Origin of the sequence: Arthrobacter sp. AOP36-A1-22 (assembly GCF_052377615.1) — a bacterium.
GTDB lineage: Bacteria > Actinomycetota > Actinomycetes > Actinomycetales > Micrococcaceae > Arthrobacter_H.
The window spans coordinates 1-50233 of sequence record NZ_JBQSWX010000025.1; the positions used below are offsets into that span (position 1 = coordinate 1).

General features: G+C 64.0%; 51 protein-coding genes, 1 tRNA gene, 2 pseudogenes and 1 riboswitch. Of the genes and pseudogenes, 16 read left to right on the top strand and 38 right to left on the bottom strand.

Annotation, left to right across the window (positions count from 1 at the left end; all coding sequences use genetic code 11):
* On the top strand, window positions 1-899 hold an 899-nt coding region (locus ACT3S2_RS13195), incomplete at its 5' end, for a DMT family transporter (RefSeq protein WP_444561799.1).
* A gap of 70 nt (window positions 900-969) precedes the next feature.
* Here ACT3S2_RS13195 and ACT3S2_RS13200 read toward each other — a convergent pair.
* Window positions 970-1893 (bottom strand): hypothetical protein, encoded by a 924-nt coding sequence (locus ACT3S2_RS13200; protein ID WP_444554473.1) that lies wholly within the window; start codon window positions 1891-1893, stop codon window positions 970-972.
* A 170-nt stretch (window positions 1894-2063) separates the two neighbouring features.
* Between ACT3S2_RS13200 and ACT3S2_RS13205 the strand changes: the two genes are divergently transcribed.
* The 4 genes and pseudogenes from ACT3S2_RS13205 to ACT3S2_RS13220 all read left to right on the top strand — a co-directional run bounded on the left by ACT3S2_RS13205 (window position 2064) and on the right by ACT3S2_RS13220 (window position 5252).
* Window positions 2064-2609 (top strand): peptidylprolyl isomerase, encoded by a 546-nt coding sequence (locus tag ACT3S2_RS13205; protein WP_444554474.1) that lies wholly within the window; start codon window positions 2064-2066, stop codon window positions 2607-2609.
* 121 nt (window positions 2610-2730) lie between these two features.
* A pseudogene (locus ACT3S2_RS13210) lies at window positions 2731-2844 on the top strand (rhomboid family intramembrane serine protease); the annotation flags it as partial.
* Window positions 2845-3081: 237 nt separating this feature from the next.
* Window positions 3082-3603, top strand: coding sequence for a rhomboid family intramembrane serine protease (locus ACT3S2_RS13215; RefSeq protein WP_444554494.1), 522 nt, complete (start codon window positions 3082-3084; stop codon window positions 3601-3603).
* A 677-nt stretch (window positions 3604-4280) separates the two neighbouring features.
* Entirely contained in the window at window positions 4281-5252 is a 972-nt protein-coding gene (locus tag ACT3S2_RS13220) for a GNAT family N-acetyltransferase (RefSeq protein WP_444554475.1), read from the top strand.
* 28 nt (window positions 5253-5280) lie between these two features.
* Here the strand turns inward: ACT3S2_RS13220 and ACT3S2_RS13225 are convergent, their stop codons facing one another.
* Window positions 5281-5895, bottom strand: a complete 615-nt coding sequence (locus ACT3S2_RS13225; protein WP_444554476.1) for a LysE/ArgO family amino acid transporter — start codon at window positions 5893-5895, stop codon at window positions 5281-5283.
* 71 nt (window positions 5896-5966) lie between these two features.
* Between ACT3S2_RS13225 and ACT3S2_RS13230 the strand changes: the two genes are divergently transcribed.
* Window positions 5967-6878 (top strand): ArgP/LysG family DNA-binding transcriptional regulator, encoded by a 912-nt coding sequence (locus ACT3S2_RS13230; RefSeq protein WP_444554477.1) that lies wholly within the window; start codon window positions 5967-5969, stop codon window positions 6876-6878.
* Window positions 6879-6922: 44 nt separating this feature from the next.
* Here ACT3S2_RS13230 and ACT3S2_RS13235 read toward each other — a convergent pair whose 3' ends face one another.
* Entirely contained in the window at window positions 6923-7414 is a 492-nt protein-coding gene (locus ACT3S2_RS13235; protein WP_444554478.1) for a DUF3817 domain-containing protein, read from the bottom strand.
* Window positions 7415-7484: 70 nt separating this feature from the next.
* A riboswitch (guanidine-III (ykkC-III) riboswitch) is annotated at window positions 7485-7549 on the top strand.
* Between the two features lie 21 nt (window positions 7550-7570).
* Between ACT3S2_RS13235 and ACT3S2_RS13240 the strand changes: the two genes are divergently transcribed.
* Window positions 7571-7885, top strand: a complete 315-nt coding sequence (locus ACT3S2_RS13240; protein ID WP_444554479.1) for a DMT family transporter — start codon at window positions 7571-7573, stop codon at window positions 7883-7885.
* Window positions 7886-7900: 15 nt separating this feature from the next.
* On the opposite strand, the gene ACT3S2_RS13245 is transcribed toward ACT3S2_RS13240, so the two are convergent.
* Entirely contained in the window at window positions 7901-8152 is a 252-nt protein-coding gene (locus tag ACT3S2_RS13245) for a cell division protein CrgA (protein WP_444554480.1), read from the bottom strand.
* A 141-nt stretch (window positions 8153-8293) separates the two neighbouring features.
* Here ACT3S2_RS13245 and ACT3S2_RS13250 point away from each other — a divergent pair, with 141 nt between their 5' ends.
* The 3 genes from ACT3S2_RS13250 (at window position 8294) to ACT3S2_RS13260 (ending at window position 9972) form a co-directional block, all read left to right on the top strand.
* Window positions 8294-9094 carry a class E sortase gene (locus tag ACT3S2_RS13250; protein ID WP_444554481.1) on the top strand — a complete coding sequence of 267 codons (801 nt, stop codon included), beginning with the start codon at window positions 8294-8296 and terminating at the stop codon, window positions 9092-9094.
* 66 nt (window positions 9095-9160) lie between these two features.
* Entirely contained in the window at window positions 9161-9325 is a 165-nt protein-coding gene (locus tag ACT3S2_RS13255; protein ID WP_443383319.1) for a hypothetical protein, read from the top strand.
* A 2-nt stretch (window positions 9326-9327) separates the two neighbouring features.
* A complete protein-coding gene (locus ACT3S2_RS13260) occupies window positions 9328-9972 on the top strand; it encodes an anthranilate synthase component II (protein WP_444554482.1) in 645 nt (214 codons plus the stop codon).
* A gap of 76 nt (window positions 9973-10048) precedes the next feature.
* Here the strand turns inward: ACT3S2_RS13260 and pknB are convergent, their stop codons facing one another.
* The 7 genes from pknB to ACT3S2_RS13295 are packed head-to-tail and all read right to left on the bottom strand — an operon-like array spanning window position 10049 to window position 19555.
* On the bottom strand, window positions 10049-12094 hold the full coding sequence (gene pknB / locus ACT3S2_RS13265; protein ID WP_444554483.1) for a Stk1 family PASTA domain-containing Ser/Thr kinase: 2046 nt from the start codon (window positions 12092-12094) through the stop codon (window positions 10049-10051).
* 24 nt (window positions 12095-12118) lie between these two features.
* Complete coding sequence (locus ACT3S2_RS13270) at window positions 12119-14005, bottom strand: protein kinase domain-containing protein (RefSeq protein WP_444554484.1); 1887 nt, start codon at window positions 14003-14005, stop codon at window positions 12119-12121.
* On the bottom strand, window positions 14002-15450 hold the full coding sequence (locus ACT3S2_RS13275; protein WP_444554485.1) for a penicillin-binding transpeptidase domain-containing protein: 1449 nt from the start codon (window positions 15448-15450) through the stop codon (window positions 14002-14004). Before ACT3S2_RS13275 ends, ACT3S2_RS13270 begins: the two co-directional genes overlap by 4 nt.
* Window positions 15447-16925, bottom strand: a complete 1479-nt coding sequence (locus tag ACT3S2_RS13280) for an FtsW/RodA/SpoVE family cell cycle protein (RefSeq protein WP_444554486.1) — start codon at window positions 16923-16925, stop codon at window positions 15447-15449. The genes ACT3S2_RS13275 and ACT3S2_RS13280 overlap by 4 nt, the downstream gene beginning before the upstream one ends.
* Window positions 16922-18334, bottom strand: a complete 1413-nt coding sequence (locus ACT3S2_RS13285) for a PP2C family protein-serine/threonine phosphatase (protein WP_444554487.1) — start codon at window positions 18332-18334, stop codon at window positions 16922-16924. The genes ACT3S2_RS13280 and ACT3S2_RS13285 overlap by 4 nt, the downstream gene beginning before the upstream one ends.
* 1 nt (window position 18335) lies before the next feature.
* Window positions 18336-18818: an FHA domain-containing protein FhaB/FipA gene (locus ACT3S2_RS13290; protein ID WP_444554488.1), complete on the bottom strand. Its 483-nt coding sequence runs from the start codon at window positions 18816-18818 to the stop codon at window positions 18336-18338.
* Complete coding sequence (locus ACT3S2_RS13295) at window positions 18815-19555, bottom strand: FhaA domain-containing protein (protein ID WP_444554489.1); 741 nt, start codon at window positions 19553-19555, stop codon at window positions 18815-18817. Before ACT3S2_RS13295 ends, ACT3S2_RS13290 begins: the two co-directional genes overlap by 4 nt.
* A gap of 278 nt (window positions 19556-19833) precedes the next feature.
* Here ACT3S2_RS13295 and ACT3S2_RS13300 point away from each other — a divergent pair.
* Window positions 19834-19917, top strand: a tRNA-Leu gene (locus tag ACT3S2_RS13300).
* 627 nt (window positions 19918-20544) lie between these two features.
* On the opposite strand, the pseudogene ACT3S2_RS13305 reads toward ACT3S2_RS13300, so the two are convergent.
* The 12 genes and pseudogenes from ACT3S2_RS13305 to ACT3S2_RS13360 form a co-directional block, all read right to left on the bottom strand.
* Window positions 20545-21591 (bottom strand): annotated as a pseudogene (locus tag ACT3S2_RS13305) (recombinase family protein); the annotation flags it as partial.
* 278 nt (window positions 21592-21869) lie between these two features.
* Window positions 21870-22529 carry a hypothetical protein gene (locus ACT3S2_RS13310; RefSeq protein WP_096157903.1) on the bottom strand — a complete coding sequence of 220 codons (660 nt, stop codon included), beginning with the start codon at window positions 22527-22529 and terminating at the stop codon, window positions 21870-21872.
* 111 nt (window positions 22530-22640) lie between these two features.
* Window positions 22641-23132, bottom strand: a complete 492-nt coding sequence (locus ACT3S2_RS13315; RefSeq protein ID WP_096157904.1) for a single-stranded DNA-binding protein — start codon at window positions 23130-23132, stop codon at window positions 22641-22643.
* Between the two features lie 73 nt (window positions 23133-23205).
* The gene (locus tag ACT3S2_RS13320; RefSeq protein ID WP_096157905.1) at window positions 23206-24972 is read right to left on the bottom strand and encodes a type IV secretory system conjugative DNA transfer family protein; all 1767 of its coding nucleotides are present in this window, start codon (window positions 24970-24972) and stop codon (window positions 23206-23208) included.
* A gap of 68 nt (window positions 24973-25040) precedes the next feature.
* Window positions 25041-25577, bottom strand: coding sequence for a hypothetical protein (locus ACT3S2_RS13325; RefSeq protein ID WP_096157906.1), 537 nt, complete (start codon window positions 25575-25577; stop codon window positions 25041-25043).
* A gap of 64 nt (window positions 25578-25641) precedes the next feature.
* Window positions 25642-26106, bottom strand: coding sequence for a hypothetical protein (locus ACT3S2_RS13330; protein ID WP_096157907.1), 465 nt, complete (start codon window positions 26104-26106; stop codon window positions 25642-25644).
* Window positions 26107-26167: 61 nt separating this feature from the next.
* Window positions 26168-27694 carry an ATP-binding protein gene (locus ACT3S2_RS13335; protein WP_096157908.1) on the bottom strand — a complete coding sequence of 509 codons (1527 nt, stop codon included), beginning with the start codon at window positions 27692-27694 and terminating at the stop codon, window positions 26168-26170.
* Between the two features lie 229 nt (window positions 27695-27923).
* Window positions 27924-28664, bottom strand: a complete 741-nt coding sequence (locus tag ACT3S2_RS13340; RefSeq protein WP_180993135.1) for a DNA alkylation repair protein — start codon at window positions 28662-28664, stop codon at window positions 27924-27926.
* Window positions 28665-28680: 16 nt separating this feature from the next.
* A complete protein-coding gene (locus tag ACT3S2_RS13345) occupies window positions 28681-29160 on the bottom strand; it encodes a MarR family winged helix-turn-helix transcriptional regulator (RefSeq protein ID WP_180993134.1) in 480 nt (159 codons plus the stop codon).
* 110 nt (window positions 29161-29270) lie between these two features.
* A complete protein-coding gene (locus tag ACT3S2_RS13350; RefSeq protein WP_102598839.1) occupies window positions 29271-30728 on the bottom strand; it encodes an SCO6880 family protein in 1458 nt (485 codons plus the stop codon).
* A gap of 169 nt (window positions 30729-30897) precedes the next feature.
* The gene (locus ACT3S2_RS13355; protein ID WP_193057844.1) at window positions 30898-32418 is read right to left on the bottom strand and encodes a conjugal transfer protein TrbL; all 1521 of its coding nucleotides are present in this window, start codon (window positions 32416-32418) and stop codon (window positions 30898-30900) included.
* A gap of 33 nt (window positions 32419-32451) precedes the next feature.
* Window positions 32452-32775, bottom strand: coding sequence for a DUF6112 family protein (locus ACT3S2_RS13360; protein ID WP_096157913.1), 324 nt, complete (start codon window positions 32773-32775; stop codon window positions 32452-32454).
* A gap of 194 nt (window positions 32776-32969) precedes the next feature.
* On the opposite strand from ACT3S2_RS13360, the gene ACT3S2_RS13365 reads away from it, so the two are divergent.
* Window positions 32970-33302 (top strand): DUF6907 domain-containing protein, encoded by a 333-nt coding sequence (locus tag ACT3S2_RS13365; protein WP_096157914.1) that lies wholly within the window; start codon window positions 32970-32972, stop codon window positions 33300-33302.
* 63 nt (window positions 33303-33365) lie between these two features.
* On the opposite strand, the gene ACT3S2_RS13370 is transcribed toward ACT3S2_RS13365, so the two are convergent.
* The 12 genes from ACT3S2_RS13370 to ACT3S2_RS13425 all read right to left on the bottom strand — a co-directional run bounded on the left by ACT3S2_RS13370 (window position 33366) and on the right by ACT3S2_RS13425 (window position 44109).
* A complete protein-coding gene (locus ACT3S2_RS13370; RefSeq protein WP_096157915.1) occupies window positions 33366-33662 on the bottom strand; it encodes a DUF6112 family protein in 297 nt (98 codons plus the stop codon).
* Between the two features lie 81 nt (window positions 33663-33743).
* Window positions 33744-34913 (bottom strand): M23 family metallopeptidase, encoded by a 1170-nt coding sequence (locus ACT3S2_RS13375; RefSeq protein ID WP_096157916.1) that lies wholly within the window; start codon window positions 34911-34913, stop codon window positions 33744-33746.
* Between the two features lie 11 nt (window positions 34914-34924).
* Complete coding sequence (locus tag ACT3S2_RS13380; RefSeq protein WP_096157917.1) at window positions 34925-35605, bottom strand: hypothetical protein; 681 nt, start codon at window positions 35603-35605, stop codon at window positions 34925-34927.
* Window positions 35606-35714: 109 nt separating this feature from the next.
* Entirely contained in the window at window positions 35715-36194 is a 480-nt protein-coding gene (locus tag ACT3S2_RS13385; RefSeq protein ID WP_102598836.1) for a hypothetical protein, read from the bottom strand.
* The gene (locus tag ACT3S2_RS13390) at window positions 36181-37269 is read right to left on the bottom strand and encodes a ParB/RepB/Spo0J family partition protein (RefSeq protein ID WP_102598835.1); all 1089 of its coding nucleotides are present in this window, start codon (window positions 37267-37269) and stop codon (window positions 36181-36183) included. The genes ACT3S2_RS13385 and ACT3S2_RS13390 overlap by 14 nt, the downstream gene beginning before the upstream one ends.
* Complete coding sequence (locus tag ACT3S2_RS13395) at window positions 37266-38108, bottom strand: hypothetical protein (RefSeq protein WP_096157920.1); 843 nt, start codon at window positions 38106-38108, stop codon at window positions 37266-37268. Before ACT3S2_RS13395 ends, ACT3S2_RS13390 begins: the two co-directional genes overlap by 4 nt.
* 282 nt (window positions 38109-38390) lie before the next feature.
* Window positions 38391-38810: a hypothetical protein gene (locus tag ACT3S2_RS13400; RefSeq protein WP_096157921.1), complete on the bottom strand. Its 420-nt coding sequence runs from the start codon at window positions 38808-38810 to the stop codon at window positions 38391-38393.
* A complete protein-coding gene (locus ACT3S2_RS13405) occupies window positions 38803-39621 on the bottom strand; it encodes a DUF2637 domain-containing protein (protein ID WP_257997996.1) in 819 nt (272 codons plus the stop codon). The genes ACT3S2_RS13400 and ACT3S2_RS13405 overlap by 8 nt, the downstream gene beginning before the upstream one ends.
* Window positions 39618-40502 carry a bifunctional DNA primase/polymerase gene (locus tag ACT3S2_RS13410; protein ID WP_102598834.1) on the bottom strand — a complete coding sequence of 295 codons (885 nt, stop codon included), beginning with the start codon at window positions 40500-40502 and terminating at the stop codon, window positions 39618-39620. The genes ACT3S2_RS13405 and ACT3S2_RS13410 overlap by 4 nt, the downstream gene beginning before the upstream one ends.
* A 261-nt stretch (window positions 40503-40763) precedes the next feature.
* Window positions 40764-42164: a hypothetical protein gene (locus ACT3S2_RS13415; RefSeq protein WP_102598833.1), complete on the bottom strand. Its 1401-nt coding sequence runs from the start codon at window positions 42162-42164 to the stop codon at window positions 40764-40766.
* A 216-nt stretch (window positions 42165-42380) separates the two neighbouring features.
* Complete coding sequence (locus ACT3S2_RS13420; protein WP_102598832.1) at window positions 42381-42875, bottom strand: hypothetical protein; 495 nt, start codon at window positions 42873-42875, stop codon at window positions 42381-42383.
* A 151-nt stretch (window positions 42876-43026) separates the two neighbouring features.
* Window positions 43027-44109: a DNA-methyltransferase gene (locus ACT3S2_RS13425; protein WP_096157924.1), complete on the bottom strand. Its 1083-nt coding sequence runs from the start codon at window positions 44107-44109 to the stop codon at window positions 43027-43029.
* Between the two features lie 382 nt (window positions 44110-44491).
* Here ACT3S2_RS13425 and ACT3S2_RS13430 point away from each other — a divergent pair, with 382 nt between their 5' ends.
* From ACT3S2_RS13430 to ACT3S2_RS13440, 3 genes are all read left to right on the top strand, one after another.
* A complete protein-coding gene (locus ACT3S2_RS13430; RefSeq protein ID WP_087053551.1) occupies window positions 44492-45610 on the top strand; it encodes a tyrosine-type recombinase/integrase in 1119 nt (372 codons plus the stop codon).
* Window positions 45607-45945, top strand: coding sequence for a helix-turn-helix domain-containing protein (locus ACT3S2_RS13435; RefSeq protein WP_170934010.1), 339 nt, complete (start codon window positions 45607-45609; stop codon window positions 45943-45945). Before ACT3S2_RS13430 ends, ACT3S2_RS13435 begins: the two co-directional genes overlap by 4 nt.
* 455 nt (window positions 45946-46400) lie before the next feature.
* Window positions 46401-47420, top strand: coding sequence for a hypothetical protein (locus ACT3S2_RS13440; protein WP_146041014.1), 1020 nt, complete (start codon window positions 46401-46403; stop codon window positions 47418-47420).
* Between the two features lie 156 nt (window positions 47421-47576).
* On the opposite strand, the gene ACT3S2_RS13445 is transcribed toward ACT3S2_RS13440, so the two are convergent.
* Both ACT3S2_RS13445 and ACT3S2_RS13450 read right to left on the bottom strand, forming a co-directional pair.
* Complete coding sequence (locus tag ACT3S2_RS13445; RefSeq protein ID WP_096157926.1) at window positions 47577-48134, bottom strand: hypothetical protein; 558 nt, start codon at window positions 48132-48134, stop codon at window positions 47577-47579.
* 138 nt (window positions 48135-48272) lie between these two features.
* On the bottom strand, window positions 48273-48668 hold the full coding sequence (locus tag ACT3S2_RS13450; protein WP_096157927.1) for a helix-turn-helix domain-containing protein: 396 nt from the start codon (window positions 48666-48668) through the stop codon (window positions 48273-48275).
* Between ACT3S2_RS13450 and istB the strand changes: the two genes are divergently transcribed.
* Entirely contained in the window at window positions 48568-49347 is a 780-nt protein-coding gene (istB, locus tag ACT3S2_RS13455; RefSeq protein ID WP_096157928.1) for an IS21-like element helper ATPase IstB, read from the top strand. The two genes, ACT3S2_RS13450 and istB, sit on opposite strands and share 101 nt — an antisense overlap.
* 216 nt (window positions 49348-49563) lie before the next feature.
* Here istB and ACT3S2_RS13460 read toward each other — a convergent pair.
* Window positions 49564-50233 (bottom strand): IS3 family transposase (locus tag ACT3S2_RS13460; protein ID WP_444561800.1); only part of this gene is annotated, 670 nt, incomplete at its 5' end.

A 50233-nucleotide genomic window follows, 5' to 3' on the forward strand; every position in this document is an offset into this window, starting at 1 on the left:
GTGGTCATGTGATCTTCCTGCTGGCTCTCGTAGGCGTCCTTGGAGTCTCCGCATCCGGGCCCCTCGTTGCGGCTACGCCCAGTGTCCCGCCTTTGGCCATGGCCTTCTGGCGCAACGGACTCGGTGCCGGCGCCATGGGCGTGATGGCCACGGTCCAAAGCCGCGGACGACTGCGGTTCCCCACGCACCGCGAATGGAAGTACTGCCTGATTGCGGCCGTCGCGTTGGCCCTGCACTTCGCCACGTTCATGACCTCGGTACGTTTGACCACCGTCGCTGCGGCTACTGCGCTGGTGTGCCTGCAGTCCGCCTGGATCGCCGGCTTCCAACGACTCCGTGGAGCTGCTCTGGGCAAGCAGGTCGGGTGGGGCATGGCCCTGTCCTTGGCCGGAGTCGTTGTCATCACCGGTTTCGATGTCGGCGACGGGTCGGCAGAAGCCCTCCTCGGAGACCTACTGGCATTGGTCGGAGGAGCCTTTGCGGGGGCCTACACGCTTGCCGGTAGCAAGGCCCGGGCCACGATGGACACCGGAAGCTATACGACGGTGTGCTACGCCTTGACGGCCGCCATGCTCTTGATCATGTCCGTGCTCATGGGGGAACAGCTCGTCGGGTTCCCGCTCGCCGGATGGGTCGGGATCATCGCGCTGACGGTTGCCTCCCAACTGCTGGGCCATACTGTCTTCAACCACCTGGTCGTGGCCTTGGGGCCACTGGTGGTCTCGATGATCATCCTGCTGGAGATCCCGGGAGCGGCGATCCTGGCCGGGATCTTCCTGGGTCAGAGCCCGCCGGTGGGAACGTACCTGGGGCTGATCCTGATCCTACTCGGGCTCCTGGCAGTGGTCTGGGGGCAAGGGCGGAGCCTACGGCACCTGCCAGCCGTCCAGGATGACTGAGCACCAGACAAGACAAAAGCGGCGGTGATCCTTCAGGATCACCGCCGCTTCACGCGTTTCGGATGAATGCTTACTTATCGTCCGAATCGTCGGCACGCCGGCGTGCGGAGCTCCGCGGGCCCGGCTTCGGGGCGTCCGTGCCCTCCTCGGCGGCAGGGGCCTTTGCGGCCTCGGGTGCCTTCGGTGTCGGCTCGGCTGCGACCGGTGCCTTCGGCTCTTCGGTTTCCGCCTTGGCCTGTGCCGTGGCCTCGGTGACGTGGGTGTGCACGTCCTCGGTCTTCAGCTGGGTCTCGGGAGCCGGAACCGGCGCGGGGACGGGGGCCGGCTCGACCGGGGTCTTCCAAGGATCCTCGACGGGCTTGGAAGCACGCCAGGCGGCCACTCCTGCGGTGACCACCGCGGCGATGATGCCAAAGACCAGGAAACCGCGCTTACGGCTCTGACGGGCCTTTTCGCGCTTGAGCTGCTTGGAGGCTTCCTTGGCTGCGGTCACTGCGGCCTTCTGGGCCCGCTTGAGTGCCTTCTTGTCACCGGTGGCCCGGGCAACTGCCTGCTCGACCTGAGCGGGAACCTGGACATCATCCAACCGACGCGCCGCGTATCCGGCGGCATCGCCCAGACGTGCACTTGCGGAAGGGATGTAGTCATTGACCACGACATCGCGGGCATGCTGCAAGGCCGGGGTGGCTTTGTCGAGGGTTTCCTGCAGCCGCGGAGAAACGTCATCGACGGCCTGGGAGATGCGCGGAGCGACCTTGTCGAGACCGTCTTGGATCTTCGGGGTCACCTTGGCGACACCACCGGCAATTTCATTGGTGGCACGCTGGAATCCCTCCTGGATGCGCGGGGAGGCATTCTCGACGCCCTTCTCAAGCCGGGGCACCGCCCAGTTGACGGCTGCATCTACCTTCGGGGCTGCCCAATCACGGGCATTCCCGGTACCGGCATTGACCGAACAACGCAGATCTCGGGCCATTCGCTTCTTCTTCTTCACACGTTCCTCCCAAGTAGTTGGAGTATCCACGCCTAGCCTACGCGTTGGAGGGTTGACGGGCTATTCACGACGTGGGTGAGGCTACCGTCCAGGACCGATGTTCACTGTCCGCGTAGTCGACCTGCCGCGGGGGCTCACGGATGAGTGCGGGGAAGTGGAAGAATGAAGTCATGACTGCAATCCCCACGCATAAGGCCACCATCCACACGAACCACGGTGACATCGTGGTCAACCTGTTCGGCAACCACGCCCCGAAGACGGTCAAGAACTTCATCGGACTCGCCACCGGCGAGCAGGACTGGACCCACCCGGAATCGGGCGAGGAGAAGACCGGCACCCCGTTGTACGACGGCACGATCTTCCACCGCATCATTTCCGACTTCATGATCCAGGGCGGGGACCCGTTGGGCCAGGGCGTCGGCGGCCCCGGCTACCGATTCGACGATGAGATCAACCCCGATCTGGACTTCAACGAGCCCTATAAGCTCGCCATGGCCAACGCCGGCCTGCAGATGGGCCGGGGCACCAACGGTTCGCAGTTCTTCATTACGACGGTCCCGACCACCTGGTTGCAGGGAAAGCACACCATTTTCGGTGAGGTGACGGACGAGAAATCCCGGGAAATTGCTGCCGCGCTGAACAAGGTTCCGACCGATGGCCGCGATAAGCCGCTTGAGGACGTTGTCGTCTCAAGCATCGACGTCGAGGCCCTCTAGACTCAGGAACAGCCACGGCGGACATCCCCCGCACAGCAAGGGCGGTTCCCCATCGACTCCCCGGAGCCGACGGGGACCGCCCTTTCGTCTTCCATCCCTGACCACGAACCAGGAGCATGACATGGCCTTCGGCCAACCAGAGCAGGAACCCCAGACGCCGGTTCCGACGTGCCCGCGGCATCCCGATCGTCCCTCGTACGTTCGCTGCCAACGCTGTGGGCGCCCCGCCTGTCCCGAATGCCAGCGCACGGCCGCCGTGGGGGTCCAGTGCGTTGAATGCGTCGCGCAGGCAAACAGCGAACGGCGCCGACCGCAGACGGTCACCGGCGGGCGGCTGACCTCTGGACGTCCGACCGTCACGTATGCGGTGATTGCCCTGTGCGTGGTGCTCTTCGGAGGCCAGTACCTGATACCGGGGCTGACGGATCGTCTGCTCTATGCCGGCCTGTACACAGGGAGCGAACCGTGGCGCATGATCACTTCCTTGTTCCTGCACTCCACGGGTCTGATCATGCACATCGCCTTCAACATGTATGCCCTCTACATCCTGGGCCGGGTCCTGGAGCCGGCCCTGGGGCACGTGAGGTTCGCGGTCCTGTACCTGGTGGCCGGTTTCGGCGGCTCGGTGGGTGTGTTGCTTCTTGCGGCGCCGAACGTCGCGGTGGTCGGCGCCTCCGGCGCCGTATTCGGGCTATTCGGCGCGTTCATGGTCGTGACCAAGGCCCACGGTGGCAACCTCGTCCCCGTGTTGGTGATCATCGGCATCAACCTAGTCATCGGTTTCCTGCCGGGCGCCAACATCGCCTGGCAGGCCCACGTGGGCGGTCTGGTCACCGGTGGTGCGGTAGCGGCCGTGTTGGTCTTTTCCCCGCGCGGTAGGAACCGGGCACTCCTTCAATGGAGCGGCATCGGGATCATCGTGGTGGCGCTTGGCGTACTCACCTGGTTGGGCTGGGCACCGATCCGCGCACTGTACCAACCAATAATGGGTTGATCGACCAGCGGTCCGGTTGTATTCGGGTCACATCCACGGGGTGGGCGGTGGAATCATTCCACCGCCCACCCCCTTTTTCGTCGCTCCCGGGGAAGACTATCCACAGGGTTTATCCACATTGTTAATAACTCACAGCCGTGTAATTCACTGAACATTCCGTCCGCGCATCCCCGGGTGCTGGCCCGAAGGCATCAAATCGTGGGCCGATCCGCTTGAATATTCACATAACAATCCACACCTGTGGATAACTGTCGTGCACAGCCTGTGCGTACAGCTTCATGACGAGCTTTCGAGCAGTGCCCGTCGGCCCGGGGACACCAAAACCGCGAAATCACGCGGAAATTCGAACATCGAGTCGTCATCCACAGGGGTTGTCCACATTGTTAATAACTCACACCCATGTAATTCGAATGCCTTCCGGGACCTGCATCCCTGCCAGCGCGGGCTAATCGAACATAGTTACGCACAGCTCTATCCCCAGCTGTGGATAACTATATTCACAGCATGTGCATGACTGGGGTGAACCCGGACCGGAACGCTGATCGACCCCACCAGCAGGCCCCTGACACCACGGTGGAACACGGGGTGGGGAGGTGACGTGGGACAACACTCGCCTGTATCTTGAGTCCACCCTGGAAATTCCGGCGGCATCGGGGCAGGGGATGACTGGAGGATCCATGACCATACGCTTTTCCGCCCTGTCAGCCGTCGATCTCGTTGCCTGGTCCGGTCTGACGAACCTCTTGGCGCAGGCCGATGAGACCGACGAGTTCTACGATGCCGAGGATCTCGCGGAAGAACTGGAAGAACCCGGATTCGATCCGGGACGGGACAGCATCGCGGTGTGGGACGGCGAGGAACTGGTGGGTTTTGGGCAGCTGCGTGTGGCTGACGTGCTCTTCGAGGGCCAGGCCAAGGCAACCATCGATGGTGGAGTGCATCCGGACCACCGGGGCCGAGGAATCGGCCGCCGGATCATGGATGGCCTGGAGGCCCGTGCGCGCGAATTGGCGGCGCAGAGGCACCCCGGGGCTCCGGTGAGCGTGGGTTTGGCAACAGGAGCCGAAGGATCCAGCTCGGGACGCATGGCCGTGTCGCGGGGCTACGCCCCGGTTCGATATTTCACCGACATGATGATCGAGTTGCCGCGTCGGCGCGGTGACACCGTGGAGGCGCCCCCCTCAACGGAAGGGCCGCTGATAGAGGTCTACACCGCAGAGATGGAAGAAGCGGTCCGACGGGCCCATAATGATGCCTTCGCCGATCACTGGGGGGCGGTCCCGAAGACCCGGGAACGATGGGCCGATCAGCAGTCCGCCCGAAGCTTCCGTGCGTCCCTGAGCCCGGTCGTCCGCACCAGGGATATCGGGCTGGATCCGGTGGAAAGCGTCGATGGATATGCCTTGTGTGGTCAATGGGCCGAGGGGGAGATCCATGTCAGCTTGCTGGGCACCAGGAGTCGCGCCCGCCACCAAGGGCTGGCCTCCGCCCTGTTGGATTGGATCGTGACGGAAGCAGAGCGCGATGGGTACCGGATGGTGGACCTGGCGGTTGATTCAGCCAGCCCCACCGGTGCGGGCCGCGTTTACGAACGGGCCGGGTTCACGGCGGTCCGGACCTGGACGGTCCATAGGCGTCAACTGGACTGACCGTGTCGTCGCTCGTCCCAGCCGAGGTTCATGGCCCGGTGAGCAAGCTGATGGCGACCAACAACATGACCGCGGCTACCAGGCCATCCAGGACCCGCCAGGAGCCGGGGCGGGCGAAGAAGCCGGCCAGGAGGCGGGCGCCGAATCCGACCGCCGGAAACCAGAGGAAGCTTCCCAGCACGGCCCCGGCGGCGAAGATCCACCTCCCCGGGTCGCCGTGGGCGCTGGCAATCGTGCCGAGCAGGATCATGGTGTCCAGATAGACGTGGGGATTCAACCAGGTCAGCGCGGCAGCAGTGGCTAGTACCGACCTGCGGGTGGTCCCCGGGGTCCCGCGGTCGACGGTGAGCGCCGCAGGACGGACAACCCGACGCAGCGCCACGAAGGCATAACCGACAAGGAAGGCGGCCCCCGCCCAACGGGCCAGCACCAGCAGCCAGGGGGCCGTGGCGACCAGGGCCCCCACCCCGGCAACGCCGGCGAAGATCAAGACCGCATCGGAGAGGGCGCAGATGAGGACAACGCCGAGCACGTGTTCGCGCCGGATGCCTTGGCGCAGTATGAAGGCATTCTGTGCCCCGATCGCGATGATCAACGCCAAACCGGAACCCAGTCCGGCGAGCAGGGAAGGAAAATAGGTCACTGGTCAACGGTAAGCGGAGCAACATGCAGTAGACCAGCTAAAGATATGCATGGGACATTAGAATATCTAATATGGATTTTCCGGCGGACCAGCTCCGCGCTTTTGCAGCGGTCATCGATACCGGCACCTTCGACGCAGCCGCCACACGGCTCCGGGTGACTCCTTCGGCGGTGAGCCAACGGATCAAGGCGTTGGAAACGCAGGTCGGAACCGTGGTCGTCCGTCGGGGAAAGCCCGCGCTGCCCACGGCCGCCGGCACGGTCTTGTTGCGCCTGGCGCGCCAGACCGATCTCCTGGCTGCAGAAGCCGCGGCGGAACTCTCCGGCGGGGGCGCCACGGACCCTGCCCGGACCCCGGTGCGTGCGGCGGTGAGGGTGGTCGTCAATGCTGATTCCCTGGCGACCTGGTTCCCCGGCGCCTTCAGGTTGTTGGCCCAGGATGGAAGCCTTGAACTCGAACTCCTGCGTGAGGATGAGTCCGTTTCGGCGGAGTTGTTGCGGGCGGGCACGGCGATGGCGGCCGTGACGACCGACGGGAGGGCCGTGCAGGGGTGTTCCACCGAACTCCTGGGGACACTGCGGTACACGGCGATGGCTTCAGCGGCGTTCAGGAGGCACTGGTTCGCTGAAGATCCCCCGCGGGGGCTTGCGGTGGCCCCCATGGTTGATTTTGATCGTTCGGACCAGCTGCAGCACGCGCTGGTCCGATCCGTCTGTGGTGTGCAGGCGGAGCCCCCGAGACACCATGTACCGGACTCGTCCCAGTTCGTCCGGGCGGTCATCGACGGCCTCGGATGGGGGATGGTGCCGGACGCGCAGGACCCGGGAGAGGGTCTGCTGGAGGTCCTGGATCCGCACTGGACCCGCGGGGTCGAGCTGTATTGGCAGCGGTGGAAGCTTGATTCCCCGGCCCTGGCGCGGGTCGGTGAAGCCGTCCGGACAGCTGCCCGGAATTCGGGGGTGTTGGAACTACCCCGTCCCTGAGCACCTGATCCGCGGCCCGAGGCCTGCCAACGAAATGTGTCGGCCTAGCCCCGGGGAACCGGTGGACCGAGCATCAACAGCACCGTAAAGACCACGGCGATGAAAACGATGCCCAGAATGACCGCGGGAAGGGGATGGCGTAGGCACCATGCCTGGACGATTTCGATGAAGCCATGGGGCTCATCCCCGCCGACACCCAGCCTCCAGCCGCCGTCGAGCAGGCCCGCCCGTTTGACGGAGCGTTCGAAAGGCACCGTGCAGAACGGAATGAAGGCGGAGGCCAGCCCCAGCAGGCCCCGGCCGAACGACCACCGTTGATTGACCCAGACGAAGCAGGTCACCACGCAATAGCTGATGAACGTCAGTCCGTGGATGCCCCCGAAGACCGGAACGAATTTGTCGCTGATGTTCCCGTACTTCAAGGCCATTCCCAGCAGCAGAAGCCCCCAGGTGAACATCTCGGCAGTGGCCAGGAAACCATAGAGCCGCTGGGGTGTCAGACGGGATCCGGTCAGAGGGGTGGCAGTGGGAGGCATGGTGTCCTTTCGTCGGGTATACAGCATCTCACGACTAGGTCCCTGCTCCATGGCGGTGTGCTAGCGTGCCGGGCAGGAGCCGATTGCTCCGACCGGACGAGGGAGCCGTACCCGGACAGCGACAAGACGGCCGCCGGAAGGTAACGGTGGTTGATCATGGCGTGGTTCGTGCTGATTGTCTCAGGAATGTTCGAAGCGGTATGGGCGATCGCCCTCGGCAAATCAGAGGGTTTTTCAAAACTGGTGCCCAGCCTCGTGTTCGGAGGCGGGCTCATCGTCAGCATGAGCGGACTGGCATATGCCATGAAGGACATACCAACAGGAACCGCCTATGCCGTCTGGGTGGGCATCGGAGCTTCCCTGACGGTGATCTACGGGATGGCAATCGACGGTGAATCCATCAGTTGGGTCAAGGTCCTGCTCTTGATGCTCCTCGTAGGATGCGTCGTCGGACTCAAATACGTTGACTGAGGCCCTTCGGCCCGGCTAACGCCAGCGCGTCGTCATGAAGAACCCGACCATGGCGATACCGAAGCCGATCACGATGTTCCACCCGCCGGCGATCCCCAACGGAAGAGTGGCCTGGGAGATGTAGTAGGTGATGATCCAGAGCAGCCCCAGGATCATCAGACCGAACATGACCGGCTTGTACCACACCGGAAGGGCCTTGACATCCCCGTTCTTATTGGCGGCTTCAGACTGCCTGCGGGCCTTGCGGCGGGTCCTCGACTCGGGCACTGGTACTCCTGACCTTGGGCGGGTCAAACACTCGTTGTTTGCGACCCGGGCGATACTGTCATGGGTGGGGGCCGGCACAGCAGTATCCATGCGGCCACCCACGTCACCGACATTCTACCGGTACCGCGTCAGGAGGTTTTCGTGCCCGCTGTCCCCGAGTCAACAGCGCCGCTGAAACCCGGGCGTCGACGGAGCCGATCCGCGGCGATCATCGGTGGCCTCGGCGAGGTCCTGGTGACGCTCGGGGTCATCGTTCTCCTTTTCGTGGCATGGGAGCTGTGGTGGACCAACATTGAAGCCGATGGCGCCCAGGAAGAGCTGACGTCCAGAACGCTGCAGGAATTCGCCGGTGGTGATGCGAACGCCTCCACCGGCCCTTCCCAATCGGCAGAGGCCGCCGATGCCGACCGGAAGAAGTACGGCACCCCGGAAAAAACCAACCTGGACGGGGAGGAGACCTTCGGGGTCCTGTATGTGCCGCGCTTCGGGAAGGACTATGCGCGGCCCATCTCCGAAGGGGTAGGCAGCGACGTCCTCGACCATTTGGGCATCGGACACTACCCGCAGACACAATTGCCCGGCGAACAGGGGAACTTCGCCGTCGCGGCGCACCGGCAGACCCACGGACAGGTCTTCTGGGATATCGACAAGCTGGTCGACGGGGACCAGCTGTACGTCCAGACCCGGCAGGGCTACTACACCTACCGGTACCGCAGCACGGAGATCGTCGATCCCTCGGATTCCAAGGTCCTGCTGCCGGTGCCGCACGAACCCGGGGAACAGGCCGGCGAATCCTTGCTGACGATGACCAGTTGCCATCCGCCGTTCACGACACGGATGCGGATCATCGCCTATTCGGAGCTTGAATCATGGCGCCCCTTGGATGCGGGACCCCCAGCGGTGATCGCCGAAGCCGTGGGTCGCGCGACCGGCGGCGGCTGAATCCGGAAATCTACGTCCCCGGTCCGCCACCATCGAAGAACACCACCCCAGTGAAGGAGTCAGAGCGTGTACGCATGGTTATTCGGAAAGCTACCCGGCCCGTGGTGGGTGCGTCTGTTGATTTCAGCATTGCTGGCGGTGCTCGTCATACTGGTGTTGATGGAATACGTGTTTCCCTGGGCCAGTCAGTACAGCCCATGGACCGAATCAACGATTGGTCTGGTGCAGTGACAATGCCCGCCCCCACGCGGATCCTAGTGATCGACAACTATGACAGCTTTGTCTATACGCTGGTCGGCTACCTGCGCGAACTCGGTGCCGAAACGACCGTCGTGCGCAATGACGACGTGACGGTGGCCCAGGCCATTGAACTGGCCGAGGCCCGGGACGGTGTCCTGGTCTCCCCCGGCCCCGGGACGCCCGGCGAATCCGGGGTCTGCATCGATCTCATCCGTTGGTGTGGTGAACACGCCAAACCGATGTTGGGGGTCTGCCTCGGACACCAGGCCCTCGCCGAGGCCTACGGCGGGGTCGTCACGCACGCCGAGGAACTCATGCACGGCAAGACCTCGTCGGTCCATCATGGAACCCACCCGTTGTTCCACGACATCAGCAATCCGTTCACGGCCACCCGCTACCATTCCCTGGCGGCGGTCCGCGCGTCGATCCCGGATGAGTTGGAGATCATCGCCGAAACCGATGGTGGCGTCGTCATGGGTCTGGCCCACCGCGAGGCCCCCCTATGGGGCGTCCAGTTCCACCCCGAGTCGGTGCTCACCGAAGGTGGGTACCACATGCTGGGGAACTGGCTGGAAGCACTCGGCCTCTCCGGTGCGGCGGCCCGCGCCGAGAAATTGAGCCCGTTGATCACCGACTGATCCGGCCACACCTGGCCACTGTTCCGCCCAGCCCCCACCTCGGCAAGGAAGCGGCGTTTCCTGGACGGGACAGCGGCTAGGGGGAGGGTTCGGCTGCCTTCGAGGACTTTGACGCCTTCTTGGAGGCCTTGGCCGACTCGGACGCAGCCTTCTCCGATGACTTCTCGGCCGCCTTCGAACTCTTTGAACTTTCCTTCGCCGACTCCTTGGACTCCTTGGAATCCGATCCGGGTTCGGATTCGGACGGTGGAGCAGAGGGGGATTCCTCCGGTTCCGGCTTCTTCGCGATCTTGACCCTCACGGTGCCGTCCTGATCCAGATCCTTGCCACCCACGGGAGTCTGTTCGATGACGCTATCGACGGGCTTGGAGCTCTCCTTTTCTTCGGATTCGAGTTGCAACCCGACGGCGTTGTCGGAGAGGACCTTGCGCGCCTCGTCCACATCCAGGCCGATGAGCGAAGGAACAGTGACCTTGCCCGTGGAGAGCGTCAGTTCGATCAGACTGCCGGTCTTGACCTTCTCCCCCAGCTTCGGATTCGTCCCGATGAGGCTGCCCAGTTCCACGGTCGCCGTGTTCTCGCGCTTCACATCGTCGGAGACGTCCAAACCCAGCCGTTCCAGCGTGCTGCGCACGGTGGCCTCCGACTGGCCGGCCAGGTCCTTGGGCAGGGTCACCTGTTCGGGGCCCTGAGATACCAGCAGTTGGACCTCGGAGTCCTTGCGTGTCGAGGAGCCGGCCTTCGGGTCGGTTCCCACCACGGAGCCGGAATCGACGTCGTCGTCGTAGACCTCCTTGGTGACGGGCTTCAGATTGGCGGCGTAGATCTTGTTCTGTGCATCGATCACCGACAAGTTCGATACGTCGGGAACGGGGATCATGGCATTGCGTTCCTGCTGGTCCTGGCTCCAGTTCCAGAAGAACCAGGCACCGAGGGCGATGACAATCACCGCCAGAATGGAAAAGACGGTGATCCATGCCCGTCGGCGCGACGTGCGTTGACGGTCGGCCTCGTCGGTCCGGGAGGGGCCCGAAGACCCGGCGAGCAAGGACTCTTGTGAATCGGTGGCGTGCACGGCAGGCTGTTTCCCGGTGTCCCCGGCCCCGCCGGAGCCCTCGGCGGCCAGAGCGGCAGTACGTTCCCTGCCCTCGTTCCCGGGGGGCCCGGAAGCGAGGGCCTGCGTGGGTGGTTCGGTGGTCAGCATCGCCTGGGTCGACATAGGCATGACGGCCAGGGCCTGGGTGGCATCGCCCAGATCCTTCGGAACGGGGCGGTCGTCCTGGGCCGCGCGCAACGCGGCAGCGAAAGCCGCGGCATCCTGATAGCGGTCGTCCCGGTCCTTCGTCAGTGCCGTGGAGATGACCTCGTCGATCCGAGGGCTGATTTCGGGGTTGTGGACGCTGGCGGCGACCGGCTTTTCACTCACATGCTGGAAGGCCACGGAGACGGGACTGTCGCCCGTGAAGGGTGGCCTGCCGGTGAGCAGCTCATAGAGGAGGCAGCCTGCCGAATACAGGTCGCTGCGGGCATCGACGGTTTCCCCGCGGGCCTGTTCGGGGGAGAAATACTGGGCCGTCCCCACCACGACTTGCGTCTGGGTCATGGTGGCCGAGGAATCGGACATGGCGCGGGCGATACCAAAATCCATGACCTTTACGGCGTCGTCGCCGGTGACCATCACATTGGAGGGCTTGATGTCCCGGTGGACGATGCCCATGCGGTGGCTGTATTCCAGGGCCGACAGGACGCCGAGCGTGTACCTGACCGAGGACTGGGGATTCAATTCCCCGGCCTTGGACAGATCACGCAGGGTCTTCCCCCGGACATACTCCATGACGATGTACGGCAGCTTGGTGACGTGGTCCCCCGAAGCATCAACATCCTCTTCGCCGGTGTCGTACACGGAGACGATGGCTGGATGGTTCAACCCGGCGACGGCCTGGGCCTCCCGGCGGAAGCGGGTCTGGAACACCGGATCGCGGGCCAGGTCGCGACGCAGCAGCTTGATCGCGACCTCGCGCCCGAGCCGGAGGTCGCGGGCATGGTAAACATCCGCCATGCCGCCGCGACCAATGAGGTCGCCGACTTCATAGCGGGCGTTCAGGATTCGGGGTTCAGTCACACATTTCCTCTGCACGCCTCAGCGTTAGTTGCCCGCGCCGGTCGGGGCGGCCTGCTTGAAATTTCCATTTGACCCCTTGTCGTCCTTGGCAGCGTCAGGGTTTTTCGAATCCGTCGGCTTGGTTGCTGGAGGCTCCGTGACCGGGGCCTTGGACGGTGCCGTTTCCTTGGGAGGTTCGGTCTGTTCCGAGGTGGTGGGGGCCTGCGTCGGCGGGGCAGGTGCGGAGCTACTGGCCTTGCTGCTGGAGGGCTTCGAGGATTTGCTGCTCGGAGCCGGCGTGGACTTCCTGGTCGGCGCGGGGGCCTTGGTCTTGGTCTCTTGCACCGGCGGAGGCGGAGGCGTGTTTTCCACCGGCAGCGGCACGGCGTAGCTCAGCTCGATCACGGTGCCGACCTTGACGGTACCGGTGGGGGAAACGGCAACGACCGAATTCTCCGGATCGCTGGCTTCCTTCTCCTTCGTCGACACCTCCAGGCCCAGGTCCTTCAATTCGGCCGAGGCCTTGTCGACGTCCATGCCGAGGTAGTCGTCAGCATCGACCTTGACGGTCTTCTGCGAGGACTGCGCGCTTGATGCCGGAGACTCGTTGCCGGTCTTGTCACCGGTGAACATGGGCACGAGCCACACCGCGAGCAAGGCCAGGACCACGATCACGATCAGGGGCCAGATCCAGGGGTTCCGCTTTTTCCGCGGAGGGGTCCCGGAACCGCCTGAGGCTCCGCCGGCGCCGGCCCCGGCACCAGCTGCGGCGCCGTCCTCGTCATCGGGATCCCAATCCTTGCTGGCGCCGAGGACCGAATTGAAATCCTGGTCGTCGTTGCCGGACCCGGCCCCGGCGCCCGCGGCGGCGGCGGCACCCTGGACGCGAGTGGCGTCAGCGTCGTCGTACTCCTTGCTGGCCTGCGGACCGCGGGTGGTCTGGTCGGAGACCATGGGCAAGGCACTGGTGCTCGGGGTCCCCGAACCCGCCTCTGGTGTCTGCGGGTTGGCCTGGGTGGGAGCATCTCCCACGTTGATGGCCTGCGTGGCGTCGCCACCGCCGGTTCCCAGGAACGGGATGATGCCCGGGACGGCGGTTTGGGCCGCCTCGAGGTTGTCGGCCCGGATGGCGTCGGCCGCCTCCGCCAGCTTCGTGGCGGTCTCCGGTCGTTCCGCCGGACTCTTGGCCAGCATCGACATGATCAAAGCCCGATATTTGGCCGGGATGGATTCATCGAGTGCCGGAGGGTTGTCGTTGACCTGGGCCAGCGCAATGGCGATCTGTGATTCGCCGGTGAACGGTCGACGACCGGCCAGGCACTCGTAGCCGATGACTCCGAGGGAGTAGATGTCCGAAGACCCGCTGGCCTGCTGCCCGGTGGCCTGTTCGGGGGCAAGATACTGGGCGGTGCCCATGACCTGCCCGGTCGCGGTCAGGGGGACCTGGTCGGCGATGCGTGCAATGCCGAAGTCGGTGATCTTCACCCGACCATCGGGCAGGATGAGCAGGTTGCCCGGCTTCACATCCCGGTGGACCAGGCCCTGTGCATGGGCCGCGGCGAGGGCGCGGGCGGTTTGGGCGATGATGGACATGGTCCTGTCGGGGGACAGGACCCGTTCGCGTTCGATGATGGCGGACAGCGGCTGGCCGGGGACCAGCTCCATGACCAGGTAGGCCGAACCGCCTTCCTCGCCGTAGTCGAACACGTTGGCGATGCCTACGTGGTTCAACAATGCCGTATGGCGTGCCTCGGCGCGGAAACGCTGCAGGAAGCCGGGGTCGCCGGTGTATTCCTCCTTGAGGATCTTGATGGCGACGATCCGGCCAAGGATCTCATCGCGCGCCTTCCAGACCTCCCCCATTCCGCCGATGGCTATCCGCTCGGTCAGTTGGAACCGACCGCCCAGGGTGATACCCGATGTAGGCCTCACTTATTGAACACCGCCTCTAGCATCTTCTTCAGGTTTGGACTGGTCAGGTTGTGGCCGGTCTCGTAGTCGGTCTTTTCTATGACAATGGTGACAGCGACCTCCGGGTCATCCGCCGGGGCGAAGCCGGTGATCCACGAATTGACGCGTTTGGTCCCATCTCCGAGTTGCGCCGTGCCGGTCTTCGCCGCGATGTCCAGCCCGGGGATGTCTGCCGTGTAGGCCGTCCCGCCCTTGAGTGGTGCGCGCATCAATTCGGTCACCTGGTTGGCCACCTTCTTGGTCGTTGCCGTACTGAATTCCTCGGGCTTCGGTTCTTCCAGCACGCTCAGATCCGGAGCGGTGACCCGTTTGATCAGGTTCGGCTTCATGATGACCCCGTCATTGGCGATGCCCATGGCGACCATGTTCATCTGCAGGGGCGTGGTCTTGACGTCGAACTGTCCGATCGAGGACAGGCCCAACTGGTCCGGAGTGAGATCGCTCGGGAATTGGCTGGGGGTCACGCGTTGCGGGATCTCCAGTTGCTGGCCGAAACCGAAACGTTCGGTGACGTCGCGCAAGGCGTCCTGCCCGACCGCCTCGCTCATGGCCACGAATGGCGTGTTGCAACTCTGGGCCACGATGAATTCGAGCTTGGCCCGGTTCTGGTTCGCGCAGATGCCCTGGTCGAAGTTGTTCACCTTCGTCGAAGTGCCCGGCAGAGTGATCGACGTCGGATTGTCGTAGACCGAATCAAGGTCGTACTTCCCCGATTCCAGGCCCGCGACCAGGTCGAGGATCTTGAAGGTGGAACCCGGTGAGATCAGATTGTTGATGGCCGGGTTGATGTTCGGGCTCAGTCCGTTCGTCTCGAGGATGTCCGCCATGTTCTTCGAGGCGATCTTCCCGCTATGCACGGCCAGGAGGTTGGTGTCATAGCTGGGCTTGGACACCATGGCCAGGATGTTTCCCGTACTCGGTTCGGAGACGATGATGGTCCCCTGCTGTCCGTCGGGGATCAGATTATAGGCCGTCTTCTGGAGAGCCGGGTCGATGGTGAGCTCCACGGAGGCACCCTCGGTGGATTGACCGGTCAACAAGTTGACCATGCGGTTGTAGAACTGCGAGTCGCTCTGCCCGTTGAGCTCGTCGTTCATGACGCCTTCGAGGTGGTTGGCACCGTAGGTCAGCGAGTAGAAGCCGGTCAGGTGCGCATACAGTTTCGGGTCGTGGTACACGCGTTGGTAGTCGAATTGGTCATCGGAGGCGACGGATTCGGCGATCGGTGTTCCGTCGACCAGCAAGGCACCACGGGCCAGATCGAAGTTCTTGTACAGCTGCCGGGTGTTGAGCGGATTGGCGTTGAGGTCCTTGACCGCGAAGAACTGGATGTAGCTCAGGGCGCCGAAGATCAGGACGAAGAGGCAGACGATGGCGATCCACACGTGGCGTATGGCGGTGTTCATGCGGTGTCCCCCTTTCGCGGTGGCGTGGCTACCTTGGCTTGTGCCTTCTTGGCGCGGCGCCGGGCGTCTTCCTCTTCGCGGGCCTTCGCCTTCGCGCTGATGTCTGGTCCGGCCGCGGCCATGTCCCGCTCGTTGAGCGGTCCCGTGAGGGCTGGTCTCCGGGAATTATGGGAGACCAGGAGCAATAGGGCGACGATGATCCAGTTGGAGAGCAGGGAGGACCCGCCCGCCGACATGAAGGGCGTGGTCAGCCCCGTCAATGGAATCAACAGAGTCACCCCTCCCATCAGGACGAAGCACTGTAGGCCGATGGTGAAGGAGAGGCCGGCGGCGAGCAGTTTGCCGAAGGCGTCCCGGCTGCCGAGGGCGGCGCGGATTCCACGGCTGATGAGGATGACGAACAGCAGGATGATGGCCACCAGGCCGATGAGACCCAGTTCCTCACCCAGGGCGGCGATGATCATGTCGGAGTTGGCCAGGGGGACGAAGTCGGGTCGTCCATTGCCCAGGCCGGTACCGAACAGTCCGCCGTTGGAGAGCCCGAAGAGGCCTTGGACGATTTGCCGGCTCCCGCCGTACTGCTGGTCGTAGACGGAGGGGTCGAAGGCGTGGAGCCAGGAATTCAGTCGCAAGGCGACGTGCGACATGAATTGCGCGGCAAAGAACCCGGCGACGACCACCATGACCAATCCGATGATGATCCAGCTGATACGCCCGGTCGCGACGTAGATCATGACCATGAACAGGCCGAAGAACAGGATGGATGAACCGAGGTCGCTCTGCATCACCAGCACGCCGATGCTGAGCAGCCAGGCGACGATCATGGGGCCGAGGTCCCTCGCCCGGGGGAGCTGCAGGGGACCGATCTTGCGGCCGGCCAGCAGGATCAGGTCCCGGTGGGTCGAGAGGTAACCGGCGAAGAAGAGCGCCAGGGTGATCTTGGCCAGCTCACCGGGCTGGAAGGAAAGGGGCCCGATGAAGATCCAGATGCGGGCGCCGTTGATGACCTTGCCCAGGCCCGGCACGAGTGGCAGGAGCAGCAGGAGGGCACTGATGACCAGGAACGTGTAGGGGGCCTTGCGCAGGATGCGGTGGTCGCGAACCAGCCATAGCGTGGCGATGGCAGCGGCCATGGCAAGGCCGGTCCACAACAGTTGGCGGGTCGCCGCATCGTCGTTGTTGGCCAGATCCAGCCGGTGGATCATCGCGATCCCTATCCCGTTGAGCGCCACCACGCAGGGAAGAATGATCGGATCGGCATACTTCGCCCAGATCCTCAGCACGATATGCATGACCAGGGCCATGCCGGCCAGGACGGCTCCTTGGGTGATGAACCCTTCGTCGAAACCATCCGTGTTGCTCAAGCTGACCAGGTAGTTGGCACCCACCGCGACGGCCAGGGCCAGGATCAGCAACACCAGTTCGGTATTGCGCCGTGGGATGGGCGCGGTCTCTAGTTCCGGGGTTTCGCTCACGGTGTCACCTCCTGACAATAATTGGGCAAGCCCGGCGGCGAGTCGGCGGACTGCGGATCGGCCGGTACCACGACCGGACAGGCCTGTTTGGCGCTGATGACCAGTTCGGTCACGATGTCCTGGGCATGGGCGAGATCGCGGGCCGCCAAGGAGTTGCGCAACCTCTGTTGCGTGTAGGAGGGCAGGGCCTGCGTGGGTATATGCGTCACGGTGTCGACATGGGAGAGCTTGATGGGACCCAGATCCTGTGACACGCCGTTGTAGATGGCCACCTTGCCGTCGTGATCGGCCACGTAGTACTGCGTTTGGGTCCAGGCGAACCCGAACCACAAGACGGAAACCAGGATCAGTCCCATCAGGGTCAGGAAGGTCGGGATGAGCCACCCCCGGTTCAGCGGGCGACGCATGGGATCGAATTCGCGGTCCTCCGGCACCTCGTCGGGCTCGGAAGCCTTATGGGTCAGGATCGCGGCGGCCCGCTTCTCCGCCGACCGTTGGGTGACCATCGGGATTTGTCCGGTCTGGGTGGCCAGGGCGGCCGCGCCGACTAGGGCATGGGGGCGAATGGACATCTCGTGGCGGATGACGGCTGCGCTGGCCCCGAGATCGCCTTGCTGGGCGACCTGGAGTTGGCCGGTATCCGGGGCGGGTTCGAGACCGGGGTCAACCCCCGGGGCGTCGTCGTCGGCATTCTCAGCGACTTCGACCATCACGATGGTGACGTTGTCGGGGGAGCCATGCTGGAGGGTGACCTCGACCAATGCGTCGACGGTCTGTTGCAACGAACCGGCGGTCCGCACGATGCGCTCGGTGATGTCGTCGGGCACGACGGCATTGAGGCCGTCGGAGCATAGGAGCCAGCGCTCCCCCGGGGCGATGGGGAACTGGTCGATATCCAGCTCGGGACTCGCATCGGAGTCGCCCAGGACCCGCATCAACACGTTCTTATGCGGGTGGTGCTCGGCTTCCTCGGGGCGTATGCGGCCCTCGTCCACGAGCCGTTGGACGAACGTATGGTCCTTGCTGACCTGTTCGAAGACATCATCCTTGAGCCGGTAGGCGCGGGAATCGCCGATATGGGCGTATTGGAAGCGGTCCCCGGTCAGCAGCAGGGCCGTGACGGTGGTGCCCATCCCGGAGAGCTTCGGGTTCGCGCTGACCAGTTCGTTGAGGATCGAATTGGCGGTCTGGATCTCGTCCGGCAGCACCGTTTCCACGTCGACCGTCCGGTCCTGGTCCAGATGCACCAGATCCAGCACGGTCGATGCCGAGGCGACGTCCCCGCCGACATGTCCGCCCATGCCGTCGGCCACGACCGCCAGATAGCGGCCGGCATAGCCGGAGTCGTCGTTCTTGGCGCGGACCAACCCCACATCCGACCGCGCTGCGAACCGCAACGTGAGCGCCATACTACGGCCTCAACTCCATGACGGTCTTGCCGATCCGGATGGGCTGGCCGATCTCCACCGGCTGGGCTCGGGTCAACTGGTTCTCCCCCAGATAGGTGCCGTTCGTCGAGCCGAGGTCCTCGATGAACCAACGGCTGCCCTGCGGGAATAATCGGGCATGTCGCCCGGAGGCGTAATCGTCCTCGAGGACGAGTGTGGCCTCCTGGGCCCGCCCCAGCAGGATGGGGCTGGCCGCCAGATCCAGGCTCGTCCCGCTGAGTGGTCCTTCCAGGATGGCCAGGGTTCGTGCCGCCTTCTTGGCCGGTGGCGCCGGTTCGGGCGCCAGTTCGGGGTTCTTACGGACCTCGCGTGCCGTCGGCTCGCCGGTCTTCGCCCGCTTGCCGATGGACAAGTCCCGACGCAGCGCGGCGATGATGCTCATGATCAGGATCCACAACAGGATCAGGAACCCGAGGCGTAGGGCGGTCAGGAAGAGGTCGCTCATGCGCTGTCTCCACTCGATCGGGGGACCAGCCGGTACGTGATGCGGGTGCGCCCCATGGCAATGATGGAGCCATCGAAGAGTTCCTCGCGGTCGACGACCCGTTGGCCATTGACGTAGCTGCCATTGGTGGACCCCAGATCCACGGCCCACGCCCGGGAACCCTCACGAACGACTTCGATATGGCGGCGCGAGACCCCGGGGTCCTCGACCGGGATGTCGGCGTCGGCGGAGCGGCCGAGCACCACGGAATCGGCATGCAGCCCATAGCGCTGGCCATTGATGTCCAGTACGGCCTGCTTGCTCGGCGGTGGACGTGGTGGAGCGCTCGGAGCCGGTGGCGGGGCGGAGGCCGCGGCGGGGGCGGTCGTCTTGTCCATCGTGGCGTCGATGGAGAAGCTGCCGGATTTGGTGTCGTCGTCACGGTGGAAGGAGACGGTGACCGGGCCCTGCAACGTGTACTGCTGCGAGCGTGCGTGCTTGACGGCGGCATCGCAGAGTTCCTCGGCCAGGGTGGCGCCCCACTGCTTGGCGCGTTCGAAATCGGCCGCCCCCAGCCTGACCTTGAAGGAGTTGGGGGCCAGGGTGCGGCCCTGGGACAAGGTCAGCGTCCGGTTGTCCATCTCGTTGCGAAGTTGGCTGGCGATCTCGACCGGCTGAACCTCGGAGGAGCCCGATCCCCGGAAGACGGTGCTCACCAGCTTTTCGAGACCGCGCTCGACATTGTCGACCAAACCCATGGGCGCTGCTCCTCTCGAAGTCGGTTGTCCTGTACGCCGCTCCGGCCACGGCGCGTGACGAAACAGCCGGCCCTGAGGCCTGTGCCATTCCGATACTACTTGTCATGCCACCGAAACGTCCGACGGTGCAGGCCTCTCTTCCATAACGCAACGAGATTTTCGGGGTATTTGGTTCCCCGGGGTGCGGCTCATCACACCATGGGACCCGATTAGGTGATGCCCCGGCAGCATGGTTATGATTGTTCTCGCTGTTCAGGGGAAACCCGAAACAGTAACTTGCGCGAGTGGCGGAATAGGCAGACGCGCTGGCTTCAGGTGCCAGTGCCCGCAAGGGCGTGGGGGTTCAAGTCCCCCCTCGCGCACTTAATGAGCGATGTTGTAACCCCGGACTTAAGAAACAGGTCCTGGGTTGCAACATCGCTCTTTTCGTTGGTTTCTGACCGCTGGTCTGCCCAGGCGATGGCCTGTTCCAGAGTGTTGTCGTCGAGGATGGCCTCGAAGGGTGCCGCGGTATCGACGGTGAGGCTCCCGCCTTCATCGAGGTAGATGCGGCTGAAGAACGTCTGATTCGCGAGCCGCTTGTTCTGCTCGTCGCAGCGTTCATAGATGCTGGCGAAGTCTCGGGCAAGGTCAAGTGCCCCGTCGATGAGGTCGCGGGCACCTTGGTAGTCGTTGTGATGCTCGGCGATCTGCGCTTCGATGCCGTCGAGTTCAGCGCGAAGCCGGGTCTGGAACTTCTTTAACTGGTCGAGGCTGAGCGCGTCTGCGAGATGCGCTTCAAGGAGTTTGTCCTGCTCGGTGAGGATCTGCTTGCGGCGTTCGGTGAGATCACGGATGGACTGGTTGGTGCCTGCCGTGAGCTGGTCGAACTCGTGGGTGAGCATGCCGCGCAGCGCGTCAGTCATCGCGGGAGTGAGCGTGATGCGCTGATAGTAATCGGCGACGAGCTGCTCCACCCGGTCCACCGGCGCGGAGGGCATTATGCAGTCGGTGCGTTTGTTGTTGCGGCCGAGGCAGATGAAGTACGGGTAGATGTTCCCGTGCCGGTTTTTCGCGTGGATGATGGTCATGCGTTGACGGCATCGCCCGCAGTAGAGGGTGCCTTTCAGGTAGTGGTCGTGTTTCTGGGTGCGCACGCCCGACTGGGCGTGTGAGCGGAGCATCGTCTGTACTTGGTACCAGACTTCGGGTTCGATCAGGCGCTCGTGCGCACCGTCATACCTGACGCCTCGGTAGACGACGTCCCCTTTGTAGTAGGGGTTCTGCAGCATCCGATGCACCGTGGATATCCCTAAGGGTCGGGCTTGACGCTTCGGGGTTGGAACGCTGCGCAGCCCTTTCTTGGTGAGTTCTTTGCAGAGCTGCGCGAGACTGTAGTTCCCGGCTGCGTAAGCGGTGAATGCCCATTTGACGAGCGCAGCTCGTTTCTCATCTATTTTGATGCCGCGCACTTCTCGGCCGAGTTCGTCTCGGTGCAGGGTGTTGAGGTATCCGAGCGGTGCACGCATCGGGGTTCCCCCGGTGGACGCTTTCTGGACGAGGCCCTTCATGACCTCGTTGGCGAGGTTGACTGAGTAGAACTCCGCGATGGAGGACATGATCCCGTGGAGCAGCATTCCCGATGGGGTCTCATCAATGTTCTCGGTCGCTGACACGAGAGTGACGCCTGCCTCGCGGAGTGCGAGGTGGATCTCCACATCGTCGGCACGGTTGCGGGCAAGCCGGTCGACCTTGTGGACGATGCAGTACGCGACCCGGTGCGCTCGCACGTACGCGATCATGGCCTTGAGCGCAGGGCGGTCTGCTTTCTTCGCGGACTCGCCCGCATCAACAAATTCCTTCACCACAGTCGCACCGATCGAGTCGGCTTTGGCATAGTTTGCGGCACGCTGTGCAGGGATGGAGAACCCTTCGTCGTGTCCGCCCTTGGTGGCTTGCTCCTTCGTGGAGACACGCAGATAGGTAATGGCAGGCGCGAGAGCGATATCAGTGATTTTCGTAGGTGGTGTCAGTACCGGGTCGGCGATGAGAGACATGGGATCCTCTTTTCTCCCGCCGACAGGTTCACGGCGGTTCGTGATGTTACCTTCCTTCCGCAGTGAAATCCGGGTCAGAAGCTGGTTTCAACACCTCGGGACGAGGGATGACCGGAGGGTCGTGTGCGTCACGTCGGCTGTTGGCCTCGGCAAGGGTGTAGCGTACGAAAAGCTCGGTGAGCAAGGTCATGTTCGGACGAGTCCGATGCACCACCTTGATCCCATAGGAGCGCTCCGCCTGCGGCACGTAGTCACTCGTCCGTTGGTACGGCTGCTTTCTACGTGCCATCGTCGGACCGCATCTCTTCAGCGAGCACTCTCCTGATGACCGCATCCTGCTCGGCCAGCCGACCCGCGACTTGCTCAGCGACGAACGAAACGAAATCGTCCATGCGTTTGGCCACTGGTCGTTCAGTGGTGTCGGGTTCGGTCCAGTCCTCGGCTTCACCCCCGGGCCAAGGCGTGATCCTGGTGGGTCGGTCGCGGTCGAGGCGGGTACCGGAAATCGTCACCCAGTCGCGGAGGCGTTCCCGGGCGACGGCGAAGTCGTGATGCCAGGCAAGGGCCTGGTTCCCTTTGGCTTGCGGGTCGAAACAGAACAGCCAATACTGCCGCAGTGCCGAGAGCTCCCAGAGCAGTTCCGGGTGGCGGTGCCACATGGGTGGCACCACTTGGGCGGGCAGGCCGTAGGTGTGGCGGAGCCAGTCGACCCAGGCGTTCAGGTCGAGGAGTTCGTGTTCGAGATCATCCGGTGGCAAGGTGCGCCAGTTGATCGGGCGCGGCACCCCGGCCAGGGTCGCGGAGAGATCGTTCACATACGCCTGCTTCGAGAGCTGCCGGACCTTCGCTTCGATCTCCGGCGGCAAATCAGATAGGTCGACACCATCAAAGTCAGGCTCAGGCTGGGGTGTGTCAGGTGGGGTGTTTTCGGGGTTCATGAGAAGCTCCATCGGCGAAAGAGACGTGCGCACCGGGACTGTGCGCGAAACGAAAAGTCGGGTGCGGCGACCAGGTGGAGGTGTGCGGGGGTACTGGTCGCCGCACCCGGGTCATCGGGCCAAAGCCTCCCGGTGAGCGGTGCTGTCGCTGACAGCTGCGGCAGGTTCGGGGTCCAGCTGCGCTTCTCGCTCCGCGAGGGCCTGCTGCACCTGTTCCCGTGCCGGGGCGTCCTGCTGCGCGGTATCGCGTTCGGGGCCGCTGCGGTCAACGGTGTAGCGGGTGATGTTGTTGTCATGTCCGATCCGGGACGCGACAAACTGTTCGCGGTCAGTTCCTTCGTTGCCGATGTAGCTGCGGGTTTCACCCTCAGCGATGAAGTTGTCGCCTTTACGGAACTGCTCATGCGCACGCTCGGCGGACTTGCGGAACATCACGAGGTCCGTGAAAGACGGATCCAGGTTCGTGAACGTACCGTCCTCTTCGAACCTGGCCTGCGGCTGCCCGACACGCATATACAAGCGGGCATCACCTTTACTGGTGAAGGTCAGCTCCGGGTCGGATGCGACGAACCCCGAGAGGGATTCCTTCGTGCGAATAGTCATCAGATTCACTCCTATCGGTCACCGCCCCCGCAGAATTGCTGGGACTACCCAACAGGTACGACCCCGACCCGGACTATCCGGCCCCGCCTCGGAGCGCCTGCTCAATCTCGGATCGATCCGCGCGGAGCTGCTTCACGTCGGCACGGTTCGGCCAGGGCCGGAGGTTCGTGATGATGGGCCGAGCAGTACGGAGCATCACCACCCCGGTCCCGAACGGCAGCGTGCGCAGCACATCCGGCGGGAGGATCGGGACCCGGCGAATTGACCGCTGGCTCGAGTGCGCCCCATACGCGTCAGTGGTCACCGAATCAGTGGTCTCGTCACGGTCCCCGATGAGCGTGGACAGGTCTTGCAAGTCGCGACTGTTGGAAGCACCGCCGAGGATGATCTTCACGATTGACGCGTCCCAGATCGCGTTCGCCTGGTTCTCGCCCCACTTCTCCCGCGCCTGCGCGAGCGATTGCAACACCGGCAGCGGGGTGATCCCCGTGCCACCGCCTTCCGCCATCAACGTCGGCAGACTGGGCAGCGGTGCGAGGTTCCCGATCTCGTCAAGGGCGAGCAGCAGCGGTGGGTCCATGCGGGCTCCGGGCGAACGGGCGGCGATCTTCCTCGCCGTTTCAATGAGGTCCTCAATGAACGCCGCCACCAGCGCCGACGACGCACCAGCACCCGCCCCCGTTGCCAAGAGGTAGAGGGTGCCGTTGCCGAGCAGGAATGCTTCCGGATCGAACTCCTCACCCGGGGCCGGGGTGACGGCATCGAGGACGCGCGGGTCGGCAAGAGCAGAGAACGCGAGGGAGACACCTTGCCAGATCGAATCCCTCGTACGCGGGTCCGCCTGCACCATCGCATCCAGCGAATCCGCCCACCCCTCTGCGGCTCCCGGGTGGGAGGAAAGGATACGGACGGCGTCAGCGGCGAGAGTCGGGTTCAAAGCCCACTGGTACAGCGTCTTCGCATCCCGCCCATCGAGAGCTGCCGCATGTAGAAGCCCTTGGATTGCGGCGGTGGTTTTCCCTTCCCAGAACCCCGCATCTTGCACACCCCCGAAGCCGGTGGCAGTGGCGAGACCTTTCGCGCGGATCATCGCCGTCAACGGATCCTGACAACCCCGCACCGGCGACCACCGCATCCCCGCAGGCAACCCCGGTGCGAGCTGCTGCGGATCGAACACCGCCACCTTCCCCTTCCGTGCCCGCGCATGCAACGTCGCAGTGAGATTGTCGGGGCGGGTGGAAGTCGTGATCACCGCGCTGGGTGCGTCGAGGATCGCGTTGATCACGACGTGCAGGCCTTTGCCTGAGCGGGGCGGGCCAATCAGCAAGATCGAATCTTCGACCGTGGCCCACACCTGCCCGCCCTTGCCGGTACCGAGGAGATAGCCAACATCCCCAGGAGCAGCGTTCCCGGTCAGTGATGGCCGCAGCGTGGTCGCCTTCTTTACGAGGGCTTTCGCGGAGGCGACTCGGGCGACCTCGGCGGCTGTCGCGGTCCCGGCGAGCCGGTGCGGATCCGTCTTCGAACCGGCCTGGTGGATCGCCCGCCAGACGAAGAAGCCCGCCGTTCCGAGGATCCCGAGGAGCAGGGTGACGATGGCCCAGTAGAGGATCGGGTTGAGGCCATCAGCGCCGAGCGCCGCCCCCGGATCGGCAGGTGTGGCGAGGACGCCGACCCCGGCGGTGAACCCAGCGGTGGGCTCCGGGAGTCCAGTAAGGAACGCGGCCACGCTACCTGCGACGCGGAGCAGTCCAGTGAAAGCTGCCGCGGCGATGAGCGCGCCGAGGGCGAGGTTGATGAAGAGGTCGTTTGCGGGTTTCGCCTGCACCGGGCCTGACATGGCGGGCACCTTCCTGACCTCGCGACAGTGTGCGCGGGGTCAGGACAACAGGTACGAGCGTGCGCCGGTCAGTCGATGCGCTGCACAGAGGTGGTGCCAGAGATCCGTCCCAGCAGAATCACCTCACCCGTCACCACCGGTGTCTCGCCGCGATCCAGCAGCACGCGGGCGGACCCGGTTGGTCCTGCGGAGGTGTGGCGGATCACGAGGGCGAGGGCGACGTCTTCGCCGGGCACGAATCCGTTCGCGGTGAACTCCCAGAGGCTCGGCGGGGTGACCGTCGGGGGCGCATCTGCTGGTGGTGCGAACGATGATCGGGGTGCGGGTGGGGTGAGGATATCGGCGTGAATGCTGCCGTCCATTTCCCGCACCTCCACCCGAGTCGGTGACCCGAGCCGGGCAACAAGCTCGGTGAGCGTCTGCGCGATGTCACTGCGCCGGATCGGGGTTGCCGAGAGCTTGTCACCATTGATCGTGGCGATCAGCGTCTCGGCGTTGATGGCTTCGAGCAGGATCTGCGGAAGCACCGCAGGCACCACGACAGGCTGTTCCGGCGTTGCGGCTGGCGGGTGCTGTGGGGTTCGACGGTCACGGCGCGAACTCATCCGTGCACCTCCTGAACCAGGAAAATGGTCACGGCGGAGGGTATAGGGACTCTGATTCTTGGGCTCATGACAGGAAGGTGCGCTGCCCACCATGCCGTTCCACACCCGGTGCGGTGAGGGGGTCAACGGTGAGCGCCTGTTCCCGTTCGGCAAGTGTGTGGGTGGTTTTCGCCCAGTCCTCGGCGAGGCCCAGCAACTGGGCATAGTCGCCGGGTGCGACTTCACCATGCGCGAGAGATACCCACGGACAATCGCCGTCTGGTTGCCGAACTCGTGCCTGCGAGTCCCACGTCCACGAGGTCGCAATCCGCTCGTCGTCGGACCAATCGGTGTCCGTGTATTGCTCCTCGATCGCGAACCGGGTAATCTCGCCTGCTTCCGGATACAGCACGAAGTGACCAGCCCCGAACGTGACCGGATCCTCCCAGGCGAGAAAGACGTGCTCCTCGTACCGTTTCGCAATCTGCTCCAACCCGCCGACCAACGCTGTCGTCCGCTCGACAAGTTCTTCATCCGATAGCTCACTCATCACACCACCACCGCTGACAGCACACACGAGATGTGCCCTTGGGCGGGTGCGTCTTGTACGCTCATGACCCGCCCTCAACCTGGCCAGAATCCGCATGATTCCGCGGATTCTGCGACATTCTTTGGGTGGTGTCGAAGGCCCGCAGCTCCTCCGGATGGAGTTGATGCTGCACGACATAGCTAGATTCCTTGATCCGCCACAGCCCCTGCCCGGTGCCCAGACTAGGGAGCAGTTTCTGCTCCGTCCCGGTCAATCCCAGGGTCTTACCGGTAGTTCCGATCTGGTCGGACTCCTGCCGGTAAATAATCCGCGACTCTGCGTTCGCCAGCAGGGAGTTCGCGAGGGAACGCATCGCGGAGCCTTGATCGCCGACGTTGTCGAGGTCGGTAAGTTTGTGGAAGATCAGGAGATTCGCGATGCCGTAATGGCGGGCGAGCCGCCAGTGCGCATCCATCCGCTTGAGCAACGCGGGGTGTGACATCAACCGCCACGCCTCGTCGTAGACGACCCACCGCTGGCCGCCGTTGGGGTCCAGCAGCGCCGATTCCATCCACGCCGACGAGCAGGTCATGAGCACGCTGATCAGGGTCGAGTTCTCCACGACGCGAGACAGGTCTAGCGTGATCATTGGCAGCGTCGGGTCAAACGTGACAGTCGAGGGTCCGTCGAAGAGTCCGGCGAGGTCACCGGAGACGAGGCGGCGCAGTGCGTGGCCGACGAGGCGACCGTCTTCTGCGAGGCGTTCGTCATCGCCCGGGTCCGGGGTGAGGATCCGGTCGACGACCATCGGGAGGATCGGCACAGATGCCGTCGCGACAACAGCTTGGAGCGCGATATCGATCACCGTGTGTTCCAGCGGTGACAACGATCGCTCCAGTACGGTCTCGGCGAGTGCCCCGATCAGGTCACGGCGGCGAGAGGCAACGGTGGAGGCCCATTCCGGGTCGGAAAGCCCGCCGGGACGGTAGCCCTCATCGAGGGGATTCAGGCGGTTGCGGAGCCCGTGACCGAGGATGATGGCTTTCCCACCTACCGCCTCAGCGACGGCCGTGTGCTCACCTTTCGGGTCGCCGGGCACGTAGACGCGGCGACCGAACGGGATCGACCGTGTGTACAGGCTCTTCGCGAGGGATGATTTTCCGGAGCCGACGATGCCTGCGAGGACGAGGTTCGGGGCGGTGATGATGCCGCGCTGGTAGAGCACCCACGGGTCGTACACGAAACTGCCGCCCGAGTACATATCCTGCCCCACGAACACACCTTGCGACCCGAGGCCGCCCTCGGCGAGGAACGGATACGCGCCCTGCAAGGTCGCGGAGGTGTCCTGATGCGTCGGCACCCGAAACCGGCGGTACGAACGCAACGCCGCTGGCCCCGCTTCTCCGCCTTTGGGGAGGTAATCGGTGGAGCGGGCGGCAGCGCGTTCGGCAGCGATTTTCGCTCGCTCCGCTTGCCACTGGGCAGCACGGTCGCGGGCGATCACCTGCAGGGCTGCCCGTTCCCGAGCCTTGCGTGAACGACGTTTTCCTTTCCCGTCCTCAACGAGGACTGTGGAGTAAAGCTTCTTCGACTCTCGGTTGTTGCCCATGTGCCTGTTCCTCTCAACGGTTCACCTGAGAGGTGCGCATGCGAAGAACCAATCCAGTCAGAGATAGAGAAAGCCTCAGCGATTCTTATCGCGATCCAGCATCACTGGTAAGTGCCACTCGGGTATGCAGATCTGACGATCCCAGATCATGTCCCGCCCTTATTCCAACAGGCTGAAGCTGGCCTCAACATGAGGGCAGGACCGTTCAATGCTGCCGAGAGTCGAGGCCCTATTTGAGTGATCGGAGTGCGCGAGCAGTGATGCGGGTGGTTGCGGCTGTTGGGCTTTCCACGCGCCAGCGTTCGCAGAGTTCTCTCGCCCATTCGGGGTTCGTTTTCGCCGCGTCATTGATCCAATTGGCAACGGAATCCTGCACATACCGCGAAGGATCTGATCGAAGCGGTTCCAGGAGGGGTTCACCAATTGCTGGGTTCTGTTTGAGCGCAGCGATATGGCTGGCCCACACCCCGCGAGGGCGGAGGGATTCACTGGCGAAGCGGCGGAGGTTCGCGGACTCCTCCCGAGTCCACGGAATGAGTAGCTCGATCGATCCGGGGAGGTCGCTTGTAAGGCGAGGCCGCACCGCCATCCAAACCCATTCGCGTACGGTGAAACGTGGATCATCGGCGAACGGCTGAATTGCTAAGAGCAGCGTCTCAGCGTCCAGCGTCGTGTCTGCAGCAATCGCGAAGCACATCCAGCCACGCACCGTATCCGAGGGGTGTACAGCAAGCGCGTCGCGGGCCTCGACTGGGAGGTGCTGGTGTAACGCTGCACCGATCGCTGCCATACGTTTCAGGATGCCCAGGCTCTGCGCGGTCTCGACAGCTTCCGTGAGTTCAGCAGCAGCATCGGGAATGGCTGCCCGCAACAGGACGCGGTGATCGATCGCTAACGCCTCGGTCAAGGTTCTCGCTTCAACCCGACCGGCGTTCAGCCCGACGAGATGATCCACCGCAATCTCACTCATCCGACTGGCTCCCGCGCTACTCATGCTCCGTACCCCGTCCCAGATTGTGTTGAATCGTGCTGAGCACCGTGATCGCTGCGGCGGCTTCGTCAGGCCCGATTCCTGCTGGCACCTGCTGGAGCCACGAACCATAGATGGGGCTCAGGCTGTCAAGCACCGCACGGCCCTGATCAGTGGCCTCTATCGTCAGCGAGCGACGGTCAGTGGGATGCGCGATTCGGCGAACGAGCTGCTGCCGTTCCAAACCATCGATGAGGCCCGTGATAGCCGCTCGTGAGATCCCCACCTGTTCCGCAAGCAGGGCCGGGGTCGCGGCTTCATGTTTCGCGGCGGCAAGGAGCACGGTCAGCCGCCCCTCGGACAGATCAAACTCCGAGAGCTTCGCAGCACAAGCACGATCGATCAACGCTGCGGTACGCAGCAGCGCCATGACAAGGTGTGCACCATGATCATGCTGCCCAGCATGATCCAGCAGCAGCTCATGCTTGGCACCCATTAGTGAATCCATAAACAGCAATACTATCAACCACTTAACTACTTGCAATTCTCATTCCTCTTACCGCGCGGCCCCTTCGAGAACTTTGCGACCGTCGAGCGTCAGCGGACTCAGATCCCGCGGCACAGCGGCAGCGCAGCCGCCACGAATGCTTGTGCCTGCTGGCCGACGAGACGTCGGGTCTCGCACGAAGCTTGGATCGCGGCTTGCTCGATCGCGGATACGGCGGCTTCGAGTTCGTCGTTACTGGCAGCGGAAACGGCGATGAGGCCGGTGTAGCGAAGCACCCCGTGCCCGGACGTGAGGTCGGCTTCCTGTTGCAGGACGTCCTGGTATTCGGCGGATTGTTGGGCATCTTCGATCTGCCCGACCCGCTGCCGTTGCGCGGCATCCGAGATGTATTCGGTCTTCTTCTTCCGAATATCCCGGGCTGCCTGGTCAGAACGGATCGGGTCACACAGCAGCGTGAACGAGCGCCGAATCCCCGACGAGAGCAACACGGGGGCAAGAAACCCCGGATACACCAGCGACCTCGGCCATTCAGAGATCCACAACACCGCATGATGGGCGCTGTCGGAGCGCAGCCCCTCCCAGGTTTCCTCCACGGCGACGGGACCGGCGGTCGCAAGGTCGTGCCCGATCGTCCCGGAGCGCTCTAGCGTCGCGGCAACTCCCGGATCGTACGCACTGCGGAGCATCACGGCGAGTTGACCGGGCGTGTACCACTCAGAGGGTTTCAAGTCCGCGGTGCGCAGCGCCGTCGTGAGGGTATGCATCTCCTGTTTCAACACTTCGGCTGCGCCCTTGAGTCCGCCACCTGCGGTGCGGATCGCGCGGGAGGCGGCACGCATGTCCAGGCTCAGGGAGATCGTGGAGATGTGCCGTTCCCCGGCCGGCCCTGCCCGGTCGATCAGTTCCCGGTAGGTGTTCGCGACCCAGGAACCGTCGTCGTTGCCGTGCTCGGCCCACCACTGCGACAACCCCGAACCACTGTCCGGCACCGTGCGCTCCAGCACCTGCAGGCGGGCGATGCGGGTGGAACGGCACGCGGTGGAAAGCACCCGGCCCCAGGCGTGAACCCGGCGCTCTTGTTCGCCCGGGTCGAGCAGGATAAACGAGGGGTGGGTGACTTCCAGCAGCGCCGTCAAGGTTTGGGCGTGCGGGTCGTGCACCATCACCGCACCGGATTCCTTGTCCTCGTACTGGCGTAGGGCTGCTGCGTCTCCCGGGAGGGCCAAGGTTCCTGCGGGGCGGGGTTTGACGATCTTGCGGCGGTAGCTGGTCTGCCGAGCCCTACTCCGCCACATCCAGTGCAGGGTGATCGGCACCCACTCGATCATCTTCCGGCCACCGATCGGCACCACAGCCAAAGCAAGTGCCGTTCCCCAGATCGGTGCCGTATACAGGGCGGCGGGTCCTCCGATGTAGAGGGAGGCGACGAATACGAGCACGGCGACGCTAACGGCGATCACCTGCGGGAGGGAGAGGCCGAGGATGATGCCGCGCCTTGTGAGGCGGGAGAATTTCACCGGGGACAGATCGAACTCGGTGCTGGATACGGTGGCCATAGCTACTCCTGGATGCGGGAACGGGTGTCGCCGGTCAGGTACGAGCAGCAACAAAGAAAGTGGCGGTGCGTGAGCGGGGTCTGGGTCAGGTCGCTGTCTGATCCAGACCCTTGTGCTCACGCACCGCCAGAGGGCTGTTGTCACCTCCTCTCGGGAACGTCTTGGGGGTCTATGGCTTCGGGTTCGCCCGCGGTGGCGGGGGTGCTGGAGAGGTGCGACCGGGATCCCTGGCAGGCGGAGCCTGGGACGGTGCAGACTTCGCGGGAGGAGCTGGCGGCGGCGACGACTTCGCGGGCGGTGACGCCGGTGGCGCTGACCGGTCAGGTGGCGGCGGAGCTGCCTGCCCTGCCGCTGCTGCGCCTGCGTGTCCTTCGGCGGTGCGGCCGATCGCGCCGCCGAGCTTCGGGCCTGCCTCTGCTGCGCCCTTGGCGACTTTCGCGCCCGCGACCGCGGCAATCCCGATCGGGCCTCCGGCAGCACCTGCCCCGGCTGCCCCTCCGGCAGCAGCCCCACCACCACCGGCGGCAGCACCACCACCACCGGCGGCAGCACCACCACCGGCGGCTGCGCCACCGCCTGCTCCACCTGTTGCGGTTGCACCTCCGGTACCGGCGCCTGCAGCGCCACTCGAGCCTGCGCTGCCGCCTCCTGCGGAGTTTTTGAATTCCGAACTCGGCGGTGCGGCTCCGCCGTCCGCACCCTTGCTGTCGCCGCCACCGCCGTCGAGGATCTTCTGTGGCCCGGCCCCATCGGCTTTCCCAGGCAGTGGCACGGGTCGGTTCATAGCTTGCTTGGATTCTTGCTCGGCGGACATGACGTGGTACATGTCGAAGCCGACGAAGCTGATGAACTTGTACACCATGTAGGGCGCGAACGCGGCGATGAACATCAGCACGATCCCCGCGATCGGATCCGCGATCGAGGACAGATCCATGTCGATCGGCGCGTTGACCTGGTTGATGGCGACGAGGAATACCACGACGATCACGAGCTTCGAGAAGATCAGCGCGAGCACGAAGGACGCCCATTTCCCGAACCAGCCCTTCGTCGCATCCCAGGACGCCCCGGACAGCGCGATGGGTGCCATGACGACGGCGACCAGGATGAGGGCTTTGCGAATCAGCAGGGAGAACCAGACGATCGCTGCCGCGCAGATCGCGAGGAATGACAGGAAGATCGTGATGATCGCGCCCGCGCCGGGGGCGGTGAGGGTGATCGCGGTGAGCCCTCCGACAAGGACGCCGATCTTCCCGCCCATCTCTTCCAGCGTCGTGCCGGTGGCCTGGATAATCCCGATCGAGAGCTGATCGACCACTTCCAGCAGGGTCGCGGTGAGGGTGATCACCAGGAACGACCCGAGCACCGATTTCGCAAGTCCCAGTGCTGCCCGGCCGAGGGATCCGGCGTCGCGGCGCACCAACCCGGTGATGAGTTGCAGGCAGAAGAAGATCAGCATTAAGAAGATCGCGATGCCGAACATCACGTTGTAGACGCCGATGTATCCGGCCCCGGTGATATCGACCAGAGTCGTGGAATCAAACAGCGCCCACACCCCCTGGAACAGCCAGGACGCGGCCTGGCCGATGGCCCCAGCGAGCCAATCAAACGGGGCCGCCACCAGGGTTGCAGCGGTTTCACCGACGGTGTCGCAGACGTTGCTGATGATGGGGACGTCACAGATACCAGCCACAACACCCCTCCCTTCGTAGGTTCGGGATACGGGTTAGGAGACGGTCTGGCCGACATTCCAAAAGAAGTTGATCAGCGTCACCGATGCGCCGGTGATGATCGCCGCGCCGCAGGAGATCAGCACCCCGACCTTCCCGCGGGACGCGAGGTGCGGGTTGGAGGAGTTCGACCCGAACCCCCACACCACCGCGGAGACAATCAGGGCGAGAACGGAGAGGATCAGGCCGATCGTCATCACCGCACCGACGACGGTGCGCAGCGCCCCGATCCCGGGCAGTCCCGAGTCGTTCGGGGTGATGTTGATGTTCGCGGGCAGGATCGTCGCGGCGGTGGTGAGCGTGTCGAGGACAGCAAGCATGATGGGGCTCCTTGTAGGCGATCGCCCCGCACTCGGTCGTGCGGGTCACTGGGACAGGTGCGTCGGCGCTCCACCGGTTCTCGTGGACGGGTTGTTCGCTGGCTGCGATTTCTCCTCGCTCTTGGGCGGTCACTTCCAGTTGTCTTCGAGTTGCCCCGAGCACAAGGTGTGCGCTGGGTAGTGAAGGAGAAAACATGTCTGCTACGCGAGAGCAGCCCGGCTGGTTGACCGAACCATGCCCCAGCTGGTGCGACGAACAACATGACGATCAGGACCTCATCGACGACCGAAGACACCACAGTGCCTTCTGGGTGGTTCCGGTGATTCAACCGGTGGAACGCTACCGACATCGGTCTCATCGGTTCGAAGCTTCTGAGTTGACGATGCTCACGTTTCGAGACGTTGGTGACCGTGAGACGTGGGTCGCGATCGCAAACGATCAGCAGCGCTTGGAACTCACCCTGGAAAGCGCGCTCCGGCTCCAGGCTTGCCTTCGGCAACTGTTAGACGCGGTCACGGTGTCTTAAACGATTGAGCACGGCCGAGTGGGGCACCGCCAGCTGCGGGAGCCCCACTCACTGATCACCGATCTACAGGGAATCGCCCAGGCGCAGGAGAAAGTTCATCCAGGTGATCGCAGCCCCTGCGAGGACGGCGGCTCCAAGGGCCACGAACACGCCCACCTTCCCTTTCGCGGCGGACTGCGCGTTCCCGGTCGAAGAGGACACCGCCCAGATGATGCCGGAGATGACCACCATCAGCACCGCGACAATCAAGGTGATGGTGAGGAGCGCCCCGACAATGCTGCTGAGGGTTCCGCGCCCGCCTACACCACTGAGGTCTGGGTAGACGTTCGCAGTAAGCGCGGTGATCGTGATGGTATCCATGAGTGGCTCCTGCGGGTCGGTCGACGGGTACCCGTCAGGTGCGATCTCTACCGTGTACGGGACGTCCAGACGGTTGCCGCGTCAGAAGGCGCAGCCCGGGCCGCCACCGGTTGGTGCGTCGACGCCTTCCACGCTGAGAGCCGCAAGCCACGGTTCCGCGTCAACTGGAGGTGCGTTCGCGCCGCCGGGGTGAACCTGGAAGTGCAAGTGGGGGCCGGTGGAGTGGCCGCTGCTGCCGACGTCACCGATGTGTTGCCCTGCGATCAAGCGTTCCCCGGCGGTGACGTGGATGCCGTGCGCCCACATGTGCACGTACTTCGTTGCGACTTTCTCGCCGCCGATGGTGTGCTCGATAGTGATCTGCCCGGAGTAACCGTCGACCATGCCCGCGTAGGTGACGATCCCGTCCGCGAGAGCGAAGATCGGGGTGCCGTCGGGAGCTGCCCAGTCGGTGCCGGAGTGAAAACTCGCCTCACCGGTGATCGGGTCAACCCGCGGCCCAAATGATGACGTGTGGATGTACGTGCCGGTTGGTAACGGGAATACCAGCCGACTCGTTTCGGGAATATCAGCATCCCCAGGGACCCCGCTGCCACCTCCACCGCCACGAAGGGTGAGCGCGTCGAGAATGGTACGAGCGACCGGCTCATAGTTCTGGTACCGGTCCGGGTACGCGGAGACTTCGACCGCTTGCGCGGCTTCGCCTTTGTCCATCTGCTGCCAGCCCGGAATGTCGAGCAGGCCCCGCGGGCTCGGGTAGTTGGGGCCGTCGGGGCCGCCGTAGAACGCGCGAGCTTGATAGCCGGTGTCCATGAGTTCGGCGACGGTGCCCCATCCGGCTTGGGGGCGCATCTGAAACAGACCGAGGGAGTCATGGTCAGAGGCATCGCCATCGTTGGGATAATCCCCGGACTCAGGGTAGACGCCAGTGTTCGACAGTTGTCGGAGTGTGGACTCGGTGAGCGCTGCCATGAATGCGATCAGAATCCCGTCGCGGCCGACGCCTGGAGTGTTCGACCCGGTGGTGATGATCGTGGCGGCGTGGGTGAGTTGCTGCTTGTTCAGTGTGAACGAGTGCCCGTCTTTCATTGTCACTGCCAGTGAGTCTGGGATCGGGCCGAGGACGATGCCGGAGGCGATGCAGTGCGCCTGATTGAGGACTGCCGGGTTCACCAGCACCCCAACACCAAGCAGGCCCAGCATCGGGGTGAGGAGCATCCCGGCCAGGGCGACCGCGAGAAGCTTCTTCATCAGTGCAGTCCCTAGCGGAGGGGGTTGTCGAGTTCGGACAGGCGCAGCAGATGGCAGCGGTCGAACACCGGCTCGCAGGAGACGAACACGGTGAACGCGACCGGATGCGCCGACGTCACAGGGTCCTCGTACCAGAGGCCTGCGCGATGCCGGATCCCTTCAACGGTGTAGGCGTGCGTGCCATCGGTGATCTGCCCGCCAGACGCGGCGACCGCTTCCTCCCATAGCTCCGGGACGAACACCCGCTCGATCTCGATGCGCTGGTTCGTGCGGTACTCGGCGAGATCCCGCCACGTCGAGGCGGATGGGAAATAGCCGTCAAGGTCCGAGACGAGCCCTGGGGTTTCCGTGCCGGTGGGGTCGGCGTCGTCAATCAGCACGCCGCGGTGCTCTGCCGGGGTGAGCAGCGTGAACGTGTCCCACTCAAACAGGGCGACGGCGACGGCACGCACATAGTCGTCCGGGTTGTTCGTTCGCGGTAATGATGCGAGCGGCGGGATCTCCGGGACTTCCTCTCCAGGGGCTGTGACCGGTGGCGGCGCGCTGGGCGGCGCGGACTGGTCGGGCTGCTGGGGGCCGGTGATGAGGCCGTAGATGCCGACTGCGGCGAGAGCCAGAATGATGAGGGCACTGACGACGAGGGTGATGATCAGCCGCTTCTTGCGCTGCGTCTCAGAGTGGGGCGATGACATGGGCGCGGGCCTTCCTGCCAGGCGAAAGATGGTCACCCGACAGGTGCGCACCCCGCTCTGCCGAAGTGACTCAGCGCAGTGATTCAGTGCAGTGGTTCAGCGCAGTGGTTCAGCGCGACAAGCCGCTCCGGCCCGTGGTGTCACTCGATGACGCGGGTGGGTCGGGGTTCAGGGCGGCCTCGCGTTGGCTGAGTGCTTCCGGGAGCGCGGTCAGTGTGCTCGGTGAAGTGGTGATGTGCCGGTCTGGCTGCCACGCGATCCGCCCGTTCTCCGACTGGGCTTTCATCACCACCTGCAGTACTTCCTCGGTGGAGGACGCAGCGATCGTCAACCACGCGGATGCCTTCACGGCATGCTCTTGCCCGGCCTCCCTGTTCCCGTCGTCGGTGGCGGCGAACTGGGCGTGCCGGGCGTGCCACGCCGACAACTGCCGCAGCGACTGCTGCACCCCCGACAACGCCTGATGCAGAGAACCGAGCACCTCGTAAGTATCTTGCGGGCTCTCGATGTGGCGGGTCGCATACGCGAGGCCACGGGCGGCCTGCCCGAGTTCGTCAGCGTCCGCGATCGGGTCCTCAAACGTCGGCATCACGAACCTCCGCACTCGCCGTGCGGGCTGCCCGTGCCAGGTCGAGGAATCGACTGGCCTCAGTGATGTAGCTGTCGATGAGTTCCCACTGGGCGGCATCGGCGTGTTTGCCGAAGTCGTCCGGGTCGTAGCGGTTCCACCAGCCGTGTTCGCGGCGCAGCAGGTCGACGAGTTTGCGGATCGCGTGTTTCTCCCGCAGCAGCGGGTCCACATCTTTCCATCCGACTAGCGCCGGGTCAGTGGCGGCTTTCTGGATCTGTGTCACCCGGGCAAGCGCGAGCCCGGATTCTTTCGCGGCCTCCGCCGTAGTGGGTACCTCTGTGAGACCACGCAGTTCCGCGGCGGCGGCGACGCGTGCTTGTTCGGGGCTGTCGGGGTGTTCGGCGATGCGGGTGAGATGGGCAAGATTCTGCCTGGTTTTCACGGCCAGGTAGCGGCCGTTGACTTTCCGGTCTTCGTTGATTTCCAGCAACGCTTCGGCGGCGTGCTGCCGCACATAGGGGTCTTCGGTGTCGCTTGCGGCGATGCGTTTGAGTTCCCCGATCTGTTCCAGCATCGTCCGCGAATCCCGGCCCGTGACCGCGCGGGCTGCTTGCACCCGCGACTTCCGATCATTCACGGCGCTGGCAGGCACGAGCGGTGGTGCCGAATCCGCACCACCGCTCCCACTGCGAAGTTTCCCGCCCTCACCGAACTGCGACCCCGCCTTCCGGCGCTGCGCATCTTCTTCGTAGAGGGCTTTGAGTTCCTCATAGAGTTCGTTCTGCTCTAACGGTTTCAGTGCTTTCTGCAGCGTCTGCTCGTCGTGGATGGCCAGCACGTAGGAGAGCTTGTCGGAGACGCCCGGGACGACCCAGACCGGGGTGACGCGCATCCCGAGTTTCTCCATCGCCGCGACTCTGCGGTTCCCGGTGATAATCACATATCCTTCGGTGACGGCGGGCGGGTTCAACACTCCGGCGCGTTGGATCGACGCACACAGTTCGTCAAGATCATCGTCCAGGTTGCGACGGTACTGGGAGCCCTTCTTGAGCTGATCGATCGCGTGTTCCAGAATCAGATGCCCGCGAGTCATGGCAACGGTCCTCCGTTCTGCCCGTCAGATGCACACGCACTCCGCCGGGACGTTTCGACGAGGTCGTCGTCGCGAAGGAGATCGGCCACATCGTCACCGAGGAGCACCCGGGCGAACAGGCCGTATTGGCCGGTCTTGCGTTTCCCGGTCTTGGTGCCGATGACCAGACGCACGAGTGCCGCCCATTCGTCGGGGCCGTAGCCGAGGCGGATCGCGATGTGTCGTTCTTTTGACACGATCTCGACCGCCGAGTCCCTGGAGGACAGGCCTGTGACGCGGTGGGCGATGTAGTCCACGGCCTGCTCGACCGGGCGTGCAGGCCAGTCGGTGAGGACGAGGAACACGCAGGTGGCGCGGATCACCCGATCCGCCGAATGATCCTCCCCGCCATCGTGCCTGGCGTAGAGAGAGTGGGCGTGCGGGTGCACGTCGTAGAAGAACTCCTCATAGTGCCCGGCCCGCATCGGTTCCTCGCTGGGACGTTTCGAAGGGCGTCGTGCTTTGTCTTGGGAGGTCATGTTGCGGTCCGCGTGGACTTCAGCGGCGATACCGAGCGCGACCGCGCGAGTGATCACCGCCCACGGGTCATCAGCGCGCAGCGTGGTGCGCTGCCGCATCGCGACGAACGCCTCATATGCGGCGTCGGCGGGTTCCCGACGCCAGGCTTTCGCGATCGGCGTGTACTTCTGTGTGGCGTAGACCATCAGTTCCGCCGCGACCGGGCTCGTCGCCCACGCATTGTGTTCATTCAGCTCGATCAGGAGTTCACGGAGCCCTTCCCCGGTGGTGAAATCCGGGACCGGTGGGTGGGGTTTCTGAGTGTGACGGTGGTGGTTCATAGCGACTCCCTCAAGAGATGAATGTCTTCGGTGATGGATAGGTACGACACCCATCCCGCGAAACCTGAAAGAGGCCACCAACCCCTTCGAAACTCAGCCGTTGCGAGTTCGTATGCCGGGCCGATGTTCCGGCGGTGGCACAGCGAAGGCCGCAGACGTGCCCGATCGTCGGGGTCTGTGATGGTGCCGCCCGGCGCGTGAACGATTCGGGGCGGCGAGTGGTTTGTGGTTAGCGGGGTGGGGTGTCGTGCGGCACCGGGATGGTGCCGCGACAGTGAGCGGTCATCGGCTCACCCCTGATCTCCCAAGTGAACGCTGCAGTGATGCCGCCTGGGTGGTCTCTGGATCAAGTTCGAGCTGCCGCCGTGCGAGTCGCTCCTGCAACTGGGCGCGTCCCTCACGAACCCCGGCAAGGACCGCGTCACGCAGCCGCAGGTTCAGGTCCGCGCCGCGGTCGACGATGGCCCCACCAGCGCGGGCAGCAAGATCAGTGGGACGCACCCACTGCATCCCCGGCCGCTTCGACACCGGATCAACGCCCTCCCGGGCAAGTGTCGGGTCGCCGTGGGTGGCGAACTCACTCGCACGCCGCTCCGCCGCCGTCACTTCTGCAGTAGCGGTCTGTGTATCGGGCGGTTGCGCAACGTCAGCGGGGTGTGGCTTGTGGCGGTGGTTCACGGAAAGAAGGTTGGGGTCAGTCATGGGATTCTCCGTCCTGTCGACGGGTAGGTGCGTTCAGCCAGCGGCCCACCGTCGTGGGATGTACGCCCAGCTCGGTGGCGATCTGCCGTTTTGATACCCCGTCTGCGTGCATCACCAATGCCTGGGCACGAGCATCTTCCCGTGACCCCGATGCCGCGCTCTTCGTCGCGGCGCGTGGCACGGCCACAGGTCCTGCCGTCTTCCTCTCAGGAAGCGTCAAAGATTCCGAGGCCGTCATCTTCGAGGAATGCTGGCCCGGTAAAGGTCTGGGGTCCTCCACTGCGTCGGGTAGCGGAGATGGAGACTGTGGTTGTTGATTCTGCGGTGTGGCGGGGGTGCTGTTGCGGGTGAGTTCGACGGTGAGATGCGTCATCGCCAGCAATACCAGCGGCGGCACCGAAGCAACCAGGGCGGCGATGAGCGCCGGGACACGAGTGTCAGCAGCGACGACCGCGTGGGTGATGTTCGCGGCGACGGATACTCCGGCCCCTGCAGCCAAGAGCAACCACGCGAAGCGGCGCGCGGCCGGGGCGGAGTTTCGGAGGGCGACGACGCTGATGGTGGCTTCCAAGATCACGCCGTCCACGATCAGCGGCCAGATCCACGCCTGCTCCGCCGGAACCCCAGAGAGCACGGCGAGATCGCGCAGCGTCGTGAACGAGAGCCAGAACGCACCGAGCGCGAGCAGAATCGTCCCGGTGACTGCGAGCACGACCACGAACCGAGACACCCCAGCAACAGAATCATCCTGTGCGGGCGCAACGTCCGTGACCGGTGTGGGTTCGTCCGTGGCAGGAATGCTGACGGTCATCGGCTGACCGCCGCTTTCACTCGCGGCCCAGCAGGGCTGCTGGGGTCGTGGGTGAGCTGGGTGCTGCGGTGGGCGGAACGAATCGTCGCGGTGATCTCACGCACCCCAAGCCCCGCAGATGCGGCTGCGGGTTCGAGGATCCCGACGGTGTTGTGCTCGGTCATTCCTGCTTCTGCCAGGCGGCAGGCCGCCCAGAACAGGCCTGCGTTTCGGTTCCCTTCCGCAAGCGAAGATACCCATCCTGCGATGTGCTCCACCGACGTCTCCCGCATCGTGGTGGCTGTGAAGATGCTTTGGGCGCTCGGGTCGGGTTTCGGGGTGAGGAACTCGCGGATCCGGTCGGCGTCGACCGGTCGCGGCTGTTTGCCGCGTGCGATCAGCTCGTAGCGGCGGTTCCCGTGCTCGGTGGTGATTGTGGAGGGTGGGGCGATAATGTAGCCGCCGACGCCGCGGAAGTCGACGTGGGTGCGTCCCCTCGACCACGAAGAAAGTTCGCGCCCCGCAGTTGCCGGGTAGTAGAGGTGCAAACCTCCTGAGGGTGAGCGCACTGCTTGTCCCCACCCGGCAATGAGCCCCTCCTGGTGGAGGGTGCGCAGGATCGGGAATCCGGTGCCGGTGGCATGCACATCGATATCGAGGACATTCACGAAGTGCCCGGTGGGGATGCCGATATTCGCTGCTGGGAATCGCTGCCACCATGCACTGATCTGATCGAGATCAATCGTGGCGTCTTGGAATCCGTGCTCGGTGAGGGGCCGCTTCCCGCCCGGTATACAGGGGAACACGGGTACGCCGGTCGCCGCGTACGTTGCGGCTGCGGTGGGGAGTTCCACGGGCAGTGAAGTGGGCAGATCCCAACCGGTAGGGTCGGTGATGGTCATGTGCACCTCCTCAGGAACACCCGCGCCTGTGGGAACGTCGTGCGCGGAGTCATCCGGAAGGTGTGGCCGCAACCGTGGGGCCAGGTCTCCTGGTGATGCAGAGTCCGCTCGCGAGCATTCCCTATGTCTGCCTCAAGCACTACCCGAGCCCGCATCCGGTTTGCGAGCGTTTCGAGCAATGATGCGCCGTTTTGTATAGAACATGCGCGAAATCGTCAAACACGCCGACCCCCACCTCCGGGGGTCAGAGGCACGAACCTGCTACAGGTTTCGCCCCAATCCGGCGTCGGGTGAGGGGCGTTCAGGGTCATCGGGGCCAGGGTCCAGCTGCTGTTCTCGTTCGGCGAGGAACTCGCTCAACAGCACCCCACGCTCGAGCCTTGTCATCGGTTCAGCGTGACCAAGATCGGTGACGAGGGCTCCGGTTCGGCCCGTCGAGATCACTCGGTCGTTCACCTGGCGCAGCACCTCCGCTGGGGGTTGCTGCTCGGTGTGCTGTTCGAGGATCCAGGCGATCCCGTTGAGCACGGCACTGTCGTGCTCCGCGTGAGGAAACGCCGCCGACGCCGTCGCTCCTGCTGTGCCGGGTACCGGGCCGACGATGAGCCGGAAGTCGCCTTCCCCATCGATGCCGGTCGCCGCATACACTCCAGCGGGCACCCAGTCATGCGCGTCGGATGCGAGCCCGGCAAACAGTTCCCCGCGTTCCGGGTCGTCCGGATCGGCGACTCTGATGTCGGGGTCGGCGGCGGCGAGCATCGCTTCCACCCGGTCCCTCACCTCGCGTGCAAGTGGAACGATGCCAAGTCCTGACTCGTCGATGTCGACGAGGCCACGCAGAGTGTGAATGGCGGCGAGGTCGGCGGGCATCCACGTCCGCGAGAACTGTGCGGGCAGATACGACGTGCGCGGTCCACCGTCCGAGATCAGCTCCCGTAGGACGTGCTCTCGTCGTAGGGCGGCGGCGGTGAACTCGGTGCGCCACTGGGAGTGATCCCACGCGTACCGCATGTCCTCGTACTCGCCCTCAAACGCTGGGGCGACCGTGACGAGGTAGTCGTCCTTGACCGGCTCCACCGGTAACGGATCCCGCTCGAGCAGATCAATCACCGCATCCCGAACCCGCTCCGCACCAGCTGCGCGCCCTGCTCGCTGCTGTGCTTGTTCGAGGACTTCCACGCGAGCCAAGGTCTCGGGCAGACGCGCTGCCGCATATGCGAGGTGGAGGCAGGTCTCGCGCCACTGTTCGTGGGCCTCATCGAACCCCTCAGTGTCCGCAGTTCCATCAGGGAGTCGGAACGCGGCAGTTTGGGGTTCGGGTGGGAACATGCGCGCGACGATCTCCGGAATCCCCGAGTCTTCCAACGGCTCCCACTCCACGGACGGTACCGCCATCACTTTCGGAGGCACGGACGCGACATCGAGCGGCTCCCACGAACGGATACTGGCCACGTCGTCTCCGAAGTCTTCCGCGAACACGCGTGCCCCATCGGTGCGGATGTCTTCCGGTTCGCCTGCGAGTTCCTCGACGAGCACCTCGCCGACGATGTGATCGGCTTCGGCCTGGCTCCGGGCGAGCACGTCGAACTCGACCACCACTCGGTGTGGCTGCAACGGATCGGATACATACCCCAGTGGTGGTGGAATATTGGAATCGGACATGACGGGTTTCTCCTTCATTTTCGTCGGGTGATCACCTGCGCATCAGGTGCAGGTCAGGTACGGCAGAACCACAAGGGGCTCCTTCCGGGATATGCCGCCCGATTGGGGTTGTCCACCGCAGATGGTGAAGATGCGCGTATGCGTATAGAACATGCGTCAAAACGTCACATCCTCATCTCCTTCGGCGGCCTCGACAACGGCAGCCGGGCCGCTGGGTCAGAGGCTGTGCGAGGGGCCAGATTGCTCATGGCGCGGAACGTGAGGCGCGTCCGCGCTCAGTGCGTGTTCGCGCTCCCGGAACTCGGTCCCCAGATATCGATTTACGAGGGTCTGGTTTGTGCCGTCGGCCCCGCCCGTGGTCGGGACCTGATGAAACGAGTACGCCGGATACGGGGTCGCCTCCCGCAGCGCTTCCAACCAGGCATCCACGTCTTCAAGCCGTCGCCAATCCTGCGGCGGCGGGTTTGATTGCAGAAACTCTGGTGCGCCCGCGTAGGCGGGTGAGTCGTCGATCATCTCGTGGATCATCACCGCCATCGTCCGCGCAAGCGTCACCGGGTTACGGTCGGCGATCACCGTCGGGTCCTGCTCGGTGTCGTCGGACCAGATGATCACGCCAAGGAACAAGGATGCGGGTGGCGTCTGAGCCGCCCGGTCGCGCCGTAGTGCAGCCTCTGGTCTGAAATCTGGGTGTGGGGTCTCGGAGTCCAAGACGGTTCCTTCCTCAAAAGATGTGTGATGCACGACGGCGGGACGCAGTCGCATACCTCTCAGGTAGGAAAGTGATCAGCGCCACCGTGACAGACGGTTGTTGATGGTCGCTTCCTTCTCCGGCATGTGCAAGGCAGCGACGTTGTGCGACTCACCGGGTTCGGTCAAGCCGAGACTTCACGAGCGGCACGTAGGTCGCGTCCTTTTCGACGGCGATCACCCGGAAGCCAGCGGCGACGGCGGCCTCCACCGTGGTACCCGAGCCCGCGAACGGTTCCAGCACCGTCCCTCCCGGCGGGGTGATGAGCGTGACGAGCCACCGCATCAAGCCGAGCGGCTTCACCGTCGTGTGGGAAACCCCGAATGCACGCGGACGCTCACCTGACGAGGGTTTGTGATCGAACCGGAAGATCGGAAACTTTTGCGAGAGCGACTCGCCCTGCCACGTGCCGGTCAACATGTCCAGCGCGTCAGCCTGCGACGTGTCGAAAGCGACGTTCGTGGGCCACCGGTCATCGGCAAACCGAGCACCGTCAATGTTGATGCCACCCACCCCGTGTGCGAGGACGTTACGGATCGTGTTTACTTCCGGCGGTTTGCGGGCAATGATGATCGGCTCAAACGCCGGCCGAAGCGCGGTGCCCCAGCCCGCCCACCGTTGCGCGTCTTCCGTGACCGGTGTGCCTTTGGACAACACCGTGCGGGTCGCACCCAGCACCCCATCATGCTCGCAGCTCTGCACCGTGCGGTCGGGGCGTTGCACACCGTGGCGCTTGTCGATCGCGTGCGAGAGATCCATCGATTTCGGCATGCCAGTGGTGTGCAGCCATGCGATCTGATCGCGTATCTCAAACCCTGCGTTCTCGATCCCGCGCACCATCCGGTGCCACGTGCGTGCACCACCGAACGCTGCAACATACGCACCCGGCTTCAAAGCGTGCATTGCGCCCGCAGCCCATGCCGTGCACCACGTCTCAAACACCTCCGGTGCGCTCATTGCACCGGTGTCGATGTGCGGGAGTGATTCGCGAAACCCGGTTGCGTCGTCCCAGGACTGCCCGTTGAAGCTCAACCCGTACGGAGGGTCGGTCACGAGCGCGTCAATACTGGCCGTGGGTAGGAGCGGGAGGAGTTCGACTGCGTCCCCGAGGTAGAGCGTCGCCCGGTCATCGGCGAACACGGGCGCGGGTAGTTCGGTCAGGCGCTCGGCGGGCGGCGGTGTGGGGTCTGGCATGACGGGGGCTCCCTGCTGTTCGGGGTCTGTTCGCCGCCGTGTGCGACGAACAGGATCACCCAGCAGGTACGGGGCCATCCGCAGAACCGCGTGCCCACACGAGCCTCGTGTCGATGCGAGCAGAGTCTGCCGATTTCACCGCTTCGTGCCATTTGAGGAGCCCGCCGAGTTTCCCTGATTCCCAGTGCTCAAGATCTCCCACACACGATCGGCAATCAACGGTTGAGCGGGATTTATTGCATCAGAAGTCACATCCCAGACCAGTGTTGACCGCGACGTTGTCGATCGACTCGATCGACAACCCTTGCGCCGATTGCACCTCTTCGGTTTTTTTACCGTAAAAGTCACATCGTGAGATTTAGGTAACGACCGGGGGTGGTGCATGGTCGGCGAGTTCCCTGGTTCAGCGCGGCTGATGCTGGTACCCGGGGTGGCGCATCTGAACGAGCGAGCGGCCGTGTTCGAGGCAATGGTCGCAGGCTGGACCCGGCAGCAGCTCTCGCGTCAGCTCGGCCAATCGACCTTGCGGGATCGTGAGCGGCTCATCCGGCGCTTTCAGGACTTCACCGAGCAGTATCCGTGGGAGTGGACACCGGGCGATATGGAGGACTTTACGGTGTCGCTGACGTGCGGCGCGGATCGACTCGCCGTATCGACGATTCGCGGCTACCACCTCACGTTGCGCATGTTCTGCGACTACGTCACCGATGCACGCTACGAATGGCCCGTACAATGTCAGGATCGCTTCGGCACATTCCCGGTGCAGGTGTGCAATGAATGGAACACGGTCGCGCACCTGAACGAGTACGAGGGCAGACCGCAACGTCGCCCTCTGACGTATCGGGAGTTGCAGGATCTCTTCGACTGGCTCGATACACGGATCGAGCAGATCGTGCGCCTCGGCCGGAAAGGGTCGCTTGCCGCGTGGCGCGACGCGACGATGATCAAGACGACCTATGGGTTCGGGCTCAGGCGCAACGAGCTCGTGCGCCTGGACTTGCCCGATCTGCGTCCGAACCCGCACATGCGAGCTTGGGGCACCTATGGGTCGATCCATGTGCGGTTCGGGAAAGCGATGAAAGGCTCATTGCCGAGGCGCCGCACGGTTCTCGCTGTTCCCGAGTTCGATTGGGCCGTCAATGGTCTGCGGCAATGGGTCGAAGAGGGGCTGCCCCTGTTCGAGGCGGGCAACCAGGCCGCACTCTGGCTGACCGAGCGGCGCAGCCGGGTCAGTGTCCGCCACGTCGATGAACTCTTCGCCGACACACGCAGCGAGATCGGCCTTGAAGAGCACTTGACCCTGCATTGCCTGCGGCACTCGTATGTGACCCATCTGATCGAGTTCGGCTACCCGGAGCACTTCGTCACCGAACAGGTCGGGCACCGTTGGGGGTCGACGACCGCGATTTACACCTCGGTGTCCAACGACTTCAAGAACAAGACCCTGCAGGCCGCTCTTGCCAGGGTCTACCGAACCGAAGAGGAGGCGAGCCCATCATGAGGACGATCCAGATGCAGTGGAATCTGCGGCAGGTCATGGCCGACCGTGGCATGTTCCAGACCAGCGAACTGATGCCGCTATTGGAAGAACGCGGCATTCACCTGACCCGAGAGCACGTCTACCGGCTCGTGACGAAGACCCCGCAGCGCCTGAACACCGAGGTACTCGTCGCGCTCTGCGACGCATTGGGCTGCACCCCGAACGATCTCATCGTGCCGGTCGTCGCCGAGCAGCGGGCGGCCCGCACCGGCACGCACAACGAGGGCGGCCCGAAGATCGGATCCATCCGTCCGATCCGGGCGGTGATCCGCAGGCCCGACGGCGTCGACGAGTGAATGCACGCCGGGCACCGGTCTGCATCCGATGCGAGCGACTGACCGGATCATTCGAGTTACCAGAGGGAAAGATCTGTCAGAACTGCTGTCGCTACCTCGCTTATCACCCCGCCCGCTGCCCAGGCTGCAGCCAGTTTCGCCCCTTGCCCTACCTCTCAGTGACCGCACCTGCACAGTTGATTTGTGCCGACTGCGCGGGGAAGCCGCCCGTGTTCGTCTGTGAGAAGTGTGGTCGTCAAGATCAGCCCTATGGGGTTCGTCGTTGCGCTTCCTGCGTTCTGAGCGAACGCCTCCATGTGCTGCTGCTTGATCCCCGCACCGGAGAGATCCACGAACGTCTTCGGCCAGTCTTCGACGCGCTCGTGGGGTCGCATCGGCCGCAGAACGCGATTACCTGGTTGCAACGACCGCCCGGTCACGGCCCTACCCTTCTCCGTCAGATGGCCTCTGGCGAAGTGAACATCTCCCACGACACCTTCGCCCGACGGCCGATGGATCGCGCACACAACTACCTGCGCGATCTCCTTGTCGCGCTTGAGGTCCTCGAACCCTACGAACCACTGATCGAGCGCATTGGGCCTTGGCTTATCGACCGTGTCGCGGGCATCAGCGCGATGCACCGACAGACCATCGACCAGTTCGCACGCTGGGTTATTCTCCGTCGATTGCGCACAGCCGCCGACCAGGGCAGGCTCACCAAAGCGATGGCCGAGGGCGCGCGGCAACGCCTGAACCGCTCGATCGACCTGTTGGCATGGCTCGAGCACAAACAGACGACGATCCTTGAGGTTACTCAGCACCGACTCGAGCTCTACCTCTCCACCCAAGTGATGTCAATGTCGATGATGCTGCACCCGTTCATCACTTGGATAAACCGCACTGGGATCAACAACCGTATCTCCGTGAAGAACCCGAACCCCAGCCAAGCGCATGTCACGATGGGAGATGCCGACCGCTGGCGTCATATCGGCACCCTCCTGCGCGACGACTCGATCCGGCTTTACACCCGCATCATCGGCCTCTTCATCCTGCTCTTCGCGCAGCCCCTCACCCGAGCCTACGACCTCCGCACCGAGCAAGTAACCGCGCCACAACGAGGCCCTGTGCTCGTCACATTCCGCGAAACCCCGGTCGAGATGCCCGAACCCTTGGGCATGCTCATCCGACAACAGCTCACACACCGAGTCAACGCCTCCTACGCTTCTCTCGACAACGGCTGGCTCTTCCCAGGCGGAATCCCCGGCCGTCCGATAGCCACCGAGAACATCCGAGGCCAGCTTGTCGAACTCGGCATCCCACCCCACCAAGCCCGGCATGCAGCCATGTTTGGCCTCTCAGCTGAGGTGCCGCACATGATCCTCGCCCAAACACTCGGAATCTCTCAGACCGCCGCACGAGCATGGGCAGGCCTCGCGGCTCGAGACTGGGGCGGCTATATCCGCGAGAGAAACGACAGAGGCAAACTCAGTCCTTAGGCTTGGACGGAGGTGTCGGCCTCGGCTTCGCGGCCTCGGTCAGTTCCGTGAAGGCTTCCTCGACGTCGGGCCGCGGTGTTGGATTCTTGTCGTCAGCCATTTTTCTTCTCCACAGAATCGTCACCGTGAGTCAGTGTCTCAAAGGCTTCTTCGACGTCAGGGCGTTCCGGGGGCGGAGGGGGTGTGGACGGGGTTGGTCTGGCCATTGGTTGGGTCTCCTCTCAGGACAGATGCATTGATACCAGCGACAAGCAGCGCAGTCACTACGCCACTTACCAAGAGCACGAACGCCGACTTGGTTGCCTTTGCGCGTTTCTCATTCTTCGAGTTTCGTTTCTCGATTTCGCGTACCTTCACTTCGAGGATGTAGTCCTCCATCGCTTCCATACGCTCAGAAGCATTAACCCATCGAGTGACAAGGAATCGGCCGGAAGGCGAGTCAATCGTCGACGGCCAGAGCGAGACCGCCGCGGCAATGATCGTTGCGACAGTGAGCGCGAACGGCACTAACCCGAGGTACCACGATCGGGCATCGACTAAGCCTGTGAAGGTTGCCCCCGCAAGCACTCCGGCGGCGACAACGACAAACGAGGACTTCGTGTCGATTGACCGAGTGCGTTCGATCGCTGCGTTACGGAGCGTGTCGAGTTCAGAACTCAGAAGTCGAATTCGCTGAAGGCGCTCGCGTGACGCCAACCGCTCTTTTCGGCCCACGATGCTCCTTCGGCTCGCTGTATTCAACCAGCATATCGAGCGAATCTTTAGAGACGTGAGAGCAGAACGAATCCCGCCATGAATAGTGCTGACCCGCCACTAACACCCTTGTCGGGTCGTCGATCCTCGAACAGGCCCTCATGGAACTGGCTGTAGCGGAGTTGCAGACTTGGCAGCATATCTCCGGCATGAGCTTGCGTAGATGCGTGGAGCTACTCCGTACCGCTGCTTGAAAGATCGCGGCGCGACCGCCGCATCGCGCCAACCCACGGCCGCACCGATCTCGCCTACCGTGAGGCTGGTGGTCGCGAGAAGTTCAGCCATCCGGTCGGCGCGGAGTTGACGAAGGAATGCCGCCGGTGATCGACCTGCCCACGGCCACCGGGCGGTCGCTGGCGGAGCACGCCCCCACCACCGCAGGGAGGGTGTCCTCATGAGCCCCGCCACTGCTCCGGTATTGGCGGCGGACCTGACCGCCGGGCTACGCCGGCTGAAACTGGCCGCGATGCGCCAACTCGCCCCTGAGTTGCTCATCACCGCCAAGACCCAGCGGTGGAGCCCCGAGGAGGTGCTGCGAGCCCTGGTGGAGGCTGAGGTCGCCGCCCGCGATGCCTCCAACGAGCGAGCCCGGCGCAAGGCCGCCGCCTTCCCGGTGCTCCAGACGATCGAGGAGTTCGACCTGGGCGCCTCGGCGATCCCGGCACCGACGTGGGCCTACCTGAGCAGCCTGGAGTGGGTGGGGGCCAAGGAGAACTTAGCGCTGATCGGACCGGCCGGCACAGGTAAGTCCCACACCCTCATCGCCCTGGGGCACGCGGCCGTGGTCGCCGGGCACCGGGTGCGCTACGTCACCGCCGCTGACCTGGTCGATACCCTCTACCGACACCTGGCCGACAACACCGTTGGCAAGGCCATCGAGACGCTGCTACGCAACGACCTGGTGCTGGTCGATGAGATCGGATTCGCCCCGTTGGACGACACCGGGGCCCAGTTGCTCTTCCGGTTCGTGGCCGCCGCTTACGAACGCCGCTCCCTGGGCATCGCCTCCCACCACTCCTTCGAAGACTGGGGACGGTTCTTGCCCGAACACACCACCGCCGTGTCCATGCTCGACCGGCTACTGCACCACGCCACCACCGTGGTCACCAGCGGCCAGTCCTACCTCATGCGACAAGCCCGAGCCCGACAAGGAGGTGAACACCTACCCCACTGATCAACCATGACAGAGGGTGGGGACTTCTACTTGGCCAAAACTGGGGACCTGGAACTGGCCCTTGACAGTCTGCGCGTTATGCCTTCGCAGTTCGATTCTCGGCTGATTCATGCTCTCTCAGCGGAGGTATTCGACGGGGCGGGTCGGATGAGCGGTCAAGCCACAGAACGTTGTGAGTACACGGGACTGCTGCAAGTCGAGGTGACAGTTTGAGTGTCATGCTGCGAGAGCAGCTGGCTCTATGATTGCTTCGTACTCCACTGGGGTCAAACGACCCAGCCGGACCTGACGTCGACGCCGATGATATGTCCGCTCAATCCAGGTCACGATGGCGATCCTCAGCTGGCCCCGGGTGGCCCAGCGGCCACGGTCGAGCACGTTCTTCTGCAAGAGCGCAAAGAACGATTCCATGGCCGCATTGTCACCGGCCGCCCCGACTCTGCCCATCGACCCGACCAAGCCCTGACCGGCCAAAGCACGGACGAATTTCCTGGACCGAAATTGCGAACCGCGATCTGAATGCACCGTGCAGCCGGCCACGTCGCCACGTCTGGCCACGGCCATCTGGAGGGCATCAACTGCCAACCTGGCCTTCATCCGGCTGCTGATCGAGTAGCCCACGATCCGAGACGAGAACACGTCCTTTATCGCACAGAGGTAGAGCTTGCCCTGACTTGTTTCGTGCTCCGTGATGTCGGTCAGCCACAACTGGTTCGGGTACTGGGCAATGAACTCGTGCCGGACCCGTCCGTCGGAGTCGGTGACGGCGCACAGGTCGTCATGGACCGGTGGGCCAGGTCTTTTCCCGTTCTTGCCCCGCCCCTTACCGAAGGCAGAAAACCAGGCATTATCCGAACACAGCCGCCACGCGGTGCGCGCGGCCATG

Excerpts from the sequence above, each read along its gene's own strand:
- ACT3S2_RS13240 (WP_444554479.1), top strand. The coding sequence starts at position 7,571 with ATGGCGTGGTTCGTGCTGATTGTCTCAGGAATGTTCGAAGCGGTATGG.
- ACT3S2_RS13215 (WP_444554494.1), top strand. The coding sequence starts at position 3,082 with ATGATCACTTCCTTGTTCCTGCACTCCACGGGTCTGATCATGCACATC.
- ACT3S2_RS13295 (WP_444554489.1), bottom strand. The coding sequence starts at position 19,555 with ATGGGTTTGGTCGACAATGTCGAGCGCGGTCTCGAAAAGCTGGTGAGC.
- ACT3S2_RS13285 (WP_444554487.1), bottom strand. The coding sequence starts at position 18,334 with ATGGCGCTCACGTTGCGGTTCGCAGCGCGGTCGGATGTGGGGTTGGTC.
- ACT3S2_RS13425 (WP_096157924.1), bottom strand. The coding sequence starts at position 44,109 with ATGCCAGACCCCACACCGCCGCCCGCCGAGCGCCTGACCGAACTACCC.
- ACT3S2_RS13325 (WP_096157906.1), bottom strand. The coding sequence starts at position 25,577 with ATGAGTTCGCGCCGTGACCGTCGAACCCCACAGCACCCGCCAGCCGCA.
- ACT3S2_RS13400 (WP_096157921.1), bottom strand. The coding sequence starts at position 38,810 with ATGACTGACCCCAACCTTCTTTCCGTGAACCACCGCCACAAGCCACAC.
- ACT3S2_RS13260 (WP_444554482.1), top strand. The coding sequence starts at position 9,328 with ATGCCCGCCCCCACGCGGATCCTAGTGATCGACAACTATGACAGCTTT.
- ACT3S2_RS13360 (WP_096157913.1), bottom strand. The coding sequence starts at position 32,775 with ATGCTTGCTGTCCTCGACACGCTCACCACCGCCGCGACGATCCTGCCC.
- ACT3S2_RS13230 (WP_444554477.1), top strand. The coding sequence starts at position 5,967 with ATGGATTTTCCGGCGGACCAGCTCCGCGCTTTTGCAGCGGTCATCGAT.
- ACT3S2_RS13375 (WP_096157916.1), bottom strand. The coding sequence starts at position 34,913 with ATGAAGAAGCTTCTCGCGGTCGCCCTGGCCGGGATGCTCCTCACCCCG.
- ACT3S2_RS13235 (WP_444554478.1), bottom strand. The coding sequence starts at position 7,414 with ATGCCTCCCACTGCCACCCCTCTGACCGGATCCCGTCTGACACCCCAG.
- ACT3S2_RS13390 (WP_102598835.1), bottom strand. The coding sequence starts at position 37,269 with ATGACTCGCGGGCATCTGATTCTGGAACACGCGATCGATCAGCTCAAG.
- ACT3S2_RS13220 (WP_444554475.1), top strand. The coding sequence starts at position 4,281 with ATGACCATACGCTTTTCCGCCCTGTCAGCCGTCGATCTCGTTGCCTGG.
- ACT3S2_RS13430 (WP_087053551.1), top strand. The coding sequence starts at position 44,492 with ATGGTCGGCGAGTTCCCTGGTTCAGCGCGGCTGATGCTGGTACCCGGG.
- ACT3S2_RS13330 (WP_096157907.1), bottom strand. The coding sequence starts at position 26,106 with ATGAGTGAGCTATCGGATGAAGAACTTGTCGAGCGGACGACAGCGTTG.
- ACT3S2_RS13310 (WP_096157903.1), bottom strand. The coding sequence starts at position 22,529 with ATGAACCCCGAAAACACCCCACCTGACACACCCCAGCCTGAGCCTGAC.
- ACT3S2_RS13315 (WP_096157904.1), bottom strand. The coding sequence starts at position 23,132 with ATGACTATTCGCACGAAGGAATCCCTCTCGGGGTTCGTCGCATCCGAC.
- ACT3S2_RS13290 (WP_444554488.1), bottom strand. The coding sequence starts at position 18,818 with ATGAGCGACCTCTTCCTGACCGCCCTACGCCTCGGGTTCCTGATCCTG.
- ACT3S2_RS13345 (WP_180993134.1), bottom strand. The coding sequence starts at position 29,160 with ATGGGTGCCAAGCATGAGCTGCTGCTGGATCATGCTGGGCAGCATGAT.
- ACT3S2_RS13350 (WP_102598839.1), bottom strand. The coding sequence starts at position 30,728 with ATGGCCACCGTATCCAGCACCGAGTTCGATCTGTCCCCGGTGAAATTC.
- ACT3S2_RS13385 (WP_102598836.1), bottom strand. The coding sequence starts at position 36,194 with ATGCCGACGTTTGAGGACCCGATCGCGGACGCTGACGAACTCGGGCAG.
- ACT3S2_RS13205 (WP_444554474.1), top strand. The coding sequence starts at position 2,064 with ATGACTGCAATCCCCACGCATAAGGCCACCATCCACACGAACCACGGT.
- ACT3S2_RS13320 (WP_096157905.1), bottom strand. The coding sequence starts at position 24,972 with ATGTCAGGCCCGGTGCAGGCGAAACCCGCAAACGACCTCTTCATCAAC.
- istB (WP_096157928.1), top strand. The coding sequence starts at position 48,568 with ATGAGCCCCGCCACTGCTCCGGTATTGGCGGCGGACCTGACCGCCGGG.
- ACT3S2_RS13365 (WP_096157914.1), top strand. The coding sequence starts at position 32,970 with ATGTCTGCTACGCGAGAGCAGCCCGGCTGGTTGACCGAACCATGCCCC.
- ACT3S2_RS13275 (WP_444554485.1), bottom strand. The coding sequence starts at position 15,450 with ATGAACACCGCCATACGCCACGTGTGGATCGCCATCGTCTGCCTCTTC.
- ACT3S2_RS13340 (WP_180993135.1), bottom strand. The coding sequence starts at position 28,664 with ATGAGTGAGATTGCGGTGGATCATCTCGTCGGGCTGAACGCCGGTCGG.
- ACT3S2_RS13370 (WP_096157915.1), bottom strand. The coding sequence starts at position 33,662 with ATGGATACCATCACGATCACCGCGCTTACTGCGAACGTCTACCCAGAC.
- ACT3S2_RS13415 (WP_102598833.1), bottom strand. The coding sequence starts at position 42,164 with ATGTCCGATTCCAATATTCCACCACCACTGGGGTATGTATCCGATCCG.
- ACT3S2_RS13335 (WP_096157908.1), bottom strand. The coding sequence starts at position 27,694 with ATGGGCAACAACCGAGAGTCGAAGAAGCTTTACTCCACAGTCCTCGTT.
- ACT3S2_RS13450 (WP_096157927.1), bottom strand. The coding sequence starts at position 48,668 with ATGAGCAACTCAGGGGCGAGTTGGCGCATCGCGGCCAGTTTCAGCCGG.
- ACT3S2_RS13410 (WP_102598834.1), bottom strand. The coding sequence starts at position 40,502 with ATGACCATCACCGACCCTACCGGTTGGGATCTGCCCACTTCACTGCCC.
- ACT3S2_RS13435 (WP_170934010.1), top strand. The coding sequence starts at position 45,607 with ATGAGGACGATCCAGATGCAGTGGAATCTGCGGCAGGTCATGGCCGAC.
- ACT3S2_RS13380 (WP_096157917.1), bottom strand. The coding sequence starts at position 35,605 with ATGTCATCGCCCCACTCTGAGACGCAGCGCAAGAAGCGGCTGATCATC.
- ACT3S2_RS13395 (WP_096157920.1), bottom strand. The coding sequence starts at position 38,108 with ATGAACCACCACCGTCACACTCAGAAACCCCACCCACCGGTCCCGGAT.
- ACT3S2_RS13405 (WP_257997996.1), bottom strand. The coding sequence starts at position 39,621 with ATGACCGTCAGCATTCCTGCCACGGACGAACCCACACCGGTCACGGAC.